The sequence below is a fragment of the Cohaesibacter gelatinilyticus genome, assembly GCF_900215605.1.
In the GTDB taxonomy this organism is placed as follows: domain Bacteria; phylum Pseudomonadota; class Alphaproteobacteria; order Rhizobiales; family Cohaesibacteraceae; genus Cohaesibacter; species Cohaesibacter gelatinilyticus.
The window spans coordinates 171,579-227,287 of sequence record NZ_OBEL01000003.1 but is presented as its reverse complement, the minus strand read 5'-3'; the positions used below and the strand labels follow the sequence as shown (position 1 = coordinate 227,287).

General features: G+C 49.4%; 61 protein-coding genes and 1 pseudogene (2 of these 62 cut by a window edge). 30 read left to right on the top strand and 32 right to left on the bottom strand.

The features are described from left to right. Positions 1-602, bottom strand: the 5' portion of a protein-coding gene (locus CRO57_RS14950) for a sulfate transporter family protein (RefSeq protein ID WP_097154277.1). The gene continues 85 nt to the left of window position 1, outside the view; only the first 602 of its 687 coding nucleotides appear in the window; the start codon lies at positions 600-602; its stop codon lies off the left edge, out of view. 194 nt (positions 603-796) lie between these two features. Here CRO57_RS14950 and CRO57_RS14945 point away from each other — a divergent pair, with 194 nt between their 5' ends. Continuing rightward, positions 797-1,795 carry an adenosine kinase gene (locus CRO57_RS14945; RefSeq protein ID WP_097154276.1) on the top strand — a complete coding sequence of 333 codons (999 nt, stop codon included), beginning with the start codon at positions 797-799 and terminating at the stop codon, positions 1,793-1,795. Between the two features lie 88 nt (positions 1,796-1,883). Here CRO57_RS14945 and coaA read toward each other — a convergent pair whose 3' ends face one another. The 7 genes from coaA to hisB form a co-directional block, all read right to left on the bottom strand. Next, a complete protein-coding gene (gene coaA, locus CRO57_RS14940) occupies positions 1,884-2,837 on the bottom strand; it encodes a type I pantothenate kinase (protein ID WP_097154275.1) in 954 nt (317 codons plus the stop codon). A 99-nt stretch (positions 2,838-2,936) separates the two neighbouring features. Beyond that, the gene (locus tag CRO57_RS14935; protein WP_097154274.1) at positions 2,937-3,260 is read right to left on the bottom strand and encodes a phosphoribosyl-ATP diphosphatase; all 324 of its coding nucleotides are present in this window, start codon (positions 3,258-3,260) and stop codon (positions 2,937-2,939) included. A 35-nt stretch (positions 3,261-3,295) separates the two neighbouring features. Then, positions 3,296-4,078, bottom strand: a complete 783-nt coding sequence (hisF, locus tag CRO57_RS14930; RefSeq protein ID WP_097154273.1) for an imidazole glycerol phosphate synthase subunit HisF — start codon at positions 4,076-4,078, stop codon at positions 3,296-3,298. Then, entirely contained in the window at positions 4,071-4,829 is a 759-nt protein-coding gene (hisA, locus tag CRO57_RS14925) for a 1-(5-phosphoribosyl)-5-[(5-phosphoribosylamino)methylideneamino]imidazole-4-carboxamide isomerase (RefSeq protein WP_097154272.1), read from the bottom strand. Before hisA ends, hisF begins: the two co-directional genes overlap by 8 nt. Then, positions 4,826-5,479: an imidazole glycerol phosphate synthase subunit HisH gene (gene hisH / locus CRO57_RS14920; RefSeq protein WP_097154271.1), complete on the bottom strand. Its 654-nt coding sequence runs from the start codon at positions 5,477-5,479 to the stop codon at positions 4,826-4,828. Before hisH ends, hisA begins: the two co-directional genes overlap by 4 nt. Then, positions 5,480-6,007, bottom strand: coding sequence for a DUF2628 domain-containing protein (locus tag CRO57_RS14915; protein WP_097154270.1), 528 nt, complete (start codon positions 6,005-6,007; stop codon positions 5,480-5,482). A 110-nt stretch (positions 6,008-6,117) separates the two neighbouring features. Next, on the bottom strand, positions 6,118-6,711 hold the full coding sequence (gene hisB / locus CRO57_RS14910) for an imidazoleglycerol-phosphate dehydratase HisB (protein WP_097154269.1): 594 nt from the start codon (positions 6,709-6,711) through the stop codon (positions 6,118-6,120). Between hisB and CRO57_RS14905 the strand changes: the two genes are divergently transcribed. The 4 genes from CRO57_RS14905 (at position 6,710) to hslU (ending at position 10,007) form a co-directional block, all read left to right on the top strand. Then, on the top strand, positions 6,710-6,931 hold the full coding sequence (locus tag CRO57_RS14905) for a hypothetical protein (RefSeq protein WP_097154268.1): 222 nt from the start codon (positions 6,710-6,712) through the stop codon (positions 6,929-6,931). The genes hisB and CRO57_RS14905 overlap by 2 nt on opposite strands. A gap of 96 nt (positions 6,932-7,027) precedes the next feature. Next, positions 7,028-7,600, top strand: a complete 573-nt coding sequence (gene hslV / locus CRO57_RS14900) for an ATP-dependent protease subunit HslV (protein ID WP_097154267.1) — start codon at positions 7,028-7,030, stop codon at positions 7,598-7,600. Then, the gene (locus CRO57_RS14895; RefSeq protein ID WP_097154266.1) at positions 7,587-8,687 is read left to right on the top strand and encodes a hypothetical protein; all 1,101 of its coding nucleotides are present in this window, start codon (positions 7,587-7,589) and stop codon (positions 8,685-8,687) included. Before hslV ends, CRO57_RS14895 begins: the two co-directional genes overlap by 14 nt. 15 nt (positions 8,688-8,702) lie before the next feature. Beyond that, positions 8,703-10,007: an ATP-dependent protease ATPase subunit HslU gene (gene hslU, locus CRO57_RS14890; protein ID WP_097154265.1), complete on the top strand. Its 1,305-nt coding sequence runs from the start codon at positions 8,703-8,705 to the stop codon at positions 10,005-10,007. Positions 10,008-10,064: 57 nt separating this feature from the next. On the opposite strand, the gene CRO57_RS14885 is transcribed toward hslU, so the two are convergent. The 4 genes from CRO57_RS14885 to CRO57_RS14870 all read right to left on the bottom strand — a co-directional run bounded on the left by CRO57_RS14885 (position 10,065) and on the right by CRO57_RS14870 (position 12,989). Continuing rightward, positions 10,065-10,433 (bottom strand): helix-turn-helix domain-containing protein, encoded by a 369-nt coding sequence (locus tag CRO57_RS14885; RefSeq protein ID WP_097154264.1) that lies wholly within the window; start codon positions 10,431-10,433, stop codon positions 10,065-10,067. Beyond that, complete coding sequence (locus tag CRO57_RS14880; protein ID WP_097154263.1) at positions 10,430-11,077, bottom strand: Smr/MutS family protein; 648 nt, start codon at positions 11,075-11,077, stop codon at positions 10,430-10,432. Before CRO57_RS14880 ends, CRO57_RS14885 begins: the two co-directional genes overlap by 4 nt. Next, positions 11,074-12,153, bottom strand: a complete 1,080-nt coding sequence (mltA, locus tag CRO57_RS14875; protein WP_097154262.1) for a murein transglycosylase A — start codon at positions 12,151-12,153, stop codon at positions 11,074-11,076. Before mltA ends, CRO57_RS14880 begins: the two co-directional genes overlap by 4 nt. A gap of 107 nt (positions 12,154-12,260) precedes the next feature. Further along, the gene (locus tag CRO57_RS14870; RefSeq protein WP_097154261.1) at positions 12,261-12,989 is read right to left on the bottom strand and encodes a Tim44/TimA family putative adaptor protein; all 729 of its coding nucleotides are present in this window, start codon (positions 12,987-12,989) and stop codon (positions 12,261-12,263) included. A 153-nt stretch (positions 12,990-13,142) separates the two neighbouring features. Here CRO57_RS14870 and CRO57_RS14865 point away from each other — a divergent pair, with 153 nt between their 5' ends. Next, complete coding sequence (locus tag CRO57_RS14865) at positions 13,143-13,736, top strand: FxsA family protein (RefSeq protein WP_097154260.1); 594 nt, start codon at positions 13,143-13,145, stop codon at positions 13,734-13,736. Between the two features lie 183 nt (positions 13,737-13,919). Continuing rightward, on the top strand, positions 13,920-14,417 hold the full coding sequence (gene secB / locus CRO57_RS14860; protein ID WP_170956118.1) for a protein-export chaperone SecB: 498 nt from the start codon (positions 13,920-13,922) through the stop codon (positions 14,415-14,417). A 119-nt stretch (positions 14,418-14,536) separates the two neighbouring features. Here secB and dnaQ read toward each other — a convergent pair whose 3' ends face one another. The 5 genes from dnaQ to CRO57_RS14835 all read right to left on the bottom strand — a co-directional run bounded on the left by dnaQ (position 14,537) and on the right by CRO57_RS14835 (position 18,519). Then, positions 14,537-15,295, bottom strand: coding sequence for a DNA polymerase III subunit epsilon (gene dnaQ / locus CRO57_RS14855; protein ID WP_097154258.1), 759 nt, complete (start codon positions 15,293-15,295; stop codon positions 14,537-14,539). A gap of 57 nt (positions 15,296-15,352) precedes the next feature. Next, positions 15,353-15,946, bottom strand: coding sequence for a dephospho-CoA kinase (coaE, locus tag CRO57_RS14850; RefSeq protein WP_097154257.1), 594 nt, complete (start codon positions 15,944-15,946; stop codon positions 15,353-15,355). Between the two features lie 44 nt (positions 15,947-15,990). Continuing rightward, entirely contained in the window at positions 15,991-16,854 is an 864-nt protein-coding gene (locus tag CRO57_RS14845; protein WP_097154256.1) for a shikimate dehydrogenase, read from the bottom strand. 127 nt (positions 16,855-16,981) lie between these two features. Then, entirely contained in the window at positions 16,982-17,599 is a 618-nt protein-coding gene (locus CRO57_RS14840) for a Maf-like protein (RefSeq protein ID WP_097154483.1), read from the bottom strand. Positions 17,600-17,667: 68 nt separating this feature from the next. Further along, the gene (locus CRO57_RS14835; RefSeq protein ID WP_097154255.1) at positions 17,668-18,519 is read right to left on the bottom strand and encodes a pyruvate, water dikinase regulatory protein; all 852 of its coding nucleotides are present in this window, start codon (positions 18,517-18,519) and stop codon (positions 17,668-17,670) included. Positions 18,520-19,020: 501 nt separating this feature from the next. Between CRO57_RS14835 and hemE the strand changes: the two genes are divergently transcribed. From hemE to CRO57_RS14795, 8 genes are all read left to right on the top strand, one after another. Continuing rightward, positions 19,021-20,055, top strand: a complete 1,035-nt coding sequence (hemE, locus tag CRO57_RS14830) for a uroporphyrinogen decarboxylase (protein WP_097154254.1) — start codon at positions 19,021-19,023, stop codon at positions 20,053-20,055. Between the two features lie 113 nt (positions 20,056-20,168). Continuing rightward, on the top strand, positions 20,169-20,603 hold the full coding sequence (hemJ, locus tag CRO57_RS14825; RefSeq protein ID WP_097154482.1) for a protoporphyrinogen oxidase HemJ: 435 nt from the start codon (positions 20,169-20,171) through the stop codon (positions 20,601-20,603). Between the two features lie 255 nt (positions 20,604-20,858). After that, complete coding sequence (gene rho, locus CRO57_RS14820) at positions 20,859-22,124, top strand: transcription termination factor Rho (protein ID WP_097154253.1); 1,266 nt, start codon at positions 20,859-20,861, stop codon at positions 22,122-22,124. Positions 22,125-22,425: 301 nt separating this feature from the next. Continuing rightward, positions 22,426-23,751, top strand: a complete 1,326-nt coding sequence (gene mnmE, locus CRO57_RS14815; RefSeq protein WP_097154252.1) for a tRNA uridine-5-carboxymethylaminomethyl(34) synthesis GTPase MnmE — start codon at positions 22,426-22,428, stop codon at positions 23,749-23,751. Positions 23,752-23,957: 206 nt separating this feature from the next. Beyond that, positions 23,958-25,814, top strand: coding sequence for a tRNA uridine-5-carboxymethylaminomethyl(34) synthesis enzyme MnmG (mnmG, locus tag CRO57_RS14810; protein WP_097154251.1), 1,857 nt, complete (start codon positions 23,958-23,960; stop codon positions 25,812-25,814). Between the two features lie 14 nt (positions 25,815-25,828). After that, positions 25,829-26,488 (top strand): 16S rRNA (guanine(527)-N(7))-methyltransferase RsmG, encoded by a 660-nt coding sequence (gene rsmG, locus CRO57_RS14805; protein WP_244580107.1) that lies wholly within the window; start codon positions 25,829-25,831, stop codon positions 26,486-26,488. 11 nt (positions 26,489-26,499) lie between these two features. Beyond that, a complete protein-coding gene (locus CRO57_RS14800) occupies positions 26,500-27,330 on the top strand; it encodes a ParA family protein (protein WP_097154250.1) in 831 nt (276 codons plus the stop codon). An 80-nt stretch (positions 27,331-27,410) separates the two neighbouring features. Next, entirely contained in the window at positions 27,411-28,286 is an 876-nt protein-coding gene (locus tag CRO57_RS14795; RefSeq protein ID WP_097154249.1) for a ParB/RepB/Spo0J family partition protein, read from the top strand. 213 nt (positions 28,287-28,499) lie between these two features. Here CRO57_RS14795 and holA read toward each other — a convergent pair whose 3' ends face one another. From holA to leuS, 3 genes are all read right to left on the bottom strand, one after another. Beyond that, entirely contained in the window at positions 28,500-29,534 is a 1,035-nt protein-coding gene (holA, locus tag CRO57_RS14790) for a DNA polymerase III subunit delta (RefSeq protein WP_097154248.1), read from the bottom strand. Between the two features lie 147 nt (positions 29,535-29,681). Further along, a complete protein-coding gene (gene lptE, locus CRO57_RS14785) occupies positions 29,682-30,215 on the bottom strand; it encodes an LPS assembly lipoprotein LptE (protein WP_170956117.1) in 534 nt (177 codons plus the stop codon). Further along, the gene (gene leuS, locus CRO57_RS14780; protein ID WP_097154246.1) at positions 30,202-32,823 is read right to left on the bottom strand and encodes a leucine--tRNA ligase; all 2,622 of its coding nucleotides are present in this window, start codon (positions 32,821-32,823) and stop codon (positions 30,202-30,204) included. The genes lptE and leuS overlap by 14 nt, the downstream gene beginning before the upstream one ends. Before the next feature lie 229 nt (positions 32,824-33,052). Between leuS and CRO57_RS14775 the strand changes: the two genes are divergently transcribed. Next, the gene (locus CRO57_RS14775) at positions 33,053-33,724 is read left to right on the top strand and encodes a YggS family pyridoxal phosphate-dependent enzyme (RefSeq protein ID WP_097154480.1); all 672 of its coding nucleotides are present in this window, start codon (positions 33,053-33,055) and stop codon (positions 33,722-33,724) included. On the opposite strand, the gene CRO57_RS14770 is transcribed toward CRO57_RS14775, so the two are convergent. Beyond that, positions 33,721-34,260, bottom strand: a complete 540-nt coding sequence (locus tag CRO57_RS14770; protein WP_210200882.1) for a L,D-transpeptidase family protein — start codon at positions 34,258-34,260, stop codon at positions 33,721-33,723. The two genes, CRO57_RS14775 and CRO57_RS14770, sit on opposite strands and share 4 nt — an antisense overlap. A 161-nt stretch (positions 34,261-34,421) precedes the next feature. Between CRO57_RS14770 and CRO57_RS14765 the strand changes: the two genes are divergently transcribed. Beyond that, entirely contained in the window at positions 34,422-35,105 is a 684-nt protein-coding gene (locus CRO57_RS14765; RefSeq protein WP_097154479.1) for a response regulator transcription factor, read from the top strand. Positions 35,106-35,243: 138 nt separating this feature from the next. Next, on the top strand, positions 35,244-35,753 hold the full coding sequence (locus CRO57_RS14760; protein WP_097154244.1) for a Crp/Fnr family transcriptional regulator: 510 nt from the start codon (positions 35,244-35,246) through the stop codon (positions 35,751-35,753). A gap of 122 nt (positions 35,754-35,875) precedes the next feature. Here CRO57_RS14760 and CRO57_RS14755 read toward each other — a convergent pair whose 3' ends face one another. After that, on the bottom strand, positions 35,876-37,195 hold the full coding sequence (locus CRO57_RS14755; protein WP_097154243.1) for a serine hydroxymethyltransferase: 1,320 nt from the start codon (positions 37,193-37,195) through the stop codon (positions 35,876-35,878). Between the two features lie 108 nt (positions 37,196-37,303). Between CRO57_RS14755 and CRO57_RS14750 the strand changes: the two genes are divergently transcribed. After that, positions 37,304-38,179, top strand: coding sequence for a LysR family transcriptional regulator (locus tag CRO57_RS14750; protein WP_097154242.1), 876 nt, complete (start codon positions 37,304-37,306; stop codon positions 38,177-38,179). A gap of 5 nt (positions 38,180-38,184) precedes the next feature. On the opposite strand, the gene CRO57_RS14745 is transcribed toward CRO57_RS14750, so the two are convergent. After that, on the bottom strand, positions 38,185-38,559 hold the full coding sequence (locus CRO57_RS14745; protein WP_097154241.1) for a VOC family protein: 375 nt from the start codon (positions 38,557-38,559) through the stop codon (positions 38,185-38,187). A gap of 217 nt (positions 38,560-38,776) precedes the next feature. Between CRO57_RS14745 and CRO57_RS24795 the strand changes: the two genes are divergently transcribed. Continuing rightward, positions 38,777-38,929 (top strand): hypothetical protein, encoded by a 153-nt coding sequence (locus CRO57_RS24795; RefSeq protein ID WP_170956116.1) that lies wholly within the window; start codon positions 38,777-38,779, stop codon positions 38,927-38,929. A gap of 109 nt (positions 38,930-39,038) precedes the next feature. Here the strand turns inward: CRO57_RS24795 and acs are convergent, their stop codons facing one another. From acs to CRO57_RS14725, 4 genes are all read right to left on the bottom strand, one after another. After that, positions 39,039-40,979 (bottom strand): acetate--CoA ligase, encoded by a 1,941-nt coding sequence (gene acs, locus CRO57_RS14740; RefSeq protein WP_097154240.1) that lies wholly within the window; start codon positions 40,977-40,979, stop codon positions 39,039-39,041. 218 nt (positions 40,980-41,197) lie between these two features. Further along, a complete protein-coding gene (locus tag CRO57_RS14735; RefSeq protein WP_097154239.1) occupies positions 41,198-41,596 on the bottom strand; it encodes a Rieske (2Fe-2S) protein in 399 nt (132 codons plus the stop codon). Positions 41,597-41,982: 386 nt separating this feature from the next. Beyond that, positions 41,983-42,921 (bottom strand): citrulline utilization hydrolase CtlX, encoded by a 939-nt coding sequence (ctlX, locus tag CRO57_RS14730; RefSeq protein ID WP_097154238.1) that lies wholly within the window; start codon positions 42,919-42,921, stop codon positions 41,983-41,985. A gap of 30 nt (positions 42,922-42,951) precedes the next feature. Further along, on the bottom strand, positions 42,952-44,010 hold the full coding sequence (locus CRO57_RS14725) for an ornithine cyclodeaminase (protein WP_097154478.1): 1,059 nt from the start codon (positions 44,008-44,010) through the stop codon (positions 42,952-42,954). Between the two features lie 162 nt (positions 44,011-44,172). On the opposite strand from CRO57_RS14725, the gene CRO57_RS14720 reads away from it, so the two are divergent. Beyond that, positions 44,173-44,610 (top strand): Lrp/AsnC family transcriptional regulator, encoded by a 438-nt coding sequence (locus tag CRO57_RS14720; RefSeq protein WP_097154237.1) that lies wholly within the window; start codon positions 44,173-44,175, stop codon positions 44,608-44,610. Between the two features lie 23 nt (positions 44,611-44,633). On the opposite strand, the gene CRO57_RS14715 is transcribed toward CRO57_RS14720, so the two are convergent. Further along, on the bottom strand, positions 44,634-45,053 hold the full coding sequence (locus tag CRO57_RS14715; RefSeq protein WP_097154477.1) for a DUF1761 domain-containing protein: 420 nt from the start codon (positions 45,051-45,053) through the stop codon (positions 44,634-44,636). A 222-nt stretch (positions 45,054-45,275) separates the two neighbouring features. Between CRO57_RS14715 and CRO57_RS14710 the strand changes: the two genes are divergently transcribed. Continuing rightward, positions 45,276-46,079: a DUF1223 domain-containing protein gene (locus CRO57_RS14710; protein WP_097154236.1), complete on the top strand. Its 804-nt coding sequence runs from the start codon at positions 45,276-45,278 to the stop codon at positions 46,077-46,079. 70 nt (positions 46,080-46,149) lie between these two features. On the opposite strand, the gene CRO57_RS14705 is transcribed toward CRO57_RS14710, so the two are convergent. Together CRO57_RS14705 and CRO57_RS14700 are read right to left on the bottom strand one after the other, a co-directional pair. Continuing rightward, positions 46,150-47,220 carry a saccharopine dehydrogenase gene (locus CRO57_RS14705; RefSeq protein WP_097154235.1) on the bottom strand — a complete coding sequence of 357 codons (1,071 nt, stop codon included), beginning with the start codon at positions 47,218-47,220 and terminating at the stop codon, positions 46,150-46,152. A 184-nt stretch (positions 47,221-47,404) separates the two neighbouring features. After that, the gene (locus CRO57_RS14700; protein WP_097154234.1) at positions 47,405-48,031 is read right to left on the bottom strand and encodes a LysE family translocator; all 627 of its coding nucleotides are present in this window, start codon (positions 48,029-48,031) and stop codon (positions 47,405-47,407) included. A 324-nt stretch (positions 48,032-48,355) separates the two neighbouring features. Between CRO57_RS14700 and CRO57_RS14695 the strand changes: the two genes are divergently transcribed. The 6 genes and pseudogenes from CRO57_RS14695 (at position 48,356) to CRO57_RS25170 (ending at position 53,287) form a co-directional block, all read left to right on the top strand. Further along, complete coding sequence (locus tag CRO57_RS14695; protein WP_097154233.1) at positions 48,356-49,009, top strand: HAD family hydrolase; 654 nt, start codon at positions 48,356-48,358, stop codon at positions 49,007-49,009. Between the two features lie 377 nt (positions 49,010-49,386). Then, positions 49,387-50,943, top strand: coding sequence for a signal recognition particle protein (ffh, locus tag CRO57_RS14690; protein WP_097154232.1), 1,557 nt, complete (start codon positions 49,387-49,389; stop codon positions 50,941-50,943). 112 nt (positions 50,944-51,055) lie between these two features. Next, positions 51,056-51,433 (top strand): 30S ribosomal protein S16, encoded by a 378-nt coding sequence (gene rpsP, locus CRO57_RS14685; RefSeq protein WP_097154231.1) that lies wholly within the window; start codon positions 51,056-51,058, stop codon positions 51,431-51,433. A gap of 106 nt (positions 51,434-51,539) precedes the next feature. Then, positions 51,540-52,151, top strand: coding sequence for a ribosome maturation factor RimM (rimM, locus tag CRO57_RS14680; RefSeq protein ID WP_097154476.1), 612 nt, complete (start codon positions 51,540-51,542; stop codon positions 52,149-52,151). Between the two features lie 11 nt (positions 52,152-52,162). Beyond that, positions 52,163-52,879, top strand: a pseudogene (trmD, locus tag CRO57_RS25175) (tRNA (guanosine(37)-N1)-methyltransferase TrmD); the annotation flags it as partial. A gap of 153 nt (positions 52,880-53,032) precedes the next feature. Continuing rightward, positions 53,033-53,287, top strand: coding sequence for a cupin domain-containing protein (locus CRO57_RS25170; RefSeq protein WP_244580121.1), 255 nt, complete (start codon positions 53,033-53,035; stop codon positions 53,285-53,287). Positions 53,288-53,430: 143 nt separating this feature from the next. Here CRO57_RS25170 and CRO57_RS14670 read toward each other — a convergent pair whose 3' ends face one another. Both CRO57_RS14670 and CRO57_RS14665 read right to left on the bottom strand, forming a co-directional pair. Beyond that, the gene (locus tag CRO57_RS14670; protein ID WP_097154229.1) at positions 53,431-54,243 is read right to left on the bottom strand and encodes a nucleotidyltransferase domain-containing protein; all 813 of its coding nucleotides are present in this window, start codon (positions 54,241-54,243) and stop codon (positions 53,431-53,433) included. Positions 54,244-54,325: 82 nt separating this feature from the next. Then, on the bottom strand, positions 54,326-54,631 hold the full coding sequence (locus CRO57_RS14665; protein WP_244580106.1) for a YciI family protein: 306 nt from the start codon (positions 54,629-54,631) through the stop codon (positions 54,326-54,328). A 155-nt stretch (positions 54,632-54,786) separates the two neighbouring features. On the opposite strand from CRO57_RS14665, the gene CRO57_RS14660 reads away from it, so the two are divergent. Both CRO57_RS14660 and rplS read left to right on the top strand, forming a co-directional pair. Then, positions 54,787-55,101, top strand: a complete 315-nt coding sequence (locus CRO57_RS14660) for a winged helix-turn-helix transcriptional regulator (RefSeq protein WP_097154228.1) — start codon at positions 54,787-54,789, stop codon at positions 55,099-55,101. Between the two features lie 256 nt (positions 55,102-55,357). Further along, on the top strand, positions 55,358-55,709 hold the 5' portion of the coding sequence (gene rplS, locus CRO57_RS14655; RefSeq protein ID WP_097154227.1) for a 50S ribosomal protein L19. The gene runs 113 nt beyond the window's last position; only the first 352 of its 465 coding nucleotides appear in the window; it begins with the start codon at positions 55,358-55,360; its stop codon lies beyond the right edge, outside the window.

Here is a 55,709-nt window from a genome sequence, read left to right as displayed (position 1 = left end):
TTCAGGATCGGCACTGCAATGAAACATGCAATTACCAGGCCGCAGAGGAAAATCTTTGCGCCATGGCGCTTGCGCAATGCTTTGACATCCTCTGGATTGCGGAACCGAAGAGCAGCTTGTTCAAAATATTCCCGCCCCAAAAGATAGCCGTTGGCTGGGAAGAAAATAATGAAGCCAAGTCCAAGCAAGGGAACCATCAGCAAGACAAGCAAGTTGACGCCGATGACCACACCCAGAAAACGAAGAGCTTGCGCTACAGCTTCAGCAACTGGCAAATCCCGACCCGGTTCCTCGCGAGGATAATGCGTGGTCTCTACAACACGGGAGACATCGTCCAGAAAGAGTGACGCAACAACCGCCGAAACCGGGACAATAAGGAACCATAAGCCAAAAACCACCCCAAGGCCGGCCAGAATGGAGGCAACTGTTTCCGCCCATCCGGGCAAAACATCCTCCATTGAGAGCAAATGCGAAAGGCCCGCCTGACTACCTGCCCAAATAAGAGCAAGCAGGAGAAGCGTGATACCGAGGCTTTTCCAAAGGACAGATCGAAAAGGTTGGCTGAAACTTTGACTGAATGCCAGATAGGCAGACGAAATCATGGGCGAGGGCCCCTTTTTTGATGGGTCAGAACAGATTTTGCGAATTTTCTCTTCACATAAGGCCGGGATTGGCGTTGTGCAAGACAAAAGCTCATAAAAGACGTTGCGCTGGATAGTTTGATGCCTATACTGCGCCGCAACTTAAATAGCTTGCCCGGTTAAGAGGCAGGCTATGTCTTTTTGCGGAGAAATGAATGAGCGCTCCACGCTTTGATATCCTTGGCATCGGCAACGCAATTGTCGATGTATTGTCCAAAACAGAAGATGATTTTCTGGTCAAAGAAGGTTTGCATAAAGGATCGATGAATCTGATCGATACAGAGCGGGCAAATTATCTTTATTCCAAGATGGGCCCTGCTATCGAAGCGTCTGGCGGCAGTGCGGGCAATACCATTTTTGGCATTGCGTCTCTTGGCGGTCATCCTGCTTATTTCGGTAAGGTAGCGGACGATCAGTTGGGTCAGATCTTCACTCATGACATGCGCTCCCTTGGCGCTCATTTTGAGACCAGCCCATTGGTTGATGCAGCTCCAACCGCACGCTCCATGATCCTGATCACTCCAGACGGTGAGCGCACGATGAACACCTATCTTGGAGCCTGTGTTGAGCTGTCCGAAGATGATATTGACGAAGAAGTCGTGGCCAATTCCGGTATCACCTATATGGAAGGCTATTTGTGGGACAAGGAAAACGCCAAGAATGCGTTCCGTAAGGCTGCTCGCATCGCGCATGAAGCAGGACACAAGGTTTCCATTTCCCTTTCCGATAGCTTCTGTGTTGATCGCTTCCGCTCGGAGTTTCTTGAGTTGATCCAGACAGGTCAGGTTGACATCGTTTTTGCAAATGAGCCGGAGATCAAAAGTCTGTATCAGACTTCGGATCGCGTTACCGCCATCAATGCAATTCGCCGCGATGCAAAGCTTGCAGCTATTACCCTTGGTGAAGAGGGCTCGCTAGCCGTTACTGCTGAAGAGACGCACCATGTGAATGCTCACGAGATTCGTGAGTTGGTCGATACCACCGGTGCAGGCGATCTTTATGCTTCCGGCTTCCTGTTCGGCCTTGCCAATGATTTGGACCTTGAAAAATGTGCACTTCTCGGTGGCTATAGCGCCGCAGAAGTGATCCAACATATCGGCCCACGCCCGGCTATCAATCTGGCGCAAGGTGCGCAGCAGGTTGGCTTGCTATAAACGCGATGGTGATTTGAGATTAAAAAGGCGGCTCCAGGAGCCGCCTTTTTAATTTTACATGTTGCTTAAACTTTTTGCAGAACGCACTTTAAAGCTTTCTCAGCATCACCGTTTTGATCTCATGTGCCGCGTTTTTACGCAGAACCAGATCTGCCCTTGGTCGGGTTGGGAAGATATTCTCACGCAAGTTGATCAGATTGATCGAGGTCCAAAGATCATTGGCGATGGTTCTGGCTTCATCTTCTTCGATCATGGAATAGCGATGGAAATAGGAACCGGGATCGCGGAAGGCGGTTTCGCGCAGGCGCATGAAACGCTCAATATACCAGCGATGCAGGATATCTTCTTCAGCATCGATATAGACCGAAAAATCGAAGAAATCCGAAACGAACGGAATTTCCTTGCCGTCTTTGGGCAGCATGCCTGTTTGCAAGACGTTCAGGCCTTCCAGAATGAGGATATCAGGCTGATCGATGGTCACCCCTTCATCCTGCATCACATCATAATAGAAATGGCTGTAAATCGGAGCACGGACATGACGCTTGCCTGCCTTGATATCGGTGAGGAATTGCAGCAGGGTCGCGCGATCATAGCTTTCCGGGAAGCCCTTTCGCCGCATCAAACCTTCCGCTTCCAAGACTGCATTGGGATAGAGAAAACCGTCGGTCGTTACCAAATCCACTTTCGGACTGGCTGGCCAGCGGGACAGGAGTGCCTGCAGCAAACGTGCCGTTGTGGATTTGCCTACCGAGACCGAGCCTGCGACCCCAATGATGAAAGGAGTTTTCGGCTCGTTGGTACCTAGAAAGCGTTGCGTGGCGCGATTAAGGCCTTTGGAAAATTCCACATAGAAACTCAGAAGGCGAGAGAGTGGCAGATAAATCTCTTCCACCTCAGCCAGAGACAATGGATCATTCAAGCTCTGGAGGCGCTCCAGATCTTCCTTTTCCAAGGTCATGGGCGTATCAGCACGCAAAGTGGCCCATTCTTCCTTGGTAAAGGCACGGTATGGAGACAATTGCCTGACTGCCTGCTGTTCCATTCCTTCCCCCTTGATCCTATCCGCCGCAGCTTAAGCCACTTTGCATTTGCGCGCTTGATTGATCTCAAAGTCAGACGCACAAAGTTCTTGCGATTGGCTTCAATCTGCCGGGCGGGAGGCCTTCTCCTGCAAACCGGTCTGGCCAGTACGGCGTGCCAGTTCATCCATTACGTCATTGAGGGAAACATCGCTCATTTTCAAGACAACAAGCAAATGATACAACAAGTCCGCAGTCTCTGTCGTTACCTCGGCCTTGTCATCTTGCATGGCTGCGATAACGGTTTCAACTGCTTCTTCTCCCAGTTTTTGCGCACATTTGCCAATGCCCTTACCCATCAATTTGCGGGTATAGGACATTTCATCTTCGCTATTGGCGCGCTGCGCAATAATGGACTCCAGATCACTCAGCGTGAAGTTCGACATTCGCAGTATCCCTTATAGGTTGACGATCTATCAGGTTATCGTGTTGCGTCCATGCGCATGGGAATGCCCGCATCCACCATATGCTGTTTGGCTTCGCCGATGGAAAATTCACCAAAATGGAAGATCGAGGCAGCCAACACAGCCGTTGCATGACCATCACGCACACCTTCCACCAGATGATCCAGAGTTCCAACACCACCAGAGGCAATCACAGGGACCGAGATCATATCGGCGATCTTGCGTGTCAGATCGATGTCAAAACCGATTTTGGTGCCATCGCGATCCATGGAAGTCAGCAGAATTTCACCTGCGCCGAGATCCACCACTTCCTGGGCATATTCAATGGCATCAATTCCGGTTGGTGTGCGACCACCATGGGTGAAAATTTCCCACTTTGGTGCTTCATCTTCGCTCGATACACGTTTGGCATCAACAGAGGCCACGATACATTGCGAGCCGAATTTTTCGGCTGCCTCGCGAATAAACTCACGGCGTGTCACGGCAGCGGTATTGATGGAAACCTTGTCAGCCCCAGCTTTCAAGAGATCACGGATGTTATCCGTGGTTCTTACGCCGCCACCGACGGTTACCGGCATGAAGCATTCTTCTGCCGTGCGACGTACGACATCGAAAATGGTATCGCGATTTTCGTGACTTGCAGTGATATCGAGGAAACAGAGCTCATCAGCACCGGCAGCGTCATAGGCTTTGGCGCATTCCACCGGATCGCCTGCATCTTTCAGGTCGACAAAATTGACGCCCTTGACCACGCGGCCATCTTTGACATCCAGACAAGGGATAACGCGGGCTTTAAGCATTTACAGCACCCTTTTTGACTTTCTGAGTCTGCTTGCTGATTGCAATGGCTTCATCCGGATCCAGACGGCCATCATAGAGCGCACGGCCGGAAATAGCACCTTCCAGAATGGCGCAATCCTCTTCAGCCAGACGTTTGACATCGTCAATAGAGGCCAAGCCACCAGACGCAATCACGGGGATGGAGACCGCACGAGCCAGTTCCAACGTGCTTTCGATATTCAGGCCAGTCAGGATGCCATCACGATCAATGTCTGTATAGATGATGGCTGCAACGCCAGCATCTTCAAACTGTTTGGCAAGATCAATGACGGAAAGCTCCGAGGTTTCCGCCCAGCCTTCAACCGCCACCTTGCCGCCTTTGGCGTCGATACCCACAGCAATGCGACCCGGGAACTTTTTACAAGCTTCCTTGACCAGTTCAGGATCACGCACGGCAACGGTTCCAAGAATGACGCGCTTGATGCCTTTATCCAGCCAATGCTGAATGCCATCCAGATCACGAATACCGCCGCCGAGCTGCACCGGATTGATGGTATTGGCAAGGATTGCTTCCACGGCTGCAGTATTTTCTGACTTACCCGCAAAAGCACCATTCAAGTCAACAACATGCAACCATTCAAAGCCCTGATCCTGGAACTGTCTGGCCTGATCGCCTGGATCGGTATTGAAGACCGTTGCCTGATCCATATCCCCCAACTTGAGGCGAACACATTGGCCATCCTTGAGATCAATTGCTGGAAAAAGAATCATGATGGGATCCATTTCAAAAAGTTGGAAATCAGGGCCAGGCCCAGTTTTTGGCTTTTTTCCGGGTGGAACTGAGTTCCAATGATATTGTCGCGACCAACCATCGCGGTCACTGTCTGCCCATAATCGCAAGTCGCCAGAATCTGGCTTGGATCCTGAGGCAGAAAATGGAAGGAATGCACAAAATAGGCATGCAAGCCATCTGCGCCGGTTGGAATGCCCTCCCAGACCGGGTGTTCATTGGTCTGGGTAATCGTGTTCCAGCCCATATGCGGGATTTTCAGGCTGCTATCCTGCGGCTCCATGGCAACCACATCGCCAGAAATCCAATCAAGACCATCAGTAGAGCCATGCTCCAGGCCATGACTTGCCAACAATTGCATGCCAACGCAGATGCCGAAGAAAGGTTTGCCTTGCTTTAGAACGGTTTCGCTCAGCGCCTCGGTCATGCCATCAACCGCTGCCAAACCAGAGCGACAATCAGCAAAGGCTCCAACGCCTGGCAGCACCACATGGTGCGCCTTGATAACATCGTCGGGGTCAGAAGTTACCTTTACATCGGCATTGAGGCCAATCATGTCGGCCGCCCGCTCAAATGCCTTGGCGGCCGAGCAAAGATTGCCCGAACCATAGTCAATGATTGCGATGCTCATTTAAGCATTCTCCGAGGTGGGAAAGAGCCCGATCACAGGCTGGTCCTGGTCTTTTTGTGTTGGCATCACAGAAGGTGTCTTCGGCTCTTGCCAAGGCAGGAGATTGGGATTGTTTGGATCGCCCGACCCGTCAGATCCGGTCGACATGAGGTCTGCCGGGTGAGTACGCGCGTGAATATAGCGGGCTTCGCAATGTTCGAGATTATCCGCATAGATAAGGCCAACTTCCTCATAACCGCGACGCTTCAGAGCCCAGCCCATCAGGTTCGGTGCTTCGGCAGCTATCCATATGGCAATGATCAAAGATACCAACATTGATGTCCAAAGCGGTATCAAGCCGTCGAGTAACGCAAGGCCCACAGAGACAAGAATATAGGCAAGCAAAGGCAGCCACAGACGCTTGATCAGCATCCATATGGCTGGAACCAGAAAGATCAAATAGGAAAAACGATGAGCGACCATGACAGCCTCATCAATCGTCTGTTCCAGAGGCTGGTTGGGTTTCTCGTAAATACTGAAGGCTGGCATGACCCTTCCTTCCTGACATATATCGAACTGTTTTTCTGACTTTTGGTGCTAAAGCACTACTTTATGCGAGCTCTTATCCGAAAAGTGTCTCAACCTCTCGGGAACGTGCTCTAGCCGTTCAAGGTTCCCTTGGTTGAAGGAACACGATCGGCCTGACGCGGATCCAATTCTACCGCCTGACGTAAAGCACGAGCAACAGCTTTGAAGCATGTCTCAGCAATATGGTGATTGTTGGTTCCATAGAGATTGGCAATATGCAGCGTGATGCCTGCATTTTGCGCAAAGGCCTGAAAGAATTCCTGAAACAGCTCCGTATCGAAATCACCAACCTTGTCGCGGGTGAATGTCACGTCCCAAACAAGGAAAGGACGGCCAGAAACATCGACTGCGGCTCGGGTCATGGCTTCGTCCATAGGAAGATGCACATCCGCATAGCGTGTAATGCCCTTTTTATCACCCAAAGCCTGTTTGAAGGCCTGACCCAGCGCAATGCCCACATCTTCGGCGGTATGATGCTGGTCGATATGCAAGTCACCCTTGGCGCGGATTGTCATGTCGATCAGAGAATGGCGGGAAAGCTGGTCAATCATATGATCGAGAAAGCCGATACCGGTTTGGATATCGTAGCTTCCGGTTCCATCCAGATCGATCGAGAGCGCAATGTCGGTCTCGTTGGTTTTGCGTTCAACCTGAGCCTGACGCATGGACTTTCCCCTTGCATTGATGGGTGGTCTTGAAATCTTCAGTCGGGAAAGCAGACCGTTAGCCTATTTCCCTTTGTTAGGGAGTATGTATCAGGCAGGCTTTAACAAATCCATAGGCGAGATTGCGCAAATTTACGCCTTCTGGCCTATTTTCAGCATAAAAGGATGGGAAAGCCTGTTGGATCAGGGCTTGATAAAGCAGGCTGTGATTGAAGTTTGAACCCGGATGCTTACATTGAAGCCAAACGGAAAGCCCAAACAACGGGATTATCTGATCTCGTCAGTGATCTTGTAAAGGGCGGTAAGGAACCAAGTAATGAGCGAGAGACAATCTGCAAACCATGCCTTTCCCGGCTGGCGCGGCACGACTATCGTGACGGTGAGAAAAGGCAACAAGGTTGTTGTTGCAGGTGATGGGCAAGTCAGCCTCGGCCAAACGGTCATCAAGGGTAACGCCCGCAAGGTGCGCCCTCTGGGCAAGGGCAATGTGATTGGTGGTTTTGCCGGTGCGACTGCTGATGCCTTCACACTTTTTGAACGTCTGGAAGCAAAGCTGGAGCAATATCCCGACCAGTTGACCCGTGCCTGTGTCGATATGGCAAAAGACTGGCGAACCGATCGCTATTTGCGTCGTCTGGAAGCCATGATGATTGTGGCAGACAAAGAAACCAGTCTGGTTCTGACCGGTACCGGTGATGTGCTGGAGCCGGAAAATGGCGTGATCGCCATAGGATCCGGTGGCAATTTTGCCTTGGCCGCAGCGCGCGCGCTGATGGATACCGACATGGATGCAGAAGAAATCGCTCGCAAAGCCATGGCAATCGCAGCAGAGATTTGCGTCTATACCAACGATAATCTGACGATGGAAGTTCTGGATGCCAACGCTTGAACGGTTGCAACAAGCCCGTGATCATGGATTGCTGAAAAGCTCCCAGGTTCAGCCGCTTTATGATTTTATAAAAGCAGATCCAGAGGAGATCACGAGCACTCCGGATGCAGAGGAACTGCATTTTATCCGCGGCTTTCATGATATTTTCGTCTCACTAGGCATGATCATCCTGGCTGTTGGTTTTGCAATTGGCGTCTCGGTCCTCTTCAATGGTTCGATTCTCGAAGACCTGATCACCTATGGTGGTTTGATGGGTCTTGCCTGGATTTTAGCTGAATGGCTAACCAAACGCCTGAGGCTGGCTTTGCCATCTCTTTTGCTCGCTCTGGGATTTGCACTCAGTGCCTTTCTGGCCTCGGATGCATTACTCGGGCTCATTCTTGGTGATACCGGTAATGTTCTTCTCGGCAAAGGGCTGTTTTATTGGGAACGGGCAACAATTGACGGATCCAATCTTCATGGTACAGGTCTGATTGCTTTTCTGATTGCCCTTGTTGCCACCTTTGGCTTCTACAAGCGTTTCAAGGTTCCAATCACACCCGCCTTGATGATGATTAGCGGTGTAGGATTGGTGCTTTATCTGATCGGCACGATCAACTTGTCCATTTTGACAAATCACATGATCTTCTGGCTGTTATTGGTTGGTTTTGCCTGCCTTACCATCGCAATGATGTTCGATATTCGAGACCCGAAACGTCAGACCCTGAACAGCGATAAGGCCTTCTGGCTGCATCTGGTGGCTGCTCCAATTCTGGTTCATGCTTGCCTTTCCAGCTTTGCTGACAAAGAAGGTAGCGGTTTTACAAGCCTGATCACCATTTTGCTGGTCGTCGGCCTAGGCCTTCTTGCTTTGATCATTGATCGCCGCGCCATGTTGGCCTCAGCCCTTGGTTATCTTGGATTTGCCATTGGGCAGTTGCTCGATCAGATTGATCTGGACAGCAAAGGCATCGCTGCACTGACCCTTTTGATTGTCGGTCTATTTGTTCTGATGCTTGGTTCCGGCTGGCCACGCCTGCGTGGCCTCGTCATGCGCCTCTTTGCAAACAATTCCTGGGCCAAATATCTGCCGCCTGTTTCAGTTTAGAAAGAAGATACCTCTATGACCAACTTCTCACCTCGTGAAATTGTTTCCGAGCTGGACCGCTTCATTATCGGTCAGGCCGATGCCAAACGGGCGGTGGCCATTGCCTTGCGCAATCGCTGGAGACGTCAGCAACTTGATGATGATCTGAAAGAAGAAGTGCTGCCGAAAAACATCCTGATGATTGGACCAACCGGCGTCGGTAAAACCGAAATTTCCCGCCGTCTGGCCAAACTGGCCAATGCACCATTCATCAAGATCGAAGCCACCAAATTCACAGAGGTCGGTTATGTCGGGCGCGATGTGGATCAGATTGTGCGTGATCTGATTGAAACAGCTATCGGCCTGGTGCGGGAAACCAAACGCAAGGATGTACGAGCCAAAGCTCATGGCGCCGCAGAAGAGCGGGTATTGGACGCTTTGGTCGGCACCAATGCCTCAGAAGGCACACGGGCATCCTTTCGTAAGAAATTGCGTGAAGGTGATCTTGATGACAAGGAAATCGAGATTGAGCTTCGGGATACTTCTTCCCCCATGTCCAACTTCGATATTCCCGGCATGCCTGGCGGTTCCATGGGTGTGATGAATTTATCCGATATGTTCGGCAAGGCTTTTGGTGGCCGCACCAAAACACGCAAAACCAGCGTGAAAGACAGCTATGAACTTCTGATCACGGAAGAGTCTGACAATTTGTTGGATGAAGATCAGGTAACAACCGAGGCTGTGAGCATGGTAGAGAATAATGGTATCGTCTTTCTGGACGAGATCGACAAGATCTGCGCTCGCGAAGGTCGTGGCGCCGATGTTTCTCGTGAGGGGGTTCAACGGGATCTGCTTCCACTCATTGAGGGCACGACGGTAACGACAAAATATGGTCCGGTAAAGACCGATCATATCCTGTTCATTGCATCCGGCGCCTTCCATGTGGCAAAGCCATCGGACTTGTTGCCGGAACTTCAAGGTCGTTTACCGATCCGTGTTGAATTGTCAGCTCTGACCAAAGAAGATTTCCGCCGCATTCTGTCGGAAACCGAAGCCAGCCTACCCAAGCAATATGTAGCGCTGATGGCCACCGAAGAGGTCTCTTTGAGCTTCAATGATGATGCAATTGAGACTATTGCCGATATCGCCGTTGAGCTGAACAGCTCGGTAGAAAATATCGGAGCACGCCGCTTGCAGACGGTAATGGAGAAGATACTGGAAGATATCTCTTTCCATGCCCCGGACCGTGCTGGTGAGAGTTTGGAAATTACTGGTGATTTCGTACGTGAAAATGTTGGTGAATTGGCCAAAAACACTGATTTGAGCCGTTACATTCTGTAAAGAGATCAGTATATTTTGAAAAATCAAAGCCGCACCGGGTCTTCCAGTGCGGCTTTTTTAGTCTTCTTTGACGGAAGCAGAGCGGATTTGGAAGATCAGATCTTCGAGACTTTTGGACGATAATTGTCCAATACGGTCAGACAGCAGGTTTGTCAGCTCAGTGGCTTTGGGATCCATGCCGGCTGTGTTGATCGTGATATTGGGGTCAGAGACCTCCGCCAACCGTTGTAGCTCTTCTGCTTCGTCCCAGATGATATTGAAAAAAGCGATGATCCGCTGAACCAGAAACCAGGTTGGTTTACCGCGCTTTCCATGCTCCAAGGCCGAAAGATAAGCGCTGGAGACATCCAAAGCCGTCGCCATATCCTTCAATGTGATATTGCGCTCTTTTCGCAATTGGCGCAGCTTGGCTCCAAAAGGTGTCATGGTTTTTTCCCATGCTTGTTGCGGGCTCGCAAACGGATATGCAAAGCACCAGCGCCACCAAGGGAACGATGTGCCTCTTCAAATCCTACGATGACGGAGCGGATATCCGGCTCGGCCAGCCATTTGGGCACCACACGACGCAAAATTCCCTGCGATGGACCATCAGCATAAGGATCGGAACCGCCACGTGTGCCTTTGCCGGTTATTACCAGCACATGTTTGAAACCTTGGGCCTGAGAGGAGCGCAGAAAGCCAAAAAGCGCACTATGAGCCTGAGCCTGGGTCATGCCATGCAGATCAAGGCGCGCCTCAATGCCCAAATGTCCTCGCCGGACCCGTTGTTTCTCACGCCTGTCCAGCGCATGCAGAGGCGGCATATCCTGTTTTCCCAAAGACCGGCCACCTTTGGAGATACCTGCCTGTTTCAAGGCTTTCAAATCCTCTTTGGTTGCACGGGAAACAGGGGTTTGTGAACTTTTGGAGTTCTGAGTTTCAGGACCAGCGGCCAAGCTCTGTGGTCTTTCTATTGCTTCAATCAGGGCCTTAAGCTCCGTTGCACGATCTTCCATGGGTTCCACCGTGTCGGTGACTTTTTTCCATAGATGCAGATCCTTGCGACTCAAAGGGCGTTTCTTACGGCTCATCTGGACCTCTTGGGCAAAAAGAGCGTGAAACGCGCCTGTTGTTTGATACGGCCAGCAAAGCTCCCAGCTTCCGCCCCGGTGCCGATGAACAGATCGCCTCGAGCCTCACCTTGAATGGCGGAGCCGGTATCATGAGCAAAGAAAAGTTGCTTGCAGGGAACCAGAGCATTTTTTCCCTGTGGTAGGCAAGTTTCGATCCAGACGGGAATACCAAAAGTACGACAATTGCGATCAATGGCTAGCGACCGCATGGGCAAAAGGGGAATTTGCGCTGCGGCCAGCGGACCATATTCCAGAGGCAGGTCCTTTTGTTCCTTGAAAAAGATATAGCTGGGATTTTGGCGTAAAAGATCAAGGCTTTCTTGTCCTTGATCGCGCAAATAGGCCACCAGCTTGTCCATGGTGATGGTATCCTTGGTAAAAATACCCGTTTCAATCAATCGTTTGCCTAGAGAACAATAGGGATGACCTGATTTTCCATCAAAAGCCACCCGCATGATCGAACCATCATGCAGGTCAATGCGTGCCGAACCCTGAATATGGATGACGAAGGCATCAACCCAATTCTTGAGCCAGACCAGTTCGAGATCTTGCCCATCCAGTGCTCCGTCCATGACCTCAGAACGGTTCACATGATAGGTGAGACTATTGTCATCCAGTTTGCGGGCGAAAGAAGTCTCGCTGGAAAGATGCGAGATATCCTGATCTTTGGTGACCATGACCAGATCATTTGGGCGTGTATGCAAAGGAACAGGATAGTCAGCGCTTTGCGTGCGAGATCCTTCGAAGCTTGGTTCAAAATAGCCAGTGACAAAGCCTTCTTCATCGAGATTTGCCAACTCGAAGTGATCTTCGAAGAAATTCCGTGCTTGATCGGCCCCCAGTTCCGGGCCCAGCTCAAGAGCTTTTTGAGCACATGCAAGAAGTGCGTCTATATCCACCTCATCACCATGAGATTTTGGCGGATTATCCAAAAGATAGGAAGCCGAAGCATGAAAGGCAGAATAGGCCTTTTGATGATCTTCTCGATGCCAGCCGGGCAGATTATCGAAGCGGATTTGTTTTGCACCGGTCATGCTATCTGCCCATCACTCATTGAAATTCGGATCTGTCGGCATCTTTTATATAAAAAAAGCCAAGCCGGACAATCATTATCCTCTGGCTTGGCTTTTTTTGCGAGATCTTATTGAGCTGCTTCAGTTGCCACCAGCTTCCAGTTTGGATTGCGACTGGAAACGGTGCGGCTGAAGGTCCAAATATCGGTTACTTCTTCGACTGCGTTCGGATCACCTTCAATCACATGGCCGATATCGTCTTTGGTGCATGAAGTGATGGAGGAGATGAAGCGAACGGTGATGTTCGCTTCCTTGCCTGACAACTCAGCTTCCAAAATGGAAGCCTTGTTGATTCCAACAAACGTGAAATCTACCCGATGATCAAGGTTTTCACGCTCATCGATTGCGGCGGTAAAGCCATTGAAGACATCAGCAGCAAGTAGTTTCTTGAGTGTCTTTCTATCCCCTTCGGCAAAGGCTGTGACGACCATCTCATAAGCCATTTTTGCACCTGAGATGAAGCCCTCCGGGTCGAAGCTTTTATCCATTGCCATCAGCTGAACAAGAGCAGAGTTCAAGGCGCTGCCCGCAGGAGCGATTTTTTCCAGCTGTTTTTGCTTCTTCTCTTCTGCTTCGGCCTCAACTTCGGCACGACCAGGAAGGGAGATCACATTGTCCCCCACATCATCCGCCGTTGGAGCACGAGATGGATCCTGACCATCGTCTCGATTTTGTTGATCCCGGTAATACTGATCCTGCGGTGGCTCTTCATGTCCGGTTCGTGTGCCCAGTATATTGCGCAAGCGCATGAACAGGACAACGGCAATAACCAGGAATATTAGGGAGACGGGATCCATTATAATGAGCCTTTTTGATCAAGAATGTTGAGAGAAACCCCTGCAAGTTTCATCTTTTCTCTCTATATGTAGGGAAAGGATCGGTTCAAATCCAGAATCGAGTGTCCTTCGTGGTAAAAAAACACAGACTTTTGAAGAAAGCAAAACCCCATTATGCAAAGATCCATCTTCCCCTTTGTTCCTTTTCTGCTTTTGATCGTCCCGATTTTGGAAATCGGGGTGTTCATTCTGATTGGCGGACAAATCGGGGTTGCCTTCACCTTGTTGGGTATCGTGTTGACCGCTTTGATCGGCTCCATTTTGCTACGCAAGCAAGGTTTGGCTTTGCTTGGGCAAGTCCAAAGTGAATTCAATCAGGGCAAGGTTCCAGGCAAAGCTTTGGCACATGGCGTTATGCTGTTGGTAGCTGGTTTGCTTCTTCTAACCCCTGGTTTTGTAACCGATAGCTTGGGCTTTCTGCTATTTGTGCCCCCAGTTCGGGACGGCATCTGGTCTTTCTTTGCTTCTCGTATGACCGTGCAAAGCTTTGGCGCAGGTGGCAGCGGCTTTGAGCAAAAGTCTGGCGCGCAATTTTATCATTCGGAGCAATATTACGAATATCAGAACCAGAATGCCCGTGATGATCGTTCATCCGATCCGTCCATCATTGATCTGGATGACGCCGATTTCGACGAGGTTTCCAACAAACCAGGACTGCGCTCACCCGATGGCTCTTCCCCTTGGTCAGATTCGAACAAGAAAGAGTAGCATTTTCACGACCTGATCCACCTTCTGACAAGAAAGCTGGGTAAAGATGCCAAAAGCCGGGCAGGCTTGAGCCTCACGCTTGTCTCCCTTGCCCTGACATGCTAGGCCGCTAACAGAGTTGTGGGTCTTATTCGATGCATGTGGCCCGAAAATGAACGTATTTAAAATCAGGATATGACTTCCATGAGCGACGCACAAGACAACGGCGCAAGCCAAGGCCAGGAAATTCAAATGCCAAACCTGCGCATTCTGGCGCAGTACATCAAGGATCTTTCCTTCGAGAACCCAAATGCACCGGATTCTTTGCGTCCACGCGAAAATGCACCTGAGATCAACATTCAGATCAACGTGAATGCCGCTCCTCTGTCCGAGTCCGAGTTTGAAGCAGAGCTGACCCTGAATGCTACCGCTCAAGACGGTGAGACCACCCTGTTCAACGTTGAGCTATTGTTTGCTGGCGTCTTCGCTATCGAGAATGTCCCACAGGATCAGCTGCATCCGTTTGTCATGATCGAATGCCCACGCATGTTATTCCCATTTGCTCGTCAGGTTATTTCTGATGCCACCATGCGCGGTGGTTTCCCTCCGCTCAATGTCGATCCAATCGACTTCGCTGCTCTTTATCGTCAGCGCATGATGGAACTGGCAGCTCAAGAGCAGGAAAACCAGACCCAGCAGTAAGAGCTGGATTCTCTTTCGAAACAAATTTCGTTTTGAAAGTAAAATATCAAAAAGGCCAGTTGATCGTTTCAGCTGGCTTTTTTATTTCTATTGCAATGGGTGCGTAACAATCCTTGAACTTATTGGCTTGTTTCGCTTTCCGACTCCGCAATCATCTCAGATTTTTCCATATATTGCAGCCAGAGGCTCTCGACTTTTCCTTCACTGATAAACTTCTCATGCAGGGTGATATCAACTTCGGTCAGGCGTGAAGTGAGAGATATTGGACGTTGTTTCGCTGGCGCTCTTTTCAGACTGACGGTTCCGTCTTCGGCAATGGTTTGACCAAGATCTGCTTCTTCCGAGAGAATAAGGGATGTTTGCCTACCACCAATCAGTTCCAGATAGACATCTGCCAGGATCTCGCTATCGAGCAACGCGCCATGGAGTGTACGCTTGGCATTGTCGATACCAAATCGATTGCAGAGTGCATCGAGGCTATTGGGGCCGGTGGGGAATTTCTGTCTTGCCAACACAAGGCTATCAATCACGAGATCATTATTGATCAAAGGGAAACCCGCTTCTTTGAGTTCCCAATTGAGAAATTTGACATCAAAGCCTGCATTATGCGCGATCAGGGGAGTGCCGGCGATGAAGTCATGGAAATCTTGAGCAACTTCGGCAAATTTGGGTTTATCCGACAGAAACTCTTCCGATAGACCATGAACCTTGAAGGCCTCTTCAGGCATATCGCGCTCGGGATTGATATAGACGTGAAAATTGTTACCGGATGGGAGATGATTAATCAGCTCCACGCATCCGATCTCGACCACACGATCCCCTTTGAAAGGGTCAAGACCGGTCGTCTCGGTATCGAATGCAATTTCACGAAGCGCCATTTTTTCCAATCCTTATAACAATTACGATCTCGATTCGCTTATGAAACAAGACTTCATTCAGTCTTTCTTGTTGTGTTTCAACTCTTCCACAATCCGGGCGACTTGCTCTTTAGCTTCGATCATACCGTTTCCGGTTTCAATTACATAGTCCGCCCGTTTGCGCTTCTCTGCATCTGGCATTTGTCGTGCTTTAATTGCCTCAAACTTTTCCACGCTCATACCGGGCCGTGCAAGCACTCTTTCCCGCTGAATATCTTCCGGTGCTGATACCACAACTATAACGTCACAGCGAGCCGTTGCATTTGTTTCAAACAATAGTGGAATATCCAGTACAACGCATTCGGCACCGTCTTTCACTGCACGCTCAAAAAATGTCTGCTCTTCTTCATGAACCAGCGGATGAATGATGGATTCCAGCTTTTTCATCGCTGCATCATCATTCAGAACCACTTTGGCAAGAGCATGCCTATTCACACCATCTTGATTTGTGGTACCGGGGAAAGTTGCTTCAATAAGCGGAGCTGCTTTCCCCTTATAAAGCCGGTGAACCGACGCATCAGCATCATGCAAGGGGCATCCGAGCTCGACAAACATTTGCCCGGTTGTCGATTTGCCCATGCCAATGGAGCCAGTCAGGCCAATTTTGATCATTTAAATTCCTCTCCAAAGGCATTCGTGTTTATTGCTTCGTGTAACTAAGCGCTCAAAACCAGTTTACGAAGATGATCGGTGACTTCCGGACGGCTGCCAAACCATCGTTCAAAGCCCGGGACCGCCTGATGCAGCAGCATTCCCAAGCCATCAACAATAGGATTGCCTTGTTTTTCGGCTTGCAGAAGCAAATCTGTCTTGAGCGGGCTATAGACAATATCTGTAACCAGTGCGTCTTCAGATAGGGTTTTGAGATCTATTTCCAATTCTGGTTGGCCGGTCATACCCAAGGCTGTCGTATTCACCAATAGAGAACGGTCAGAAAGAACATTGCTTCGTTCTTTCCAGTCAATGGCGTAAACCTGACCCTCAAATCCCAAATCGTTGAAGAGATCCACAATGGCATCGCTGCGTGCTTTGGTACGATTGGTAACGGCAATCTGGAAGCCTCGCTCCAGCAATCCATCTATGATAGGACGGCTTGCTCCACCTGCACCAAGGATCAAAGCTTTTTTGATCGGATCATTTTGATCCCAGTTCGGTTTGTTTTGATCAATATTGGCTAAAAAACCATAACCGTCTGTATTATCAGCATGGATCTTTCCGTCTTCAATCCAGAGTGTATTGGCGGCTTTAAGACGTTTTGCGGTTGGATGGATCACATCCACATGTTCCAGAACAGTTTCCTTATGGGGGATAGTAATATTCCCTCCGAGATAGCCATCTTGTGCAAAGCCCGTTATAAAATTCTTCAAATCATGGGGATCGACTGAAATTTTCTCATATTTTCCAGATAGTTGCTTCGATGTTAGCCAATGGTTGTGAATTATTGGGGATTTTGAATGAGATATTGGAAAACCTATTACGAAAGCTTTCTTCGGCTCGGTGCCATTCTTTTGTTCTGACATCAAAATGATCCGGTATTTTGTCTTCACGCTATTCCTGATCTTTCGATCAGGGTTGCAAACAGTGCGCTTCGCACTTGCCTATCGACCGTCACAAAAAGAAGGATTTCCTTTCGTGGGATTAAAAATTTCATGTTTCGGTAGCAGTACCAAACAACAAGCCATGCTCGGCACGCAGATAGCCAAGGAGTGGAAGCAATGGTAGCCCCAGAATGGTGAAATAATCGCCTTCGATTTTTTCGAAAAGCTGAACGCCAATCCCTTCCAGCTGATAGCACCCAACAGATGAACGAACTGCGTCTCCTACTTGTGCCATATATTGGCCAACTTCCTCAGGTGTCAGAGATCGCATCGTCAACGTCGCAGTTGAGACGATTTCCCAGAGGATTTCGCCATCTTTTGCGCAACAAACTGCAGAATGCAGATTATGGCTTTTGCCTGCCAAGGCCAAAAGCTGACGGCGGGCTTGTGCATCATCTTCCGGTTTATTGAAGCGTTGATCACCAGAGCCAAGGGTCTGATCCGCACCAATCACCAATTTTCCAGGGTTTCTGGCAGAAACATCCATCGCTTTGGCCTGTGCCAGGATGGAAGCAATATCTTCCGGTGGAGCTCCTGCCTCCAGCAAAGGCTTTTCAGCGGCACGTTCGTCAATATCGGCAGCTTCGCAGGAAAAGCTCAGGCCGGCATTTTCAAGGAGCTGAGAACGCGCCCGACTTTTGGAGGCAAGGATGAGAGAGGTTTGCATCATGGTATTTTTCACTGCTTGAATTGGATTGGTGCGTTTTCAAACCGCACGAACCGTATGATCTGACGTCAGGATTGATCTTTTGCCGCCTTTTCAGATGTTTGTTTTCGATGACGTTGATAATATTTGTAGATTTCTGCAGCAGTTTCTTCAATCGATTTTCGGGTCACATCCAGCACTGGCCACTGATTGCGCTGGCACATGGTGCGCGTATAAGCGATTTCTTCCCCAATTCGGTTGCGGTTGAGATAGTCACTTTCTCTTCCTTCACCATCAAATCCCAGAATTCTGTTCTGTCGGATTTGCATGATACGGGATGGACTGGCAATCAGACCAATTACAAGTGGCTTTGTATAGGTCTGAATCGGAGCAGGAAGAGGAATATCGGGAACCAAGGGAATATTGGCCACCCTCAAGCCGCGATTGGCCAGATAAACGGACGTTGGTGTCTTTGATGTTCTGGAAATTCCAACAATGATGATATCTGCTTCTCCCACTGATTGCGGGGATTGTCCATCATCATGGGCCATCGTGAAATTCATCGCATCAATACGTTTGAAATAGCCGGAATCCAGACTGTGTTGCGCTCCAGCCAAACCTTGCTGCGATGCTCCCAGATAGGATTGAAAGATATTGAAAACCGGATGCAGAATATTGCAAACGGGAATATGCAACTCCTGACAATATCTTTCCAATCGTTCGGACAAATCTTGATTTACCAATGTATACAATACGATACCTGGTTCATCTTCCAGGCGGGTAAGGATTTTTTCCAGTTGACGCTCGGTTCTGATCAGGGGATGAACATGCTCAATTGGCTTGGTATTGGAATATTGCGAGGCGGCGGCCCGTGCCACTGCAATCAGGGTTTCGCCTGTTGCGTCGGAAACCAGATGCAGATGAAAAAAATGGCCGCTCATTGTGTGCTTTCTGTCATTGCGGCTTGACTTTTTCATGATTTGAAAAAGTGATTCCTCCCCAGCCCATGTGTGAAATGAGGGATAAATCCGAGCCTTTGTTCAAGTGATGAAAAAGCATGCCCGTTGTCACGAATTTCATCAACATGCTCGTTTGATGGGGATTGGATTTATTAACAGTGTGTTTACTATTATTAATGAAATGTTAATGCACATTTTGTTCGAAAAGTGTCTACAAATGATATTTAGACAATCCAGAATTTGACCACGCGCAAGGCAGCTGGAATCACTATTGAAATAGACTTGTCCCCGTAATTCCATTAAGCAGGGACCAAGCATTATTCAAGGACAGGGACCCTATCTTAGAAAGCCTGTGGGGCAAATGTGGGCGAAAAACATATCCCGCAATCCACGGTCAATAAGAATAAAAAAATCTATAACCTCTATTACTCTTCTTATTAGGGAAAAGCGATGAGGTAAGGTTTTCATGAAAGTGAGAGTGAAGTGAGCAATCGACGCCTATTAAATGTTCTCAATGGCCAAACCGAAAAAGTGCCTCCAATTTGGCTCATGCGTCAGGCAGGTCGTTATCTGCCAGAATATCGTGCGACCAGAGCAGAAGCAGGCGGCTTCCTGGATCTTTGTTACAATCCCGAATTTGCTACCGAGGTAACACTTCAACCAATTCGACGCTTTGGTTTTGATGGAGCCATTCTCTTTTCTGATATTCTGGTTGTTCCTGATGCCTTAGACCGTTCTGTACGCTTCGTACAAGGTGAAGGCCCTCAATTGGACCCGATAAGTCCTGCAGAGATCGCACAACTTGATCCTGAAAAGGTGCTGACAGGACTTACGCCTGTTTTTGAAGCCGTTGAGAGCATTCGTGGGGCTCTGCCATCCGAGACCACCTTTTTGGGCTTCTGTGGGGCTCCCTGGACCGTTGCGACCTATATGATCGCCGGACATGGTACACCGGATCAGGCTCCAGCCCGGTTATTTGCTCGTCGAGAGCCTGAAGCTTTCAAAGCCTTGATCGATGTTTTGGTGGAAGCATCCATTCTTTACCTGATCAAACAGCTGAAATGTGGTGCTGATGCGGTACAGATTTTCGACAGCTGGGCAGGAGTTCTGGATGATGCCTTGTTCATGTCAGCCTCCCAAGATCCAATTCGCCGGATTTGTGAAGGTGTTCGGGCTGAAATTCCTGATGCAAAGATCATCGGCTTTCCAAAAGGTGCAGGCCAACGTCTTCTCGAATTTGTAGAAGCAACCGGCGTGAATGCCGTTGGCTTGGATTGGACCGTGCCTTTAGACTGGGCTCGGGATGAGTTGCAGGGCAAAACTGCTTTGCAGGGCAATCTGGATCCGACCTTGCTGATCACTGGTGGCCAAGATCTGGATGAATCCGTTGATCGGATCATGGAAGCGTGGTCGGATGGGCCGTTTATTTTCAATCTTGGGCACGGCATCACCCCACAGGGCAATATCGATTATGTCCATCAGTTAATTGATCGCATACGGTCTTATGACAAGTCATAATCGAGATCAGAATTTGAAAACCCGCATTCATGGATGTGGGTTTTCTTTTGGTTGTTCCCGTGATGGATTCACGTGAAATATTGCAAGGATGGATTTTCTATCAGAGGACCACGATGGATTTTTATCTCTGGGCGAAAGCCCTTCATATCATTTCGATCATCACCTGGATGGCAGGAATCTTCTATCTGCCGCGTTTGTTTGTTTATCACGCAGACACGGAAGCTGGCAGCGACAAATCGGAAACGTTCAAAATCATGGAACGACGTTTGCTCAAAGCCATCATGAATCCTTCCATGATCATCGCCTGGATTTTGGGACTAACGCTTGCCTTTCATTTTGGAATCTGGGAGCCGGATGCAATTTGGCTGCATATCAAATTCTTGCTGGTTGGTGGAATGACCGCCTATCACATGTATTTGGCAAAATGCGTGAAAGTTTTTGCTGCTGATAAAAATGAGAAAGGTCACAAATTTTACCGGATACTGAACGAAGTACCGACCCTGCTGATGTTGGGCATTGTTATTCTTGCGGTGGTCAAGCCATTCTAATTTTTGATCATTATCGGATTGAGATTTTGTGTGTGAAAGCGATTTCTTAGACAGAAGTCGCTTTCTTGCATTTTGGGCTTGGCAATTTCAGAATCAACAGCTATGGTCCGCCAACTCTTGAATTGGCGAATCATTAGGCTGCTTGGCCCGCCGGCCTTCAAGGGTTTACAGACCGCAACAACAAACAATAGCGTTCTGTTCTATCCCTACCTCACAATTTTCCCATGGTTGCTTTGGCTTAACGAGACTTTCGCTATGCGCGAAATGAAATTACAAGAACTCAAACAAAAATCACCCACCGAACTTCTCAATTTCGCTGAGGAGCTCGAGGTTGAAAATGCAAGTACCCTGCGCAAGCAGGAGCTGCTATTCGCTATCCTGAAACAATTGGCAGAACAAGATACCGATATTATCGGTGAAGGTGTCGTGGAAGTTTTGCAAGATGGCTTCGGCTTTTTGCGCTCTCCTGATGCAAACTATCTGCCTGGACCGGATGATATCTATATTTCGCCCTCTCAAATTAGACGGTTTTCACTACGGACCGGTGATACCGTTGAAGGGCATATTCGTAGCCCCAAGGAAGGTGAACGTTATTTTGCCCTGCTGAAGGTCAATTGCGTCAATTTTGAAGATCCTGAAAAAGCGCGCCACAAGGTGCATTTTGATAATCTGACGCCTTTGCATCCAGATGAGCGGTTCCAGCTGGAATCGGTTGATCCGACATCCAAGGATATGTCCAGTCGAGTTATCGATCTGGTCGCACCTTTGGGTAAAGGTCAGCGTGCCTTGATCGTGGCACCTCCACGCACCGGTAAAACCGTGCTGTTGCAGAATATTGCCAAATCCATTACGGCCAATCATCCAGACAGCTGTTTGATTGTGTTGCTGATTGACGAGCGCCCGGAAGAGGTGACTGACATGAAGCGTACCGTGAATGGTGAAGTGGTTTCATCAACTTTTGATGAACCTGCCTCTCGTCACGTGCAGGTTGCCGAAATGGTAATCGAAAAAGCCAAACGCTTGGTTGAACATGGTCGCGATGTCGTGATCTTGCTCGATTCCATTACGCGTCTTGGTCGTGCCTATAACACCGTCATACCGTCTTCGGGTAAGGTTTTGACCGGTGGTGTTGACGCAAATGCACTGCAACGTCCAAAGCGTTTCTTCGGTGCAGCTCGTAACATCGAAGAAGGCGGTTCCCTGACGATCATCGCGACCGCATTGATCGATACGGGTTCCCGAATGGACGAGGTGATCTTTGAGGAATTCAAAGGCACGGGTAATGCGGAGATTGTTCTGGACCGTAAAGTGTCCGACAAGCGTATCTTCCCTGCCATGGATATTCTGAAATCAGGCACACGTAAAGAAGAGTTGATGGTGGATCGCAAAGAGCTTCAGAAGGTCTTTGTTCTGCGTCGTATTCTTGGTGCCATGAGCAATGTGGATGCGATCGAGTTCCTTCTCGACAAATTACGCTCTACCAAGACGAATTCAGATTTCTTCGACAATATGAATACGTAAGGAAAATTCCGGTGAGACCAACGTGAGGCTCCGACCTACTTTTTTCTTGCCATGAATTTTGACTATGCTATCAAAGCCGCCAGATTTAGGTATCTGGCGGCTTTTCTTTTGATTGTCAGTTTTCCCTGATGATCGAGTCGCTTGTAAAACAATCCATATTTTCCATGTCTTTTCGCGTCTATTTTTTGCGCAACTTTGAATGCTGCAGGGAAGGACAGGAGAATCGAGTCGTTTACGGAATGAATGAAACTATTCCCGAAGGCTGAGAGTAAGACGCCCGAAAGGCAGATAGGCGAAATATATGACCACAATTTTTGCATTATCGAGTGGGGCAGTACCAGCAGGTGTTGCCGTCTTTCGTTTGTCTGGTTCAAAGGCTTTGGAAATTGCTGGGCAAATTGTCGAGTCGCCCCCGAAACCACGCATGGCTAGCCTGCGTTATCTGAAGGATCCTCGCAATGGCGATGTGATTGATCAGGTCCTTATCCTGACATTTCCGGGGCCGAGTTCCTTCACTGGTGAGGATTGCGTTGAACTGCATTGTCATGGTGGGCGTGCTGTTGTGTCAGCAGTGATTGAACTGCTGTCGTCATTTGAGGATTGCCGTTTGGCAGAAGCGGGGGAGTTTTCTCGGCGGGCTTTTGAAAATGGCAAAATGGATCTGATGGAAGTCGAAGGACTTGCAGATCTCATTCATGCTGAAACTGATCAACAAAGACGGCAGGCTATTCGCCAGGCTAGCGGTCATCATCGTGAGCAACTCGGTTCCTGGCGGGATACGCTTCTTTACGGTCGCTCCATGATTGAGGCGGAACTGGATTTTGCTGATGAAGAGGATGTTCCGGGTTCTGTATCGGATGTGATTTGGCCCAAGATTTCTGCTTTGAAATCGGAGATGGAACAACATTTGTCACAAGCTCGATCAGGTGAACGGGTGAGGGAAGGCTTGCAAGTTGTTCTGGTTGGTCATCCGAATGCCGGTAAATCATCTTTACTGAACTGGTTCGCCAAGCGAGATGTGGCGATTGTGACTGAAGAAGCGGGAACCACACGTGATCTCTTGGAGGTCCATCTTGATATTGAAGGCTATCCGGTAGTGCTGGTTGATACGGCTGGATTGCGGGATGCGGAAAATCTGGTTGAGAAGGAGGGGATTCGTCGTGCATTAGATCGCTCTCGTGTGGCAGATCTTCTGATTGAAATTGTTGATAGCAGCCAGACTGTTGATCGGGTCGTGGTTGAAAGTGAAGCTGATCGATTGGTTCTGTTTAATAAAGAAGATCGAGTCGGGTCCGAAAGAAATCTGAGTAACCTGAAAGAGGGCAGTTTTTCTGTTTCGATCAAGCACGAAACGGGGATGCAGGATTTCTATGATTCGTTTGTGAAACATATTGAGAAATCCTTTATGGGTGCGGAAAATGTGCTAATTACGCAAAAACGCCAAGCGGATGCATTGGCTTTGTGTGTGGATTATGTGGAGAAAGCGCTTATCTATTCTGATTTACCAATAGAAATTCGATCTGAATTTTTACGCATGGCTGGGGAAGAGCTTGGGAAAATTACTGGACAGATCGATGTAGAAGAGATGCTTGGTGTTATTTTTTCACAATTCTGTGTGGGTAAATAGTGGACAGTTTCACGTGAAACAGGAATTGAAATGGTTTTGATTGCAGGAATGTTTCACGTGAATCTGAGTTTAATTTTTCGGAAAGTAGTTATTGGATTCGGATGCGTTTTGTTTCACGTGAATCCTTGGGTTTTGTGGTGAAGTAGGGTAGAAGTTTTGTTTCACGTGAATCCTGAATCTTATGGTGTTTGTGCCTGGAGTGATGAATGTCTCGATATGATGTGATTGTTGTTGGTGGTGGTCACGCCGGTACTGAGGCGGCAAGTGCTGCTGCTCGTGTTGGTGCGAAGGTTGCCCTGATTACACATAAGAAAGATACAATCGGTGTGATGTCTTGTAATCCGGCGATTGGAGGATTGGGTAAGGGGCATCTGGTGCGTGAGATTGATGCGCTTGGCGGCTTGATGGGATTGGCTGGTGATGCTGCCGGGATTCAGTTTCGTCTTTTGAATCGACGTAAAGGTCCTGCGGTTCAAGGGCCTCGTGCTCAGGCTGATCGTAAGCTCTATCGTGCTGCTATTCAGGATTTGTTATTCGATCAGCAAGGGCTCGATGTCATTGAAGCAGAAGTGACTGATCTTGATATTCAGTATGGTCAGGTTGTTGCCGCTGTTCTGGATGATGGTCGCCGGCTTGATTGTGGTTCTGTGGTTTTGACGACCGGAACGTTTTTGCGGGGTCTTATCCATATAGGTGAGACTAGTTATCCTGCAGGGCGGGTAGGGGATCCTGCGGCTGAGCAATTGTCGAAGCGTTTGATGGCGGAAGAGTTTCGTTTGGATCGTTTGAAGACGGGTACGCCGGCAAGGCTTGATGGTCGGACAATTGATTTTGAATCGCTAGTGAAACAACCTGGTGATGAGGAACCTGTCGCTTTCTCTTATCTGACAGATAAGATTATGACGCCTCAAATTGACTGTTACATCACACGGACCGTCGATAAGACGCATCAGATCATTCGTGATAATATGCATCGCTCCGCGATGTATTCTGGGCGTATTGAATCGAAAGGACCACGCTACTGTCCGTCGATTGAAGATAAGATAGCTCGTTTTGGGGATCGTGACGGACATCAAGTCTTTCTGGAACCAGAAGGCTTGGATGTTCCGCATATCTATCCGAATGGAATTTCGACTTCTTTGCCAGAAGATGTTCAGCTCGAATATCTGCGATCAATTCCCGGTTTGGAAAAAACCGAGGTCTTTCAATATGGCTATGCGATTGAATATGACTATATCGACCCAACCGAGTTGAAGGGGACTTTGGAAACCAAGAAGGTTTCAGGTCTGTATTTGGCTGGTCAGATCAATGGAACAACCGGATATGAAGAGGCTGGAGCACAGGGTTTGCTTGCTGGCATGAACGCCGCGCGGCAGGCGGGCGATCAGGAAGGTGTGATCTTTCAGCGCTCAGATGCCTATATTGGAGTGATGGTCGATGATCTGATTACTCGTGGTGTTGCTGAGCCATATCGGATGTTTACCTCTCGAGCAGAATATCGTTTGTCTCTTCGTGCTGATAATGCCGACCAGCGTTTAACCTCTATGGCTGATGATTGGGGTTTGATCTGCTCGGAGCGTCGGGAACGATTCGCTTCGAAAATGAATGATCTGAATGCCATTACTCAAATGGCGAAGGAGAAAACTCTAACTCCAAATGAAGCTAATCGATTCGGATTGAAAATAAATCAGGATGGGCAGCGTCGTTCTGCCTATGAATTGCTGGCATATCCTGATTTATCATTGGATCGTTTGAGTGAAATTTGGCCGGAATTTAATGAGTTCCCAGAGCCTATTCGTCGTCAGCTCGAAATTGAAGCGCTTTATCAGGTCTATATGAAGCGGCAGAAACAAGACATTGAGACCTTTAAAAAGGATGAGGCTTTGCCAATTCCAGCCAATTTGAACTTTGATGGTATCAATGGTCTGTCCAACGAGCTGAAGCAGAAGCTGGCTCATGTTCGGCCACAGACATTGGGGCAGGCGTCTCGTATCGAAGGAATGACACCTGCCGCTCTGACCTTGGTTTTGGCGCATAGCAGGAAAATGTCCTCACAGGCATAATTGAGGTTTTAAGAATGGATTCGAAAGCGGAAGGATTGGATCTCATTCAATCCATGATGCCTGATGGTCATGGCGTTTCACGTGAAACCATCCACAGGCTGGGGATATATGAGGCGCTTGTAAAAAAATGGCAGCCAGCGCAGAATCTTGTTGCTTCTAAAACACTTAATGAGATTTGGGTTCGTCATCTCGCCGATAGTGCACAGATATACGCAGCTTATCCCCAGGCTCGATATTGGGTGGATATGGGGTCTGGTGCAGGCTTTCCCGGGCTTGTTACCGCGATCTTGTTGAAAGAGACGTCATCGGATCATCACGTTCACATGATTGAATCCAATGGTCGCAAGGTCATGTTTTTGCGCACAGTAGCGCGGGAACTCGATTTGAATGTGACCGTGCATAATGATCGGATTGAAAAGGTTCTTGGGGATTGGGATGGTCCTGTTGATGCATTCAGCGCCCGAGCTCTGACTTCTTTCGATAATTTGTGTGGTTTTGTTGCTCCATTTATCGGTCCTGACTGTGTGGGCGTTTTCCACAAAGGTCGAGAGTTTGATCGGGAATTGCTCGATGCTACTGCCCGATGGGAAGTAGATCTGATACAACAAACCAGCAAGACTGACCCGGATGCGCGCATTGTGTTGTTGCGCGGTTTATCTCCAAAATCTATTTAAGAGGCGACTGGATGACTGCATTGCCAAAATCACCTCGCGTCCTGACACTGGCAAACCAGAAGGGCGGTGTGGGCAAGACAACGACCGCGATCAATCTGGGTACGGCTTTGGCTGCGATTGGCGAAACTGTGTTGATTATCGACGTTGACCCGCAGGGCAACGCCAGTACTGGTCTGGGTATCGATCGTCAGGCACGTAGCGTTTCGACAGCAGAATTGCTGTTGAATGAAGCGACCGTAATGGAAGCTGCTATTCCTACTGCGGTTCCTCGCTTGAGCGTTGCAGCCTCCACGATGGATTTGCTTGGTCTTGAGCAGGAAATTTCCGGTTCCAAAGATCGTGCTTTTCGTCTTCGCGAGGCATTGAAGGCGCATGCTGATCTTGGGGATGAGATTCCGGAAGATAAGCGCTTTACCTACGTTCTGATCGATTGTCCGCCATCTTTGAACCTTTTGACCATCAATGCGATGGCTGCAGCGCACTCCATTCTGGTGCCGTTGCAATGTGAGTTCTTTGCGCTGGAAGGTTTGACGCAGCTGATCCAGACAGTGAATCAGGTAAAAGGGGCATTGAACCCGGACCTCTCCATTCATGGTATCGTGATGACCATGTATGATAAGCGGAATAATCTTTCCAATCAGGTGGTTGAGGATGTGCGCGAACATATGGGTGATAAAGTCTATGAGACTATTATTCCTCGTAATGTTCGTGTCTCAGAAGCTCCTTCCTATGGTAAGCCAGCACTGCTTTACGATCTGAAATGTAGCGGCAGTCAGGCTTATTTGAAGTTGGCATCGGAAATTATTCAGCGTGAAAAAAAGCTCAGACATGTTGCAGCCTGATCGTTTCTGATACAGGCTGGAACAGAAGTTAGTGATGTGGGGTTGAGGCAAACCCAAACGATTCGGATGCGGAAGAAAAAATGGCGAAAAAAGCGGCAGAGGGAAAACGGTTAGGGCGCGGATTGGCAGCTCTGATCGGTGATATGGACAATGAAGTGGAAGCGGTTGAGCGTGCACGGTCTCAACGTCGAATTCCAATTGAATTTTTGCGACCCAATCCTCGTAACCCGCGTCAGGATTTTGTTGAAGCAGATCTTGAAGATCTGACCCGCTCGGTGAAAGAGAAAGGCATCATGCAGCCTATTCTTGTTCGTGAGGTCAAAGATCAGACGGATGCTTATGAGATTATTGCTGGTGAACGCCGTTGGCGAGCTGCACAAGGGGCAGGGCTTCATGAGGTTCCTGTTCTTATTCATGATGTGGATGACAAAGAAGCGCTTGAGCTGGCAATCATCGAGAATGTACAGCGTGCGGATCTGAATGCTCTGGAAGAGGCTCTGGGGTATGATCAATTGATCCAGCAGTTCGACTATACCCAGGCTGAACTTGCAGAAGTCATCGGTAAAAGCCGCTCTCATGTGGCCAACACACTGCGCTTGTTGAAGTTGCCTGATAGCGTGAAGGAATATCTGAAGTCAGGTCAGCTTACCGCTGGTCATGCTCGTGCTTTGATTACTGCAGAGAATCCGGAAGAGCTTGCACGCCGTGTTGTTGAAGATGGAATGACTGTTCGTGATGCTGAGAAAGCTGGTCAAGAAAAACAGGCCGAGCAAGCTGAACCTCGCGTGAAAAAGGAAAAAGACGCAAATACGGTTGCGTTGGAAAAACGTCTGACAGATCACTTGGGTTGGAATGTTCGAGTGATGCCTAAGAAAAAAGGTGGCGAGCTGAAGATCCAGTACAAATCTCTGGAACAGTTGGATGCGATCATTGCTCTTTTAGAGCGTACTGGCTGATTTGAAAATTAATCACAGATGTGAATAAAAAGGCCGGGCATATGTCCGGCCTTTTTATTTGGGTTGTTTTAATATTTGAAAATCAGGGGTTTGTGCACGTTTCTGTTTGGAAATTTAGAATATTGATTCACGTGAAACGATCAGATACCAATGCTGTATAAGATGTGTATTTCATGTGGAATAGGACTAAGAAACGATCTGAAATCAATCTGGTTATCGATGAGATTTGCGTGCTGTCGCAGCGATCATCAAAAGCGTTTCACTGATGATGGTATCGGCTAGGTGATAATTCTTTCGGCTGTTGGAAAGTGCTGTTGCCAATAGCTCACAAGCGCGTGCCGCTTTTTTGCTGGACCAGAGACGAAGCTGATTTTGTACGCGAGCCTTGCGCTTGAAATGGATCATGGGACCGGCTTTTTGTAAAGCGGATTGAGCAGGTGTACCGCTATCCATCATGTTGACACATCGCTCCAGCATCTGGAAATGGCGTAAGCTAGCGGTTGCAATGACGGATGAGGATTGGCCACTTCCCAGGATTTGTTCCAATTGATGGTCCAGTTGATCAATGTCTCCAAGCGCGGCGGAATCAATGATCATGTCGATTTGATGATTGGACGCATCGCCGACGATGTTTTCGATATCGTCTTCGCTTATGGTTTCCTGTCCCATGGCATAAAGGCAGAGTTTTTGTATCTCACCTCGAGATGCCATGCGGTCGGCACCCAGATTATCCAACAGCATCATGCGGGCATCGTTGGAGATGCCTAGATTGGTTTGTCCCAATTCTTCATCTATGATCTTGTTCAGAGCGTCTCTTGCATCAACATAGCATGGCAAGGCGACGGCACTTTGTGCCTTCTCAATGGTCTTGCGAACCGGGGCCGACTTCTTCAGATCACCTGCCTTGATTACGATATAGGCGTCGCTTGGCGGACTGGAGAGAACAGGCTCCAGTGCCGGTACAATTGATTTGTTGCCGCTTAAATGAACGAGGATGACTCGACATCCACCAAACATGGAGATGGTATTGGCCTCATCTGCGAGGCGTAAAGGATCGGATGTGATTTCGCCAGCATCCAAGCGTAACAATGCAAAGGGATCATTATTATCTGCCAAATAGGTTTTGGTGATTTGCTCTGCTCGCTCGGTTATCAAGCCAATATCCTGACCATAGATAAGAATAACCCGGTGCTTGGGATCAGGCCGATTGAGGTAGCTGTCTACCATATTGGCTTTTATATCTGCCATATTGTCGGATCTCTTGTTCTAACTTTGGTGCTGGTATTTCACGCATTGGCATTTGGACAAAAAGAAAGCGGTAGATGGAAGATATCTACCGCTTTCAAAGCTTGCAAGGTGGAGCCAGAGACAAAGATTTTGTCTGTTGACGAGCGCTTATTTGTTCGCTGCGAAATAAGACGACAATCTTAATTGAATGTCGTTTGCTACCTGTTCTGCTACTCTGTTTTCCGCATCACGAAGGGCTCTGTCGTTGGTAAAGCGCTGCGCACCTTTGCGATAGGACGCGGTGAAGAAGCTGGAACCTTTGGTGACTTCTTTTCTATCAGACAAGCGGATCAGTTTGTATGTTGCCGTTAGTGATACGCGAGCTGCTGATGATAGCCCTGATCCCGCTTCAATACCAAAATCTGACGTTGATTTATTGGTTGTCAGCTCCAATCGAAAAGCTGATTGAGCAGCTTCTCCGCCACCAGTGAAGGCGAATATCAGATGATTTCGTACTTCCTGTTCAACACGGTCTTTGGCCGGAGAAATCTCAACTGATGCCAATTCGCTTGCCAGAGTTTGACCACTTTGTGTGGTTGTTGAATAAAGCGGTTGAACCTGACAGCCGGAGACGATTAACCCCAAGCCAAGCAATGCAGCCAGGGAGAGGGATTTTGTGAAATGGTTTTTAGACAACAACATTGACGATCCTTTTCGGCACGACGATGATTTTGCGTGGTGCCTTGCCATCCAATGCCTTGATGACAGGATCGGAGGCCAAGACGGCTTTCTCGATATCAGCTTTGGCTGCATCGGCGGCAATTGTCAATTCACCACGTTTTTTACCATTGATCTGAATTGGCAGAGTGATCTCATCTTCGATCAACATTTTGCTGTCAACTTGAGGCCAGCCTTTGGTTGCGACCAAGCTGTCTTTGCCGAGATGGTTCCAGCATTCCTCCGCCAGGTGAGGCATCATTGGTGCCAGCATCTGGATGAGGATTTCCATCGCTTCATCCGTTGTCCAAGCCAGTGATGGATCTTTTTCAAGCTTGTCTTGCTTGGCGTTGGAAGCAATGGTGTTGACCAATTGATAGATCTGAGCCACAGCACGGTTGAAGCCGAGCTGTTCGATATTGCTCTCTACCGCAGCCAGAGCTTTATGAACGGCTTTGCGTACTGTCAGGGCGTCGCCAGAGAGATTGTCTGGTCTGGCTGGTGTCTGGCCTTGCAGGGCACTCTGAACATCCTGTGTGAGGCGCCAGACGCGTTGTACGAAACGATGAGCACCTTCTGCGCCAGCTTCTGTCCAGATCACGTCACGCTCGGGAGGGCTGTCTGACAGCATGAACCAGCGAGCGGTATCAGCACCGAAGCTTTCGATGATGTCTGTTGGGTCCACGGTATTTTTCTTGGACTTGGACATCTTCTCAATGGAACCGATAGCAATGCTTTCACCGGTTTCATTATGGGTCGCCGTGCGCTTGTTGTCTTGCTCGTTGATAGTGATTTCGGCGGGAGAAACCCAGCGATTGTCTTCGCCCTTATAGGTTTCATGCACGACCATGCCCTGGGTAAAGAGACCTTTGAAAGGTTCTTTCACACTCAGATGACCGGTCTCACGCATGGCGCGGGAGAAGAAGCGGGAATAGAGCAGATGTAGGATGGCATGCTCGACACCACCGATATACTGATCGACCGGTAGCCATTCATCAGCAGCTTTTTTGTCTGTCGGGCTATCTTCCCAGGGTGCAGTGAAGCGTGCGTAATACCAGGAACTATCCACGAAGGTGTCCATGGTGTCGGTTTCGCGCAGGGCATCCTTGCCACATTTCGGGCAAGAGCATTGACGCCATGTTGGGTGACGATCCAGAGGATTGCCCGGCTTGTCGAAGTTGATGTCATCGGGAAGCTGGATTGGCAGATTTTCTGCCTTTTCTGGAACCACGCCACACTCATCGCAATGAATCATCGGAATTGGGCAACCCCAATAACGCTGACGGGAAATGCCCCAATCGCGCAGGCGATATTGCGTTTTGCGTTGCGCCTGAGCTTTGCCAGAGATCTTGATGGCCTCCAGCTTTTCAGCAACGGCGTTTTTGGCGTCGATGATGCTCATTCCGTCCAGGAACTGGGAATTGAAGATAACGCCTTCACCGGTATAAGCTTCATCACCGACATCAAAGCTTGCCGCCTCTTCGCCTTTTGGCAGAACGACAGGGGTGACGGAGAGACTGTATTTGCGAGCGAAATCCAGGTCGCGTTGATCGTGAGCTGGGCAGGCAAAGATAGCACCGGTGCCGTAGTCCATCAGAATGAAGTTGGCGACATAGACGGGCAGGGTGATGCTTTCATCAAGTGGATGTTTGACAGTCAGCCCTGTGTCAAAGCCGATTTTCTCTGCGGTTTCCAGCTCGGCAGCTGATGTGCCGGTTTTATGGCATTCTTCGACAAAGGCCTGAAGTTCTGTACTGTTTTCGGCGAGGGCCTTGGTCAACGGATGATCTGCCGACAGTCCCATGAAGGACGCGCCAAAGAGCGTATCAGGGCGAGTGGTGAAAATCTCGATTTCCTTGTCGCCGTTTGGAGCATCACCATTCAGTTCAAAACGGATTTGCAGACCTTCAGATTTGCCAATCCAGTTGCGCTGCATGGTGCGCACTTTGTCTGGCCAGCGATCAAGGTTGTCGATCTCAGATAGCAGGTCTTCGGCAAAGTCGGTGATCTTGAAGAACCACTGGGTCAGCTCACGCTGTTCGACTTCTGCACCGGAGCGCCAGCCTTTGCCATCGATGACCTGTTCGTTCGCCAGAACAGTCTGATCGACAGGGTCCCAATTGACCTTGGCGTTCTTGCGGTAGGCGAGGCCTTTTTCGACGAAATCGAGGAAGAGTTTCTGCTGGCGATGATAATAGTCAACGTCGCAGGTCGCGAATTCACGATCCCAATCGAGAGACAGGCCCATCAGCTGCAGCTGACTGCGCATGGTTGCGATATTTTCATAGGTCCAGTCTTTTGGATGAACCTTGTTTTGCATCGCTGCATTTTCAGCTGGCATGCCGAACGCATCCCAACCCATTGGGTGCAGAACATTGAAGCCTTTGGCGCGCTTGAAGCGTGCAACAACATCGCCCATTGCATAGTTGCGCACATGGCCCATATGGATGCGGCCGGATGGGTACGGGAACATCTCCAAGACGTAATATTTTGGTCTTGGATCATCGTTCTCGGTCTTGAAAATTTTCTGGGAGTCCCAGGTCTGTTGCCAGCGAATTTCCGCTTCGCGTGCGTTGTAGCGTTCGTTAGCCATGAATATGCCGGAATGCCTCGATTTTTCATCACTTTTCAGGGCTGACCATCACCAGAAATGATGGCATTGGTCAAGACCAAACAGGTGCTATGTGCGATATAAAGCAGGGATTGCCCTACAATCTGGGACAATCTTGTATATCGGCAATTGAAGAGCCGCTTGCTTCGTGCATAATGCGCTGGTCCTTAACGGGCCATATAACAACCTGATTGGATCTTTGGTAAGACAGATGGGCATCAAAAAGCAGCTAAAAAATGTCAAGGAAGACATTGCCAATAGTGAGAGCGAAGCAGGACGAAGTCCGGGGGATGTGACCCTGATTGCTGTTTCCAAGACATTTGATGCCGACCATATTCGCCCAGCACTGGAAGCGGGGCACCGAATTTATGGTGAAAACCGGGTACAGGAAGCCAAAGGTAAATGGCCAGAGCTGCGTGATGAGTTTGAAGATCTTGAGCTTCATCTGATTGGGCCTTTGCAATCAAACAAAGCCAAGGAAGCAGTTGCGCTTTTTGATGTGATTCATACGGTTGATCGCCCAAAGATTGCACGAGCCATTCGCGTTGAGATGGAAAAGCAGAATAAGCAATTGCAACTTTTCGTGCAGATCAATACCGGGAATGAGCCCCAAAAAGCAGGCATTGCGGAAGACGAAGCGGACGAGTTCATTGCATTTTGTCGTGAAGAGCTTTCCCTGCCGATCAACGGTTTGATGTGCATTCCGCCCTTTGATGAAGATCCGGAACCGCATTTCGACAAACTTGCCGAGATTGCAAAACGCAATGGGCTTGATCAGCTTTCCATGGGTATGAGTAGTGATTACGACAAGGCCATTGCCAAAGGCGCCAGCCATGTGCGTGTTGGCAGTGCTATCTTCGGTAAACGCGGCTATCCAGTCTAACCGAGCTTGAAAATTGTATCTCGTCCAATGAGCGGCAGGATTTGTCGCATCACGATAGGGCGTACGGCTACGCACCCTTCTGTGGGGGTAAAGCCCGGCCGTGCTATGTGAAAAAAAATGGCGCTTCCCATATTCTGCATGCGGGATGATATGTTGAAATCCAGAACCACACCAATGTCATAGAGCTCGTCGTCACGCCACATCTTTTCGTGTGATGATTTGAATGGAAGTTTTACCGGGCGATTATACAAGGCATGGCCTTTTTCATCACACCATCCCATACTAGGGTGTAGAGCGATGAAAGGCAGACGGGAAATTGGTTTAGGGCCTTTGTCCGGCCGGTAAAATCCGTAAAGAGCCTTGCAATCGAGCAGGGGTGTTGCACCGTCTCCCTCTCGTTTTTGCGAGGTGATTCCTGAGCGTCCCAAAGCGCAGGGGAAGGTTTTCAGGCCTAATTTTATCAAGCCTTGTAAAGGGTTGCCGGGTTTTGTGTGAATTGTGACAAGATTCATCAAGAATTGAGAGTTTTGCGTCATTATTCACGTCATACTGACATTGACGTGATTGCTCGTGATTTGATTTTCCACCACTTGAGCACTTAGATGATGGAAATTCAAGGTACCAATTTTGGTCGCAAGGCTACAAGCGGGTGGATCGGATGTCTGATACCATCTGGAGCCAATCTGGGGATGCGATTATGACTGCTAGAAAAATTCTGCTTGTTGATGATGATACGGAACTTCGCGAAGCGCTGGTAGAACAGCTTTCTCTATATGAAGAATTCGATTTGTATCAGGAAGAAAGCGCCACTAAAGGCATTCAGACGGCTCGATCTGATCATTTTGATTTGCTGGTCATGGATGTTGGTCTGCCTGACATGGATGGCCGCGAAGCTGTGAAATTGCTGCGCAAAGGTGATTTCAAAGCCCCTATCATCATGTTGACTGGCCACGATACCGACTCTGATACCATTCTGGGTCTGGAAGCTGGCGCTAATGATTATGTTAGCAAGCCATTTCGTTTTGCGGTGCTCTTGGCCCGTATCCGTGCTCAATTGCGACAGCATGAAAATAGCGAAGATGCGACCTTCAGTGTTGGCCCCTATACCTTTAAGCCAGCTGCGAAACTGCTGTCTGATGAGCAGGGTGGAAAAGTTCGTTTGACGGAAAAAGAGACTTCAATCCTCAAATTTCTTTATCGGTCTGGTGACAAACCGGTTGGCCGGGATGTGCTGCTGCATGAGGTTTGGGGCTATAATTCAGGTGTGACCACGCACACGTTGGAAACCCATATCTATCGCTTGCGCCAAAAAATTGAAAAGAACCCGTCCAGTGCAGAGCTGTTGATTACCGAGGCTGGTGGGTACAAGCTTGTGCCATAACGTCCTTCGGTTCTGATTGCGAATTTGCCTTGAACAAGGCATTGGAACTCATTAAGAAGCGTGCCACAATGTTGGCGCGCTTTTTTGTTTGTTTATTGGGAAAGCGGAGAGTGCCAAAATAGTTTTGGGGATGATGCGATGAGCTTGGATAGTGAAATTGATTTTATGCGGCAAGTGCCGTTTTTTGCTGATTTTACTGATGAGCAGCTGCGGCTCTTGGCTTTTGGGGCTGAGACGCGCTCTTATCGGGCCAAGCAGGTTCTGTTTCGTCAGGGAGATCTTGCCGATTCTGCCTTCATTATCATGGATGGCGAAGTGCGCATGACCATTTCCAGCGATGGACGGGATCTGGATAGTCAGCATCTATATCCGGGCAGTCTGATTGGGGAACTTGCTTTGGTGGCGGAAACCCGCCGCTCTGCGATGGCGACTGCTGTTGAAGACTTGCGTGTCATCCAAATTCGTCGCTCATTGTTCCGCCGTGTGATGGATGAATATCCCGGATTGGCAGAAGAGATCCATAATCGTATGTCCAGCCGATTGGGCAATCTGGTCGCCGATCTTCAGCAGGTGGTCGATATGTTTGATGGTTTGCCGCAAGAACCGGCTTCCATGGAAGATGCCATGACTTTTGCCATGAAAGAATAGGGTGCTGGATCGCACTTCTATTCAAAGAAAAAGGCAGGCTTTACTCTTTATTCTCAAGCGAGTTCTTATCCAAAAAGTGCTTCAACTTTTTGGGAACGCGCTCCAAGCCTGCCTTTCGTGTTTTAGGCGTGAATGAAATGCAGCTTTTCAAAGGTTTGACGCCAGTTTGAGACCTCTGCCAGCATTGCTTCCGGATCATTGCTTTTCAGGGCCTTGGCAATCAGAGATGCCAGTTCTGGTGCATGTTCTTTGGTCATGCCCCATTTCACCAGTTCCGGTGTTCCAATTCTGAGCCCGTTGAGATCACCGTCAACCGGATCAATTGGCAGGCCGATGCCACAAGCAAGGAAACCAGCTTTTCGAAGCTTTTTCGAGGCTGCCTGACCGCCTGCAAAGGGAGCGGCAAGAACTGCGAACTGATGAGACTGGGTGAAACCGTTAGCTCCCTCAAAGACTGGTATACCTTGCTTATCCAGCTCAGATGCCAATGAGACAGACATATCGATCATCTCAGAGGCATAAGCCTGGCCGTAATCGCGCCAATCAAGCATGGTGACGGCAAGAGCTGCAGATTTGGCGGCGTCGAAATTTGCCGTCATTCCCGGGAATGCAATGGCATCCAGTGCTTTGGCGATTTCTGCATCATTGGAGACAATCAGGCCACCAGCAGGACCGCCAAGACTTTTATAAGTGCTCATTGTCATGAAATGTGCACCCTCAATCAGTGGGTTTTTCCAAGCCTTGCCCGCAATGATGCCGCATTGATGGGCTGCATCGAACATGACTTTGGCGCCAATCTCATCCGCAATGGCGCGGATTTCTGCGACTGGATGCTCAAACAGGTTCAGGCTGCCACCAACGGTAATGAGCTTTGGCTTTTCTGCCTTTGCCAAATCACGCAAAGCATCGACGTTGATTGTGTAACCATCTGCAGAGATAGGCGCTTCGATCGATTTCACTCCAAATAGGCCGGCACAGCCTGCCAAATGGTGGGTGACATGGCCTCCTATTGTGGCTGGGGGCACAATGATGCTGTCACCGGGCTTACAAGTTGCCATGAAACCATAAAGATTGGCGATAGCCCCAGAAGGTACGCGAATTTCAGCAAAAGCCGCATCAAAAATCTCGGCTGAGAGTTGGGCACTTAGAATTTCGATTTCTTCAATCGCTTCCAGACCCATCTCATATTTATCGCCCGGATATCCCAGTGATGGACGAGAGCCGATCCCAGATGCCAGCAAGGCTTCCGCCCGTGGGTTCATCACGTTGGTTGCAGGATTGAGATTGAAGCACTGCTTTTCATGAATGGTGCGATTTTCTTCAGCCAATTCTTCAATTCGTGCCAAAAGCGTTGCGGATGTTTGGCTGGATGCCTTGTTGGCAATAGTCTGGATATAGGTCTCACAAGGGCCTGGGACCCAATCTCGAATAGCGATTGTCATGGCAAAATTCCTCCTATGACCAGCTTCTCTTCTCTTTACTCGCAGCGCAAACCAGATTTACTATTCCTGCGTTTAGAAAAACTAAGGCTAGAGAAACAGAGGCGATAGATGAGTGTCTCTCCACCCCGCCCCAAAGGCCCCCCTCTTAATGCTTTGCGCGCTTTTGAAGCGGCTGCGCGTTTGCAGAGTTTTGTGCGGGCTGCGGATGAATTGTCCGTCACAGCTGGTGCGATTTCCCAACATATCAAGCTGTTGGAGGAATGGGCCGGCACTGCGCTTTTTGTAAGGTCACCGAATGGTGTCTTACTGACTGACGAAGGCAAATCATTGGCACCATTGCTGCAGGAAGCTTTTGATAGCATAGGTGCAGCAACGCGAATTCTGCGTGGTTTCAAACCCAAACAAGAGATTCATGTTGCCACATTGCCAGCTCTGGCTCAGCTTTGGTTGCCATCAAGACTTGCTGTCATTCGTGAGCAATTGCCCCAGGCGGAGCTGACAGTGACCGCATTGGAAAGTGCGCCCAATCTGGATCGCGAGATGTTTGATCTTTCTCTCTTCATTGGGGATCCAACAGGGAGTGAAGGAGAATATGTTCTAGCTGAAGATGTGATTTTCCCTGTCTGTAGTCCAAGTCTGGCGGAAAGCTTGAAAACTGATCCAGACTATAGCGCTTTGACTTTGCTGATTGATCAGACCTGGGAACGGGATTGGGCGCTTTGGAGCAAGGAAAGCGGTATTTCCTTGCTGGATAGAGCGGGGAGTTCGCGCTATTCGCTTTATAGTTTGGCTTTGGAAGAAGCAAAAGCCGGGGCAGGGCTGCTCATGGGGCATGCTTGTCTGGTGGAAGATGCGCTGGCCAAAGGAGATTTGGTGCGTCCATTCTCACAAGACTGCAAAACCGGAAAGTCCCTTATTCTTAAAGCGCCGTTAGCCAAGGATGTGCGTGTTGATCTAGAACGGCTTGTTTGTCTGCTATGTTAGATAGATCAGCTTCGATGCTGATCTATCAGAATTACATTGCCATCTGGATCTTTCAGTGTGATATGAGCTGGGCCCTTGCTATCTGGATCAGCTTCTTCACTCAGTTCAATTCCTGCCTTTTTCAAATGGTTTTGAATCACTCTGACGTCATCAAAATCATCAAGATTTTGGGCATTTTGATCCCAACCGGGATTGAAGGTCAGCATGTTGCCTTCGAACATGCCTTTAAAAAGGCCGATGATGGTGTCGCCATTTTTCAGCATCATCCAGCCTTGATCGGAGTAATCACCCATGGTGATAAAGCCGAGAGCTTCATAGAAGCTCTGTGAGGCTTTCAGATCTTTTACCGACAAGCTGATGGAAAAGGCGCCTAATTGCATGGTCTTGCTCCCAAGACTGGTGTTTAGCTGATTGCTATAATCTGTCAGACAGTGTGAGCGAGAGAGGCAATTCTGTCCAGTTTGGCCGCGCAGCCATGCATAATCAGCAGATCTGCCTGATCGACTTAGCAATTCTCACATTTAGGTATTTCTCTACAGTGCGGGCCTGTAAGGGGTCTGCCCTTGCTTTCTGTCCCCGTGATAACGAGTTGATCCGATGTTTCACCGTCTGAACAAATCTACCCGCACCGTAATAGATGTTTTTTCCAAGTTGCCACATGCCGCTCGCGTTGCCAATGCAGTTGAGCTCGGTCGCAAGCCACGTCAGGCTGATCTGGATGCGCTGAATATCCGCTATCCCTTCGATTGAGTTTTCAGCTCAATCAAGTGATCTGAGCTATCTTTCTGATAGGATAGCCAAAACAAAACCCCCGCCGGTTGCCCGACGGGGGTTTGTTATTTTCGAGCCAAATCGTTTCTTAACGGTTCTGGCGGTTGTCGATCAGATCGTCAACAACGGCTGGATCTGCCAGAGTGGAAGTATCGCCAAGGCTACCGAAATCGTCTTCAGCGATTTTGCGCAGGATGCGGCGCATGATCTTGCCGGAGCGGGTTTTTGGCAGCCCAGGAGCGAACTGGATGAGATCTGGAGAGGCAATTGGGCCAATTTCTCCGCGAACCCATGTGCGCAGCTCTTTGCGAAGATCTTCGGTTTCCTCTTCGCCTTCCATTAGAGTGACATAGACATAGATGCCCTGTCCCTTGATGTCGTGCGGATAACCAACAACAGCAGCTTCCGAGACTTTAGGATGCGCTACGAGGGCGCTTTCGACCTCGGCGGTACCCATACGGTGACCGGATACGTTGATGACGTCATCAACGCGGCCAGTGATCCAATAATAGCCATCTGCATCGCGGCGTGCGCCGTCACCTGCAAAATAATAGCCTTTGAAGGTCTCGAAATAGGTGGAGACGAAGCGATCATGATCGCCAAAGACCGTGCGCATCTGTCCAGGCCAGCTATCAGCGATGCAGAGAATGCCTTCGCATTCAGTCTCAGCAATCTCTTTGCCATCATTATCGAGCATGACAGGCTGAACGCCGAAGAATGGGCGGGTAGCTGACCCTGGTTTCAGATCGGTAGCACCTGGAAGTGGCGTGATCATGATGCCACCGGTTTCGGTCTGCCACCAAGTATCAACAATCGGGCATTTTTCCTTGCCGACGACTTCGTAATACCATTTCCAGGCTTCCGGGTTGATTGGTTCACCGACAGAACCAAGCACACGCAAGGTGGAAAGGTCTGCCTTTTCGACATGCTCATTGCCAGCACCCATTAGGGAGCGGATAGCGGTCGGCGCGGTGTAGAAGATATTGACCTTGTGCTTCTCACATACATCCCAAAAACGGGATGGTGATGGATAGGTCGGTACACCTTCAAACATTACGGTGGTGGCACCATTGGCCAGTGGGCCATAAACGATGTAGGAGTGGCCGGTTACCCAACCCACATCAGCAGTACACCAATAGATGTCGCCATCTTTGTAATCAAAGACATATTGATGGGTCATGGAAGCGTAAAGCAGATAGCCACCAGTGGAGTGAACCACGCCCTTCGGCATGCCGGTGGAGCCGGATGTATAGAGAATGAAAAGCGGATCTTCTGCATTCATTGGCTCTGGTGGGCAATCCGCGGATGCTGGACCAACAACATCGTCATACCAGACATCGCGGCCTTCAACCATTGGGATATCGCCACCGGTGCGTTTGACGACCAGCATTTTGGCGTCATGTTTCACCTTTTCAAAGGCTGCATCGGCGTTGGTTTTCAGCGGTACTTTACGACCGCCGCGCAAACCCTGATCCGCGGTTACCACCAGTTTGGCTTGGGAACCATTGATGCGATCGGCCAGGGCATCAGGAGAAAAGCCACCAAAGACGATGGAATGGATCGCGCCGATACGGGCGCAAGCCAGCATGGAATAGGCAGCTTCCGGGATCATTGGTAGATACAGGATGACGCGGTCACCCTTGCCAACGCCCAGCTCCTTATAGGCATTTGCCAGTTTGGAGACACGCTCATGCAGCTGCTTGTAGGTGATGTTCTCATCATCAGCCGGGTCGTCACCTTCCCAGATGATAGCAGTCTGATCACCACGGGTTTCCAGATGACGGTCGATACAGTTGGCGGAAACGTTCAGCTCGCCATCTTCAAACCATTTGATGGAAACATTGTGATAGTCGTAAGAGGTGTTCTTGACCTTGGTGTAAGGCTTGATCCAGTCCAGGCGCTTGCCCTGTTCACCCCAAAAGCCGTCCGGGTCTTCAACAGACTGCTTGTACATAGACAGGTAAGTATCGTTATCGATCAGGGCGTCTTTTGCCACATCCGCCGGTACGGGATAGACATTCTCCGACATGCGTTCCTCCCAGAACTTGTCCAATGAAAATGAGGAATGGTTCTATGCGAACCACTCAAAACGGTCTCGCCCATTATGCTCAGGTGACCCCACAGCGTCTAGCTGTGATCCATGCCTCTTTGGTAGAGAGTGAGTTGTCATTCACAGAAGAATTGCAACCGCTTATTTTTTGCTTTTTCGAATTAGAGGATCGTTTTTTCTATATTTATCTCAATAGGTTAAATATCAATACTTTCGATCTTGAGGTAAATGGCCTCTTCCGTGAACGTAAGTGGTATAGGCGTTAAGGATGATCCGCTGCATGGACCCGACAGACAAAAACCATCCGTGCTTCGAAAACGTGCACCATGGGTAGAGCAGACGATCAGGGATGGGTCTTCCTTGTCTAAAAACTCATGATCAAAGGTTTCCATCGGCATACTCAAATGTGGGCAGGAATTGATATAGGCTTTGAGGCTTTCCTCGCTTGGCAGGAAAGATTTAGAAGCTGATATATCAAAGGCCATGTCGATAATGACGATATCCAGTTTGCCATTTGTGTCGTCAATTGTTGCTCCAAAGGCTCCGGTCTGTTTCAGATCGGATTTGTTGCAAAGAAAGATATCCTGATTAGTCACGGAGCGGTCCTTTGGTTTGGTCTCTCTTAATCTAGGCTCAGGACCCGTTAATTAGGCACATTCTGCGAGGATAATTTTGCCTGTTGGCAAGGCGTAAAATCGCGGCAATGTGGTGCATTTCCAAGATTTTACAACGCGGCCAACGGGTAAAAGCACCTTGCCCTTCGGGTTTGCCCTGAAGCATCCATCTATCGAACCAATGACTGCAAAAAGGGAGCCACCCTTATTTTGTCATTGGTTCTTCTATCTGAATACTTCAGAGCAAACAGAATATGCAGAATTAATGAGTCCTAAGCCTAGCAAAAGCAAATGGACCCGCCAATGAAAAGACCCGAACTGATTGGCTCAGCCCGGGTCTATAATGTCTTGGAGATCTCTTTGATCTGTTATTGCGGTCTTGGCAAAAGATGAACGCCTGCCAAGGTACAGCGAACGGAACCGCCAGCATGCTCGATGGTCGGAATGCTGAGGGGAAGCAATTTGGCAGATAGCTCAATCTCTTCCTTTTGCTGATCTGACAGGCTGTCAAAAGCCGTTTGTGACAGAGCCAGAACTCGTCCTTCCGGGCTTTGAAGCTCAATTGCATTGCCCGCAAACTGTTCGATCTGATCATGGCTGAGATCAATGATTGTGCGACCGGAAGATTCCAAGCGATCTTTCACTTCCTGCCGTCTTTGTGGATCCTTGATGCAATTCAGACCAATGAGTGCAAAGTCGGTGGCGATGCACATCAGCACATTGGTGTGATAGATGGCATTGCCGTTCCGGTCGGTGGCATCAAAAGCCATCGGCTCATAGTTGAAGTGCGTGCAGAAGCGCTCCAGAATGATCGGATCTGTTCTGTCGGATTTAGCGGCATAGGCGACGCGATCGATATGATCGAGCACCATGGCACCGGTTCCTTCCAGAAACAGCCCATCGGCTTCCAGACCGGAATAATCGATTACGTCCTGCACGCGATAATCATGCTTGAGCATGTCGATGATATCGGAGCGGCGTTCCCGACGGCGGTTTTCCGGCTTCATGGGATAGATGGCAACGTGACCACCGGCATGGGTAGAGAACCAGTTGTTTGGAAACACCGAGTCTGGTGTTTCCTTGCCTTCGTCTTCAAACAGATGGACCGTAATGCCAGCTTTTTGAAGATCACCTGCCATTTTGGTGACTTCATCAAATGCCGAACGGGCAACCTGATCGCTGGATGCAGGAGTTCTTTGGAAGGCATTGTCTGCCGCCGTCTGCTCATTGACCACAAAATGGTGGGGTCTGATCATGATAACAGCAGCAGGGGCCTGAATAGAGGGGCGCATGTTTGGCTGGGACATGACAAATCTCTCTTTGGAAGCTGGCCAAAATTAAAGGTTTGCCTTTGCACGCTGGACCATGCCGAACAGATCGCGTGGCTCATCCGGGTCAGCAATCATGTCCAGATCATCATAGAACTCGGTGTCCTTGATGGCCTGGTAGAGATATTTCAGGGCAGAGAAGTCCTCGATGGCAAAGCCAACCGAATCAAACAGGGTGATTTGCTGATCGGAGGTACGACCTTCTTTCTCGCCAGTGATGACCTGCCACAATTCAGTGACCTCGTGATCAGCATCCAGCTGCTGAATTTCACCTTCCACACGGGTCTGTGGCGGGAATTCCACGAAAATGTCGGAGCGCAGCAGAATGTCTTTGTGCAGCTCGGTCTTTCCTGGGCAATCGCCGCCAATCGCATTGATGTGCTGACCAGAACCAACCATGTTGTCGGTCAGAATGGTGGCGCATTGTTTATCAGCCGTGCAGGTGGTGATGATGTCAGCGCCGGACACACATTCCTCATGGGATGTGGTGCGAATGACATTGAGACCACTGTCTTTCAGGTTCAGGATCGCTTTGTCGGTGGCGACTGGATCAATGTCGAACAAGCGAACAGTCTCAATACCGAGAATATGTTTGAAAGCCAGCGCCTGGAACTCACACTGCGCACCATTGCCGATCATGGCCATGGTCTTGGAATCTTTTGGTGCCAGATATTTGGCAGCAACCGCAGACATTGCGGCGGTACGCAATGCTGTCAGGATGGTCATTTCGGTCAAAAGAACTGGATAGCCGGAATCCACATCAGCCAACAGGCCAAATGCGGTTACGGTTTGCAGGCCTTCCTTGGTGTTCTTTGGATGGCCATTCACATATTTAAAGCCGTAAACCTCGCCGTCAGAGGTTGGCATCAGCTCGATCACGCCTTCCTTGGAGTGAGAAGCGATACGTGGGGTCTTATCGAAGAGCTCCCAGCGTTTGAAGTCGCTTTCAATCTGATCAGCGATGCCTTTGATCATGGTTTCCACGCCAATGGTGAGAACCAGTTTCATCATGTTATCGACGCTGACGAATGGGACAATATTGAGTTTGTCTAAATTTGGGGATGTCATCAGGTTGGCTCCCAGGAGAAAGAAGGTTGCTGGTCTTGTTTGCTTGTTCTCCATGGTACGGGGTCAAAAAATCAGACAAAATGGTGAAACTCTACAAAATTTGCGCTATGAAAATGCAAAATGTACAATCAGATTTAGCAAAATTACAATTTGGACAGCCTGATGAGTAACGCCAAGCATATTTATGATCGTCTGGATCGAGAGCTGATTTCCTTGCTGCGCAGCGATGGGAGAGCATCCCTCTCCAAGCTGGCGGAGATATTGGGCGTATCGCGAGGCACGGTACAAAATCGCTTGGATCGCCTGATGGAATCCGGAGCCTTGCTTGGATTTACCGTGCGCGTGCGTGAGGATTATGATCTGGATGGGATCCGGGCTGTGATGCTGATTGAAGTGGTTGGAAAATCAACCAGTCAGGTCATTCGTCGCTTGCGTGGTATGCCGGAAATGCGGGCACTTCATACCACCAATGGGGCCTGGGATCTGGTGGCCGAAATTCAGGCACCAAGCTTGCCGGACTTTGACCGGGTTTTGCGGGAAGTACGGCTTGTAGAAGGGGTGCTGAACAGCGAAACATCCATTTTGCTCAGCACCACTTGATTTGAAAAGAGGTTGGTAAGGGATTAGCCTTCGCCAAACCAGCCAAGAATAGCACCCTGTGCCAACAGATTGATCAGCCAATAGCCGGTATCTATGACCCAGAGACGAAGAGGGCGCATTTGATAGGCATAATTGACGGCTTGGGTTGTGGCGACAAAGCCAAGCCAGATCATCAGGCCAGACATCAGGCCACGACGAACTGAGAAATCTCCCACATGGACAAGCACACCATAGAGAAGGGCTGCAATCACCAGATTGGCGATGGCTGCAATGACAAATGGCATGGGGCTTTGTTTGCCGTCCGGTCCTTTGATGTCTTCTTCAGAAAGGCCCACCGCCGCCATCCAGGGTTTGGCAAGGGACATGTACCAGGCAGCGCCAAGACCATATCCTACCAGAGCGGAAATAATGGCTGCCAGCCAATTCACTTCGTTTAAAGGCATGAAACCGATCTCCATATAGTTCTGCCAATTATCTATGGTTGTTACTTTACGGGTTTTTACGGGTTAAGTCTGGCAAAAAATCAGATTTGCCTGCTTCTCCTCACGCGCTCTCAAGGGATTGTGATTGGCAGTTGAAGGGCAATTTAAGTTAACTGCCAGCATGATGATTAACGTTCCCCCGCATTCTCATGTCTTTATCCCGTCAATAAGAGGGCCAAATGCATGATCTATAAACATTCTTCAAAGATCTCCTTTGGTCGCTTCAGTTTGGCTCGCCTGACTTCACGCTTTGCGATGTTGGCGATTGGTGCTGGTGTTCTGGCTGGCGCTGTAGCAACTCAGCCGACCTACGCAAAAGACAATTCAGCCATTGTTGTCGAGCTTTTCACCTCGCAAGGGTGCTCTTCCTGTCCACCTGCCGACAAGCTGCTGGGCGAAATGGTGGGGAATCCCAATATCATTGCACTGACGGAAGCCGTGGATTACTGGGATTATCTTGGCTGGAAGGACGAGAATGCTCGTCACGAGCATACGCTTCGCCAGCAAGATTATGCCCGCCTTCGCGGAGATCGTCGGGTTTATACCCCTCAAATGGTGATCAACGGTCGTGTGCATGTGGTGGGAAGCCGTCGCAATGATGTGTCTCGTGCCATCAAGCGGTTTGAGAAAGATGTCTCTGTTCCGATGCGTTTGGAGCAGAATGGGGACGTGTTGAATGTTCGGATTGGTGCGCGCCCGCAAGGCATGTCAAAGGATCATGAAGGCAACTTGATCCTTGCCTATTACAAGCGTGAGGTGAGCGCGGATATCAAGCGCGGCGAAAATCGTGGTCGCAAGATTATCTATCACAATGTGGTCGGTGATATGCGCACCATCGGCATGTGGCATGGTGAAGCCATGAATGTAGAATTGCCAATGAGTGAAGCCCGAAAAATGGGCTATGACGGTTATGCGGTGCTTTTGCAAGCCGATGTGAAGGGTTATCCGGGACCAATCTTTGGTGCGGCTCGTCTGGATCTGAAATAGAAAAATCAAGTTTTCATGAAAAAGGCCGAATCATTGATCCGGCCTTTTTTGCGTTCAGGATTTAGCGGTCTTACAGGCCAGCTTTTTCCTTGATTTCATCGAACTTCTTCTTGCCATTCACCCATTCTGGCCCTTCAGGGAAGCGCGCGAGAGATGGTAGGAACTGATCAGAGAATTCTTCAGCTGCCTGAGCTGGCAGCAGAGATGGGAGATTGTCGATTGAGGTGACTTCGACAGCGTCACCCTGGCCATTTTTTGCCACTTCGATCACTGGATCGGTCCAGCTGGTTGGTTCTGCATAGATTGGCAGTGGGTTGAAGTCGGAAAAAGGATCGCAGGAAACGTCAGAGACAACCTTCATCTTGGAGCCTTCTGCCGCCAGATGCTCCTTGGTTGCCAGAAGCAGACCTGGGCCCATCATCAGCACGCAATTGACCATCATGTCATGGGCGAGCAAGGCATCCCGATCCAAATTCTTGGTTTCTTCGATATCCCACTGTGTAACTTTCATGCCGATGGCTTCCAGGCATTCGGTGGCACCGGTGCCAGAACGACCTTTTGCGCCGATCACGATGGCAGTTGGCATGTCGTCTTTGCCTTCAGCTGCCAAAGCTTTCAGCTTATCGATAACGACAGTCTGGCTTTCGTAAGGAGAAACCCCATTGGAGATCTCATTCTTGCCAGCGCGGCGCTCGAGCAGGCGATGGGCTCCAAGGGCAGCACCCATCCAGCCAGCCCAATAGCCAAAGGCTGCAACGCGGCGGCCATTGTCACCTATCAGGAACTCGATATCGTAAAGAAGACCACCACCTTTGGTGAAGCGGGCCATCTCTGCTTCCCAACCGGTCTGATCCTTATAGATATGAGCGAAATGGATCATGTTGTTGGTCAGCTCGGCAGGTGTTTCAGCCAATTCTTTCAGACCCAGAATAATGGCATCCTTTGGTGCATTCACCCAGGACCGGCTATCGGTCATGGCGCAACCAACTTCGGCATAATCGGCGTTGGAGAAAGCGCGCTTGTCGCTCAATTCAACGGTGATCTGAAAGCCTTTTTCGATCAGGGCTTTGGCATTTTTCGGGGTGAGGGCGGTGCGGCGCTCGGTGGCGCGATCTTCATCGCGAAGCCAGAAATGAACCATGAGACAGCTCCATCGGGTCTTTACCTCTCATAAGAGAGGGTGATTGGGAAGGAATGTTTGATTGCACCTTAGCGAATAAATATTCAAATGATAGAGGCGGGTGAGGGTGATCGAACAATCGTGAGGAATTATTCCGGCAAATTGCCGGAATCGTTGTTGATCCTTAACTGGTTGATCGAAATTGTCAGGTCTTTTGACCAAAAAGAATGGTCATGAAACCTGCTCCAATCAGGAAACCGGCACCAATCTTATTGGTTCTTTGCAAGCTCTTTGGATGTTTGAAGCGCTCGCGCAGGCGACCGGCCAGCAATGCCCATAGTGTGATATTGATCGTTGCAAGGATCACAAAAGTAGCTTCCAGAATAGCAAACTGGAGAAAGGCTGGCTGGGCCGGATCGATGAATTGTGGGACGAAGGCCACGAAGAAGACAATGCCCTTGGGATTGAGCGCGGTGACGATAAAGGAATTGAGAAAGATGGACTTGTTGCTCAGATTGCCTTTTGCTGCTTTCAGATCATCCAGAGAGCTTTGATCTTTCCAAAGTTTGATACCGAGCCAGGCAAGATAGATGGCTCCAGCCCATTTCATGGCGGTAAACAAAGTGGCCGAGGTTGCGAGCAAGGCTCCGGCCCCCAGTAGTGAGATCGTCATGGCGGTGAAATCACCAAGAGCAACACCGGGGACAGAAGCCCATGCCGTTTGCCGCCCTTGCCCCAACGCATAAGAGACCACCAAGAGCACCGTTGGGCCGGGAATCGTTAGCAGGGTCATGGAGGCAAGAGCGAAGGCCAACCAGAGATCCAGAGCCATAAAATTTCTCCGTTTATTTGTGTTTGATCGCTAGCAAACGCAGCTTTTCTGTTGATTGACAAGGGATTTGAAGCTTTACGGGTCTATTTTTGGTCAAGTGGAAAATCTGGGGATTAATTGTGACCAAGCTTGGGGATGGAGTCTGTACAAAGTTATGGAAAAACTGGGATCAAGCTCTGAATCCTCGATAGATGTACATTTGAAATTTTCCTTTTTGTTAAGGCTTTTAGAAGTTTTCGCGCCTCTAATTGTAGTCAGTTAGGTGCCCTTTTGTTTTGGGGAAGCCTGTGTATTGAGTAGCTTTGCAAGAGGTCGACCAACTTCATGGTCAAACATATCTTTTTTGATCTGGATGGTACGCTGACAGATCCCAAGCCGGGTATTGTCGGCTCCATTCGTTACGCCCTCGATAAATTGGGTATCACCGAGCAGCCGGATGATCTGGACTGGTGCATTGGTCCACCGTTGCAGGAGAGTTTTGCCAAACTCGTGCCTGATACAGATCCGGATGAGGCCATAGCATTATATCGGGAGCGATTTTCTGATGTCGGCCTTTATGAAAATCGTGTGTTCGATGGCACCCAGGAAATGCTTCATATCGTGAAAGATTGTGGCGGTGAGCTTTATGTTGCGACCTCGAAACCACATATTTTTGCCAAGCGAATCCTTGATCATTTCGGCTTGTCGCATTTTTTCTCGCACATTTTCGGTGCCGAGATGGATGGTACCCGGTCGAACAAGGCAGAGCTTCTGGCCTATGCCTTGGAGAAGAGTGGTGCAGACCCGCATAGCTCTCTCATGATTGGCGACCGCAAGCACGATATTGTGGGGGCGCATGCCAATGGCATTGCGTCTGCTGGTGTGCTTTGGGGATATGGTAGTCGTTGCGAATTACAGGAAGCGGGCGCGCAATGCATCCTGTCCAATGTTCGGCATCTTGGCATGTTGGCACGACGCGGAGCGATCAGCGCTGAATGATAGCCGGCTGAAAGCTCTTCCTATGGTTGTTGTCCCGTATATCATTGCTTTTTATAGGTTCGTTCGAGAACGGTCTCAGATGGAGGCAAGGCTATGAATAGCGCGGAAAAGCGCTGATTCTCCAAGACTCTTGTTGACCTTTGGGGGATTTGAGCGTAATAGAGCCGCATTCTCTTGAAGCAGAATGACAATTTGAGCACCCGAGCAGGCCCCGAAAAGGTATAAAGCGAGCCCGCAGGTCCCCATCCGACAGCGCGATGCGCCCTCGGGTGATTTTTCGCTATGTGGCCCTTGATCTTTCAAAGGGTTCTACTGGTAAAGGAACCTCAGGATGCCCAGATTAGACAGACTGTAACGGGATTTTGAAGGAGCGATACATGTTTGACTCTCTATCGGATCGCCTAAGCGGCATATTTGACAAGCTCTCCAAGCGCGGTGCGCTATCGGAGTCCGATGTCAATGCTGCTCTGCGCGAAGTTCGCCGAGCTTTGATCGAGGCTGATGTTGCTCTGGATGTGGTTCGCAGCTTCACCGAACAGGTGAAGGAAAAGGCTGTTGGCGTTGAGGTGATCAAATCGGTCAGCCCGGCGCAGATGGTGGTCAAGCTGGTTCATGACCAGTTGGTCGAGATGCTGGGTTCTGAGGGTCAGGTTATTGATCTGAACACTCCCGCTCCTGTACCGATCATGATGGTTGGTTTGCAGGGGTCTGGTAAAACTACCTCGACCGCAAAGATCGCGTTGCGCCTGCAGACCCGTGACAAGAAAAAAGTTCTGATGGCATCTCTCGATACTCGCCGCCCTGCTGCGCAGGAGCAGCTGCGAGTATTGGGTGAGCAGAATGGTATCGAGACCCTGCCGATTGTTGAAGGCGAAGGTCCGACCCAGATTGCCAATCGTGCAATGAATGCTGGTCGTCTTGGCGGCTTTGATGTCGTGATGCTCGATACAGCTGGCCGTATTCATATTGATGAGCCGCTCATGGTCGAGATGGCTGAGGTCAGGAAGGTCGCCAACCCGCATGAGATCTTGCTGGTTGCCGATAGTTTGACTGGTCAGGATGCCGTGAATGTTGCCAAGAGCTTTGATGAGCGCGTTGGTATCACCGGTATTGTTCTCACCCGTGTCGACGGCGATGGCCGTGGCGGTGCTGCGCTTTCCATGCGTGCGGTCACCGGCAAGCCGATCAAGCTGCTTGGTGTTGGTGAAAAAGCAGATGCGCTGGAAGAATTCCATCCCGAGCGTGTTGCTGGCCGTATTCTTGGCATGGGCGATATTGTTTCGCTGGTGGAAAAAGCCGCTGAGACCATCGATGCCGAAAAAGCTGCCCTTGCTGCCGAGAAATTGCGCAAAGGCAAGTTTGATCTGGAAGATCTGAAAGAGCAGTTGGGTCAGATGGCCAAGCTGGGCGGTATGTCCGGTATTATGGGTCTGATGCCCGGTGTTGGCAAAATGAAGAAGCAGATGGCTGCGGCCAATCTGGATGATTCCATCGTCAACAAACAGGTTGCCATCATCAATTCCATGACCCGTCAGGAGCGCCGCAACCCGGCTTTGCTCAAGGCTAGCCGTAAGAAACGTATTGCAGCGGGTGCCGGGGTTCAGGTTGCCGAGGTCAACAAGCTGCTGAAAATGCATCGTCAGATGGCCGACATGATGAAGAAGATGGGCAAAGCCAAAGGTGGTCTTGGTGGTCTCTTCGGTGGCGGTATGCCGAATGTTGATCCAGCTGAGCTGGAAGCAATGCAGAAATCAGGTCAGATGCCGGATGTCGGTGATTTGGCCAAAGGATTGCCGGGTGGGGGACTGCCCGGAGGATTATCAGGCGGACTTCCGGGTGGGTTACCCGGTGGAATGCCAGGCCTTCCCGGAATGGGAGGACCGAAATTCCCCGGTCTTGGCGGAATGTCAGGCAAGGGTAAGAAGAAACGCTAGGGACAAGTATCTCTACTTCTCTTTGGCAAGAAACAAAGAGGTCAAGACCGGATGATCCGGCAGAATAAAAAGTTGGCCTTCAAAAATACGCCGAACTTCGAAAGGAAATTCAATGGCTCTTAAAATTCGTCTGGCTCGTGGTGGCTCCAAAAAACGTCCTTACTACCGTATCGTTATTGCTGACGTTCGCTCTCCTCGCGATGGTCGTTTCATCGAGAAAGTTGGTTCTTACAACCCACTGCTGTCAAAAGATTCCGATGAGCGCGTTGTTCTGAAAATTGATCGCATCGAACATTGGATCAAACAGGGCGCACAGCCTACCGATCGTGTTCTTCGCTTCCTGGATGCTGCCGGTATCGCCAAGCGTCCTGCTCGCAACAACCCTAAGAAAGCTGAAATGGGTGCGAAAGCGAAAGAGCGTCTCGAAGAGAAGCGCATGAAAGAAGAAGAAGCTGCTGCCGCTGCTGCAGAAGCTGCTTCCGCAGAATAAGATCTGCTTTTTCAAGGGAGTTCTGGCTTGACGTCAGGACTCCCTTTTTGATTCTGATAAGGGTGTATGAGCCCTTTTCTCCTCTTGCTTCAGGATGGATCTCCTCATGGCAAAAAATGCTGCCAAAGAGCCGGAAGGCAAAGTCTGTATTGCACAAATCGGTGCGCCCAATGGGGTGCGCGGTGATGTGCGGGTGAAATTGTTTTCTGACGATCCTGATAGCCTGAAAGCTTATGGTCCACTCCATAGCGCAGACGGAAGTCGCTCTTTCAAGGCATTGTCTGCCCGGCCGCAAAAGACTGTCTTCATTGTTCGTTTTGCGGAAATTACCTCTCGCAATGATGCCGAAAGCCTGAATGGTACCAAGCTCTATATTGATCGGGACAAACTACCTGAACTGGAAGAAGAAGAATTCTATCATTCCGATCTCATGGGTTTGCGGGCCGAGCTGGAAGACGGTTCCGATTTTGGCACTGTTCTGGCTGTGCATGATTTTGGCGCGGGTGAATTGCTTGATGTTGCGCCAAAGAGCGGCAAAAGCATTTTACTGCCTTTCACCAAGGAAGTCGTACCGACAATCGATATCGCAAACAGCAAAGTTGTGATCGTATTGCCAGAAGGCTTTCTGGATGGGGATGACGCTGCGGAGAAGCGCAAAGAAGGGCAGGCGGCTGATCTGTCTCATTTGTCTGATGAGCTGAAAGCAGATCAGAATTAAGGGCCATAGTCATGAGTGAGCAGGACAAAGACAGCGCAGCCCCTTGGAAAGCCACCATTTTGAGCCTTTATCCGGATATGTTTCCAGGACCGCTCGGAACATCACTTGCCGGGCGTGCGATGGAAAAAGGGCTCTGGTCTTTGGAAGCTGTTCACATTCGCGATTTTGCCGAAGGTAAGCATCGCAATGTCGATGATACGCCATCTGGTGGTGGGGCCGGCATGGTTCTGCGTCCTGATGTGATTGGCAGTGCAATTGATCATGTGACCGGTGAGGGGGATACCCGCCCTCGTATCCTGCTGTCTCCTCGTGGCAAACCGCTAACGCAAGAAAAAGTACGCGAACTGAAAGACGCTGGTGGAGCCATTCTGCTTTGCGGGCGTTTCGAGGGTGTTGACCAGCGCGTTATTGATAGTCGCGAGCTGGAAGAGATTTCCATTGGCGACTATATCCTCTCTGGCGGAGAGCTGGGTGCCATGGTGCTAATGGATGCTGTGGTTCGTCTTCTGCCCGGTGTGATGGGCAAGGTGGAAAGCGGTGAAGAGGAGAGCTTTGAAAGCGGCCTTCTGGAATATCCGCATTATACCCGCCCAACCGTTTGGGAAGGCCAGGAAATCCCGGAAATCCTGACCTCTGGCCATCATGGCAAGATTGCCAAATGGCGCAAGGAACAGTCAATCGAGCTGACCCGTGAGCGCCGTCCCGACCTATATGCCGCTTGGGCAGCTCTGGAAAAACAATCCTCAGGTAAAAAAAGCAAGAATTTTGCTTCAATAATTGGCGAGGGCGGAGCTGCTATCCTTGATCGATCAAATTGGGCCAGAAAGCCGGACGTTTGGAGCGGCAAGTTTGATGGTCTTGTTTTTGGAACAAACGCATCCGTGATATTTTTCTCAACGGATGAGGCTGGCAAGGGGCCGCAACTTCATCGTCACCCATATGATGAAGTCTTCATCATACGTAAGGGAAAAGCGCTATTCACGGTTGATGGGGAAACAATAGAGGCGGAAGAGGGCCAGATTGTTTTTGCTCCCGCCAATATGCCCCACAAATTTGAAAGCGTGGGCTCAGATGGTTTGGAGACAATCGATATTCATGTCTCCAACGAAATTATTCAGGAAAATCTGGAAGAATAGAGCTTTTAGAGCCTGTTGGAATGAATTGCATTCATCACACAGGCTCTAAACTCTTTGCTGGTGCGAATCTTTTGCGTTGGATTGTGAAACCAATCCAACGAGAAGCGCACTAAACACGTTTCCAGCTAGTCTCAAATAGTACGTCAGACTATCGATCCCTTGACGATTGCTCTTAGAAGCTCATCGGCTTCTGCCCGCAAGTCTGATCGCTTGTCTTCCCTTGCAATTGTATCAGTCCAGGCGATTTGCTCGTGAATGAATGCATCGATGATCGGGAGACGGTCGCCGCTACCAATTTCTTTGGTGGCGGATTTCAATACCAGCAATCGACCTATCTGCTCAATGAGGTCCGTACTCAAATCTTGACCGGCAATGAGATCTTGCAGGTTCATTGGTGGTACCAGGGTCGGATTTTGTCTGATCCAGGAAATGACCAAAGCGGGCCGCAAGACGTAAAAATACTTCTTGAGCGAGACATCCGGCTTCTCTCCTATATGCTTGTCCCACTGCTTTTTAGCCAGATTTCGGTAGTGATGCAGGCATGATTCCCCGAATGTGGTCTTGCCCGCAAATTGGAGCAAGTGATTGCAGATTGTCTCATTCCAAACATAGTGAATTGGGCTGGTAAGCCATTCCAGCAAAACTGGGTTGGATCTGATCAGCAATCCCAAGGCTTTGCGGATATCCCACCCATTGATGTCCCAATCTCCCTCGATTGGCAGCTCGATCACGTCTCGACCCGGTTCAATGCTCAAATACCAGTCAGGGTGATGCGCATAGATGAAGCGAACATCATAATCGCTGTCAGGGGAAGGAAAGCCCCAAGCACGACTTCCACTCTCAATGGCAAAGAGAATGCGGACATTGTGATCCCTCTCAATAGTAGCGAGTTTTTCCTTGATGACAGCTTCAATGTCTTGGGTGATAGAAGGACTAAAAGAAAGAATGCTTTGCATTGTTGTAAACTTTGAAATTGGTAGGGAAATGGTCGTGATTATACGCTTACTGCTTAGCATTCTTTCATGTCGTCCGGAAAGATCAATTCAGAGCAGGCGCGAAAAGATGGGTCCAGTCAGGGGACGTTCGTTTGACGTCAACCTCAAATATCTCTGGCTCGACAATATTTTGCTGAACAAACGGATCTTTCTTGACCCTTTGCTCTATCGTCTCTCTGTCTTCACCCTTGGCCAGAATGCATCCACCGCCGCTATCGAGTGATCCGACGCATTGGAAGATTCCATCACTGATGCCTTTTGCTATCCAGGCATTGTGGGCAGCCATATGGTTTGTGGCATCGGATTTATTGGGGCCGAATTTCAAAAGAATGATGTGCATGATGTTCATTTGGCAATCCTGATGATCTGAGAATGTCTGTGTAAGATGGTTAGATGTGACTGCGCAGGTCATCTTGCTCAATGATTGCAATATTGCTCCAAGTTGAAAAGTAGGCAGTTTTTTCGTACTAAGCATTGAAAAACATACTATTGGATAAATCTGCCATGGATGCCGAACAAGATGCTCTATGCCCGGCACCAATTATTTTCTCGATGATTGGTGGCAAGTGGAAATTATCGATCCTGAAAACACTGATTTTCAAGGAAACCAAACGCTTTGGTGAATTGCGTCGGGAAGTCGAGGGCATCACCCAAACCATGCTGACCAAGCAATTGCGTGAGCTGGAAGCAGACGGATTGATCCACCGTGAAGTCTTCGCTGAGGTCCCGCCACGCGTGGAATATAGCGCGACTGAAGATGGGTTGGCCCTCAAACCCGTGTTTGAAGCGATGCATCAATGGTGGCTGGAGCGTAAGTAGGGTGAAAACCGCCTTTGAAAATGCCTCATTGGCTAGATTCGAAACTTTGTGGCTACAAATTGCAAAAAAGCGCGAAAAAGCGCGGATTTGAGTCACTTTTGGGGGTGACAAAGGTGTAGAGTTTGGCTAAAGAACGCCAATCTGTATTCCAACAAGTACGGCGAACCGGCCCTTGTGGCAAATCGAGCCAGCTGAAACAGCTCGGTGGGACTGCATTGGACGCTCTGGGCGTAACTATACAACAAGAGTGAATATCATGAATATCATTCAGCAGCTCGAGCAAGAGCAAATGGCAGAAATTGCTGCCAAGCGTGAAATCCCAGAATTCTCCCCAGGTGACACCGTTCGCGTAAACGTACGTGTGACCGAGGGTACCCGTACCCGTGTACAGGCCTATGAAGGCGTTTGCATTGCCCGTTCCGGCGGCGGCGTGAACGAAAGCTTCACTGTTCGTAAAATCTCCTATGGTGAAGGCGTGGAACGTGTGTTCCCACTGTTCTCACCAATGATTGATAGCCTGGATATTGTTCGCCGCGGTAAAGTTCGTCGTGCGAAACTGTACTATCTGCGTGGCCGTCGCGGTAAATCTGCTCGTATCGTTGAAGCTT

Coding starts and splice junctions, on each gene's coding strand:
- CRO57_RS14945 (WP_097154276.1), top strand. CDS start 797: ATGAGCGCTCCACGCTTTGATATCCTTGGCATCGGCAACGCAATTGTC.
- coaA (WP_097154275.1), bottom strand. CDS start 2,837: ATGGAACAGCAGGCAGTCAGGCAATTGTCTCCATACCGTGCCTTTACC.
- CRO57_RS14935 (WP_097154274.1), bottom strand. CDS start 3,260: ATGTCGAACTTCACGCTGAGTGATCTGGAGTCCATTATTGCGCAGCGC.
- hisF (WP_097154273.1), bottom strand. CDS start 4,078: ATGCTTAAAGCCCGCGTTATCCCTTGTCTGGATGTCAAAGATGGCCGC.
- hisA (WP_097154272.1), bottom strand. CDS start 4,829: ATGATTCTTTTTCCAGCAATTGATCTCAAGGATGGCCAATGTGTTCGC.
- hisH (WP_097154271.1), bottom strand. CDS start 5,479: ATGAGCATCGCAATCATTGACTATGGTTCGGGCAATCTTTGCTCGGCC.
- CRO57_RS14915 (WP_097154270.1), bottom strand. CDS start 6,007: ATGCCAGCCTTCAGTATTTACGAGAAACCCAACCAGCCTCTGGAACAG.
- CRO57_RS14905 (WP_097154268.1), top strand. CDS start 6,710: ATGGACTTTCCCCTTGCATTGATGGGTGGTCTTGAAATCTTCAGTCGG.
- hisB (WP_097154269.1), bottom strand. CDS start 6,711: ATGCGTCAGGCTCAGGTTGAACGCAAAACCAACGAGACCGACATTGCG.
- hslV (WP_097154267.1), top strand. CDS start 7,028: ATGAGCGAGAGACAATCTGCAAACCATGCCTTTCCCGGCTGGCGCGGC.
- CRO57_RS14895 (WP_097154266.1), top strand. CDS start 7,587: ATGCCAACGCTTGAACGGTTGCAACAAGCCCGTGATCATGGATTGCTG.
- hslU (WP_097154265.1), top strand. CDS start 8,703: ATGACCAACTTCTCACCTCGTGAAATTGTTTCCGAGCTGGACCGCTTC.
- CRO57_RS14885 (WP_097154264.1), bottom strand. CDS start 10,433: ATGACACCTTTTGGAGCCAAGCTGCGCCAATTGCGAAAAGAGCGCAAT.
- CRO57_RS14880 (WP_097154263.1), bottom strand. CDS start 11,077: ATGAGCCGTAAGAAACGCCCTTTGAGTCGCAAGGATCTGCATCTATGG.
- mltA (WP_097154262.1), bottom strand. CDS start 12,153: ATGACCGGTGCAAAACAAATCCGCTTCGATAATCTGCCCGGCTGGCAT.
- CRO57_RS14870 (WP_097154261.1), bottom strand. CDS start 12,989: ATGGATCCCGTCTCCCTAATATTCCTGGTTATTGCCGTTGTCCTGTTC.
- CRO57_RS14865 (WP_097154260.1), top strand. CDS start 13,143: ATGCAAAGATCCATCTTCCCCTTTGTTCCTTTTCTGCTTTTGATCGTC.
- secB (WP_170956118.1), top strand. CDS start 13,920: ATGAGCGACGCACAAGACAACGGCGCAAGCCAAGGCCAGGAAATTCAA.
- dnaQ (WP_097154258.1), bottom strand. CDS start 15,295: ATGGCGCTTCGTGAAATTGCATTCGATACCGAGACGACCGGTCTTGAC.
- coaE (WP_097154257.1), bottom strand. CDS start 15,946: ATGATCAAAATTGGCCTGACTGGCTCCATTGGCATGGGCAAATCGACA.
- CRO57_RS14845 (WP_097154256.1), bottom strand. CDS start 16,854: ATGTCAGAACAAAAGAATGGCACCGAGCCGAAGAAAGCTTTCGTAATA.
- CRO57_RS14840 (WP_097154483.1), bottom strand. CDS start 17,599: ATGCAAACCTCTCTCATCCTTGCCTCCAAAAGTCGGGCGCGTTCTCAG.
- CRO57_RS14835 (WP_097154255.1), bottom strand. CDS start 18,519: ATGAGCGGCCATTTTTTTCATCTGCATCTGGTTTCCGACGCAACAGGC.
- hemJ (WP_097154482.1), top strand. CDS start 20,169: ATGGATTTTTATCTCTGGGCGAAAGCCCTTCATATCATTTCGATCATC.
- rho (WP_097154253.1), top strand. CDS start 20,859: ATGCGCGAAATGAAATTACAAGAACTCAAACAAAAATCACCCACCGAA.
- mnmE (WP_097154252.1), top strand. CDS start 22,426: ATGACCACAATTTTTGCATTATCGAGTGGGGCAGTACCAGCAGGTGTT.
- mnmG (WP_097154251.1), top strand. CDS start 23,958: ATGTCTCGATATGATGTGATTGTTGTTGGTGGTGGTCACGCCGGTACT.
- rsmG (WP_244580107.1), top strand. CDS start 25,829: ATGGATTCGAAAGCGGAAGGATTGGATCTCATTCAATCCATGATGCCT.
- CRO57_RS14800 (WP_097154250.1), top strand. CDS start 26,500: ATGACTGCATTGCCAAAATCACCTCGCGTCCTGACACTGGCAAACCAG.
- CRO57_RS14795 (WP_097154249.1), top strand. CDS start 27,411: ATGGCGAAAAAAGCGGCAGAGGGAAAACGGTTAGGGCGCGGATTGGCA.
- holA (WP_097154248.1), bottom strand. CDS start 29,534: ATGGCAGATATAAAAGCCAATATGGTAGACAGCTACCTCAATCGGCCT.
- lptE (WP_170956117.1), bottom strand. CDS start 30,215: ATGTTGTTGTCTAAAAACCATTTCACAAAATCCCTCTCCCTGGCTGCA.
- leuS (WP_097154246.1), bottom strand. CDS start 32,823: ATGGCTAACGAACGCTACAACGCACGCGAAGCGGAAATTCGCTGGCAA.
- CRO57_RS14775 (WP_097154480.1), top strand. CDS start 33,053: ATGGGCATCAAAAAGCAGCTAAAAAATGTCAAGGAAGACATTGCCAAT.
- CRO57_RS14770 (WP_210200882.1), bottom strand. CDS start 34,260: ATGACGCAAAACTCTCAATTCTTGATGAATCTTGTCACAATTCACACA.
- CRO57_RS14765 (WP_097154479.1), top strand. CDS start 34,422: ATGACTGCTAGAAAAATTCTGCTTGTTGATGATGATACGGAACTTCGC.
- CRO57_RS14760 (WP_097154244.1), top strand. CDS start 35,244: ATGAGCTTGGATAGTGAAATTGATTTTATGCGGCAAGTGCCGTTTTTT.
- CRO57_RS14755 (WP_097154243.1), bottom strand. CDS start 37,195: ATGACAATCGCTATTCGAGATTGGGTCCCAGGCCCTTGTGAGACCTAT.
- CRO57_RS14750 (WP_097154242.1), top strand. CDS start 37,304: ATGAGTGTCTCTCCACCCCGCCCCAAAGGCCCCCCTCTTAATGCTTTG.
- CRO57_RS14745 (WP_097154241.1), bottom strand. CDS start 38,559: ATGCAATTAGGCGCCTTTTCCATCAGCTTGTCGGTAAAAGATCTGAAA.
- CRO57_RS24795 (WP_170956116.1), top strand. CDS start 38,777: ATGTTTCACCGTCTGAACAAATCTACCCGCACCGTAATAGATGTTTTT.
- acs (WP_097154240.1), bottom strand. CDS start 40,979: ATGTCGGAGAATGTCTATCCCGTACCGGCGGATGTGGCAAAAGACGCC.
- ctlX (WP_097154238.1), bottom strand. CDS start 42,921: ATGTCCCAGCCAAACATGCGCCCCTCTATTCAGGCCCCTGCTGCTGTT.
- CRO57_RS14725 (WP_097154478.1), bottom strand. CDS start 44,010: ATGACATCCCCAAATTTAGACAAACTCAATATTGTCCCATTCGTCAGC.
- CRO57_RS14720 (WP_097154237.1), top strand. CDS start 44,173: ATGAGTAACGCCAAGCATATTTATGATCGTCTGGATCGAGAGCTGATT.
- CRO57_RS14715 (WP_097154477.1), bottom strand. CDS start 45,053: ATGCCTTTAAACGAAGTGAATTGGCTGGCAGCCATTATTTCCGCTCTG.
- CRO57_RS14710 (WP_097154236.1), top strand. CDS start 45,276: ATGATCTATAAACATTCTTCAAAGATCTCCTTTGGTCGCTTCAGTTTG.
- CRO57_RS14705 (WP_097154235.1), bottom strand. CDS start 47,220: ATGGTTCATTTCTGGCTTCGCGATGAAGATCGCGCCACCGAGCGCCGC.
- CRO57_RS14700 (WP_097154234.1), bottom strand. CDS start 48,031: ATGGCTCTGGATCTCTGGTTGGCCTTCGCTCTTGCCTCCATGACCCTG.
- CRO57_RS14695 (WP_097154233.1), top strand. CDS start 48,356: ATGGTCAAACATATCTTTTTTGATCTGGATGGTACGCTGACAGATCCC.
- ffh (WP_097154232.1), top strand. CDS start 49,387: ATGTTTGACTCTCTATCGGATCGCCTAAGCGGCATATTTGACAAGCTC.
- rpsP (WP_097154231.1), top strand. CDS start 51,056: ATGGCTCTTAAAATTCGTCTGGCTCGTGGTGGCTCCAAAAAACGTCCT.
- rimM (WP_097154476.1), top strand. CDS start 51,540: ATGGCAAAAAATGCTGCCAAAGAGCCGGAAGGCAAAGTCTGTATTGCA.
- CRO57_RS14670 (WP_097154229.1), bottom strand. CDS start 54,243: ATGCAAAGCATTCTTTCTTTTAGTCCTTCTATCACCCAAGACATTGAA.
- CRO57_RS14665 (WP_244580106.1), bottom strand. CDS start 54,631: ATGAACATCATGCACATCATTCTTTTGAAATTCGGCCCCAATAAATCC.
- CRO57_RS14660 (WP_097154228.1), top strand. CDS start 54,787: ATGGATGCCGAACAAGATGCTCTATGCCCGGCACCAATTATTTTCTCG.